54 protein-coding genes and 1 tRNA gene (1 of these 55 only partly in view) are annotated in these 54531 nt (G+C 70.2%); 29 read left to right on the plus strand and 26 right to left on the minus strand.

Going from position 1 to position 54531, the window contains the following annotated elements; translation table 11 throughout:
* Positions 1–500: 500 nt before the first annotated feature.
* Entirely contained in the window at positions 501–2063 is a 1563-nt protein-coding gene (locus HNQ58_RS01335; RefSeq protein ID WP_183946988.1) for an AbgT family transporter, read from the plus strand.
* A 67-nt stretch (positions 2064–2130) separates the two neighbouring features.
* Here HNQ58_RS01335 and HNQ58_RS01340 read toward each other — a convergent pair whose 3' ends face one another.
* The 3 genes from HNQ58_RS01340 to HNQ58_RS01350 all read right to left on the minus strand — a co-directional run bounded on the left by HNQ58_RS01340 (position 2131) and on the right by HNQ58_RS01350 (position 4459).
* On the minus strand, positions 2131–2433 hold the full coding sequence (locus HNQ58_RS01340) for a hypothetical protein (protein WP_183946989.1): 303 nt from the start codon (positions 2431–2433) through the stop codon (positions 2131–2133).
* A gap of 14 nt (positions 2434–2447) precedes the next feature.
* Positions 2448–3800, minus strand: a complete 1353-nt coding sequence (locus HNQ58_RS01345) for an MFS transporter (protein ID WP_183946990.1) — start codon at positions 3798–3800, stop codon at positions 2448–2450.
* 185 nt (positions 3801–3985) lie between these two features.
* A complete protein-coding gene (locus HNQ58_RS01350) occupies positions 3986–4459 on the minus strand; it encodes a MarR family winged helix-turn-helix transcriptional regulator (RefSeq protein WP_183946991.1) in 474 nt (157 codons plus the stop codon).
* A gap of 90 nt (positions 4460–4549) precedes the next feature.
* Here HNQ58_RS01350 and hppD point away from each other — a divergent pair, with 90 nt between their 5' ends.
* From hppD to HNQ58_RS01370, 4 genes are all read left to right on the plus strand, one after another.
* The gene (gene hppD / locus HNQ58_RS01355) at positions 4550–5641 is read left to right on the plus strand and encodes a 4-hydroxyphenylpyruvate dioxygenase (protein WP_183946992.1); all 1092 of its coding nucleotides are present in this window, start codon (positions 4550–4552) and stop codon (positions 5639–5641) included.
* A gap of 116 nt (positions 5642–5757) precedes the next feature.
* A complete protein-coding gene (locus HNQ58_RS01360) occupies positions 5758–6099 on the plus strand; it encodes an endonuclease domain-containing protein (RefSeq protein ID WP_246416801.1) in 342 nt (113 codons plus the stop codon).
* A gap of 16 nt (positions 6100–6115) precedes the next feature.
* On the plus strand, positions 6116–7456 hold the full coding sequence (gene hmgA, locus HNQ58_RS01365; RefSeq protein WP_183946994.1) for a homogentisate 1,2-dioxygenase: 1341 nt from the start codon (positions 6116–6118) through the stop codon (positions 7454–7456).
* A gap of 200 nt (positions 7457–7656) precedes the next feature.
* Positions 7657–8607 (plus strand): calcium/sodium antiporter, encoded by a 951-nt coding sequence (locus HNQ58_RS01370; protein ID WP_183946995.1) that lies wholly within the window; start codon positions 7657–7659, stop codon positions 8605–8607.
* A gap of 135 nt (positions 8608–8742) precedes the next feature.
* On the opposite strand, the gene mnhG is transcribed toward HNQ58_RS01370, so the two are convergent.
* Genes mnhG through HNQ58_RS01435 form a run of 13 tightly spaced genes read right to left on the minus strand, consistent with a single transcriptional unit; the run spans position 8743 to position 19973 of the window.
* Positions 8743–9063: a monovalent cation/H(+) antiporter subunit G gene (gene mnhG, locus HNQ58_RS01375; protein ID WP_183946996.1), complete on the minus strand. Its 321-nt coding sequence runs from the start codon at positions 9061–9063 to the stop codon at positions 8743–8745.
* On the minus strand, positions 9060–9332 hold the full coding sequence (locus HNQ58_RS01380; RefSeq protein WP_183946997.1) for an MrpF/PhaF family protein: 273 nt from the start codon (positions 9330–9332) through the stop codon (positions 9060–9062). The genes mnhG and HNQ58_RS01380 overlap by 4 nt, the downstream gene beginning before the upstream one ends.
* On the minus strand, positions 9329–9667 hold the full coding sequence (locus HNQ58_RS01385) for a Na+/H+ antiporter subunit E (RefSeq protein WP_183946998.1): 339 nt from the start codon (positions 9665–9667) through the stop codon (positions 9329–9331). The genes HNQ58_RS01380 and HNQ58_RS01385 overlap by 4 nt, the downstream gene beginning before the upstream one ends.
* Complete coding sequence (locus HNQ58_RS01390; protein ID WP_183946999.1) at positions 9667–11124, minus strand: proton-conducting transporter transmembrane domain-containing protein; 1458 nt, start codon at positions 11122–11124, stop codon at positions 9667–9669. Before HNQ58_RS01390 ends, HNQ58_RS01385 begins: the two co-directional genes overlap by 1 nt.
* 1 nt (position 11125) lies before the next feature.
* A complete protein-coding gene (locus tag HNQ58_RS01395) occupies positions 11126–11521 on the minus strand; it encodes a sodium:proton antiporter (RefSeq protein ID WP_183947000.1) in 396 nt (131 codons plus the stop codon).
* Complete coding sequence (locus HNQ58_RS01400) at positions 11518–11952, minus strand: MnhB domain-containing protein (RefSeq protein WP_183947001.1); 435 nt, start codon at positions 11950–11952, stop codon at positions 11518–11520. Before HNQ58_RS01400 ends, HNQ58_RS01395 begins: the two co-directional genes overlap by 4 nt.
* On the minus strand, positions 11949–14231 hold the full coding sequence (gene mbhE / locus HNQ58_RS01405) for a hydrogen gas-evolving membrane-bound hydrogenase subunit E (protein ID WP_183947002.1): 2283 nt from the start codon (positions 14229–14231) through the stop codon (positions 11949–11951). The genes HNQ58_RS01400 and mbhE overlap by 4 nt, the downstream gene beginning before the upstream one ends.
* Positions 14153–14554, minus strand: coding sequence for a Na+/H+ antiporter subunit G (locus HNQ58_RS01410; protein WP_183947003.1), 402 nt, complete (start codon positions 14552–14554; stop codon positions 14153–14155). Before HNQ58_RS01410 ends, mbhE begins: the two co-directional genes overlap by 79 nt.
* A complete protein-coding gene (locus HNQ58_RS01415; protein ID WP_183947004.1) occupies positions 14551–14820 on the minus strand; it encodes a K+/H+ antiporter subunit F in 270 nt (89 codons plus the stop codon). Before HNQ58_RS01415 ends, HNQ58_RS01410 begins: the two co-directional genes overlap by 4 nt.
* The gene (locus HNQ58_RS01420) at positions 14817–15302 is read right to left on the minus strand and encodes a Na+/H+ antiporter subunit E (protein WP_183947005.1); all 486 of its coding nucleotides are present in this window, start codon (positions 15300–15302) and stop codon (positions 14817–14819) included. Before HNQ58_RS01420 ends, HNQ58_RS01415 begins: the two co-directional genes overlap by 4 nt.
* On the minus strand, positions 15299–16846 hold the full coding sequence (locus HNQ58_RS01425; RefSeq protein ID WP_183947006.1) for a monovalent cation/H+ antiporter subunit D: 1548 nt from the start codon (positions 16844–16846) through the stop codon (positions 15299–15301). Before HNQ58_RS01425 ends, HNQ58_RS01420 begins: the two co-directional genes overlap by 4 nt.
* Complete coding sequence (locus tag HNQ58_RS01430) at positions 16843–17202, minus strand: Na+/H+ antiporter subunit C (protein ID WP_183947007.1); 360 nt, start codon at positions 17200–17202, stop codon at positions 16843–16845. Before HNQ58_RS01430 ends, HNQ58_RS01425 begins: the two co-directional genes overlap by 4 nt.
* Positions 17202–19973 carry a monovalent cation/H+ antiporter subunit A gene (locus tag HNQ58_RS01435; protein ID WP_183947008.1) on the minus strand — a complete coding sequence of 924 codons (2772 nt, stop codon included), beginning with the start codon at positions 19971–19973 and terminating at the stop codon, positions 17202–17204. Before HNQ58_RS01435 ends, HNQ58_RS01430 begins: the two co-directional genes overlap by 1 nt.
* Before the next feature lie 229 nt (positions 19974–20202).
* Here HNQ58_RS01435 and HNQ58_RS01440 point away from each other — a divergent pair, with 229 nt between their 5' ends.
* The 6 genes from HNQ58_RS01440 (at position 20203) to HNQ58_RS01465 (ending at position 30610) form a co-directional block, all read left to right on the plus strand.
* On the plus strand, positions 20203–21159 hold the full coding sequence (locus HNQ58_RS01440; protein WP_183947009.1) for an NAD-dependent epimerase/dehydratase family protein: 957 nt from the start codon (positions 20203–20205) through the stop codon (positions 21157–21159).
* A 146-nt stretch (positions 21160–21305) separates the two neighbouring features.
* Positions 21306–23525, plus strand: a complete 2220-nt coding sequence (locus HNQ58_RS01445) for an Ig-like domain-containing protein (RefSeq protein WP_183947010.1) — start codon at positions 21306–21308, stop codon at positions 23523–23525.
* A 23-nt stretch (positions 23526–23548) separates the two neighbouring features.
* Positions 23549–25504, plus strand: a complete 1956-nt coding sequence (locus tag HNQ58_RS01450; protein WP_183947011.1) for a DUF1302 domain-containing protein — start codon at positions 23549–23551, stop codon at positions 25502–25504.
* A 24-nt stretch (positions 25505–25528) separates the two neighbouring features.
* Positions 25529–26896 carry a DUF1329 domain-containing protein gene (locus HNQ58_RS01455; RefSeq protein WP_183947012.1) on the plus strand — a complete coding sequence of 456 codons (1368 nt, stop codon included), beginning with the start codon at positions 25529–25531 and terminating at the stop codon, positions 26894–26896.
* A 101-nt stretch (positions 26897–26997) separates the two neighbouring features.
* Complete coding sequence (locus HNQ58_RS01460; protein ID WP_183947013.1) at positions 26998–28116, plus strand: WD40/YVTN/BNR-like repeat-containing protein; 1119 nt, start codon at positions 26998–27000, stop codon at positions 28114–28116.
* A 10-nt stretch (positions 28117–28126) separates the two neighbouring features.
* A complete protein-coding gene (locus tag HNQ58_RS01465) occupies positions 28127–30610 on the plus strand; it encodes an MMPL family transporter (protein WP_221301108.1) in 2484 nt (827 codons plus the stop codon).
* A 105-nt stretch (positions 30611–30715) separates the two neighbouring features.
* Here HNQ58_RS01465 and HNQ58_RS01470 read toward each other — a convergent pair whose 3' ends face one another.
* The 3 genes from HNQ58_RS01470 to HNQ58_RS01480 form a co-directional block, all read right to left on the minus strand.
* Complete coding sequence (locus HNQ58_RS01470) at positions 30716–31603, minus strand: DMT family transporter (RefSeq protein WP_183947014.1); 888 nt, start codon at positions 31601–31603, stop codon at positions 30716–30718.
* 212 nt (positions 31604–31815) lie between these two features.
* Complete coding sequence (locus HNQ58_RS01475) at positions 31816–32280, minus strand: Mpo1 family 2-hydroxy fatty acid dioxygenase (protein ID WP_183947015.1); 465 nt, start codon at positions 32278–32280, stop codon at positions 31816–31818.
* A gap of 148 nt (positions 32281–32428) precedes the next feature.
* Entirely contained in the window at positions 32429–33412 is a 984-nt protein-coding gene (locus tag HNQ58_RS01480) for a phosphoribosylaminoimidazolesuccinocarboxamide synthase (RefSeq protein WP_425504133.1), read from the minus strand.
* Between HNQ58_RS01480 and HNQ58_RS01485 the strand changes: the two genes are divergently transcribed.
* Genes HNQ58_RS01485 through rpe form a run of 3 tightly spaced genes read left to right on the plus strand, consistent with a single transcriptional unit; the run spans position 33411 to position 34779 of the window.
* A complete protein-coding gene (locus HNQ58_RS01485; RefSeq protein ID WP_246416805.1) occupies positions 33411–33764 on the plus strand; it encodes a c-type cytochrome in 354 nt (117 codons plus the stop codon). The genes HNQ58_RS01480 and HNQ58_RS01485 overlap by 2 nt on opposite strands.
* Positions 33761–34093: a J domain-containing protein gene (locus HNQ58_RS01490; RefSeq protein ID WP_183947017.1), complete on the plus strand. Its 333-nt coding sequence runs from the start codon at positions 33761–33763 to the stop codon at positions 34091–34093. The genes HNQ58_RS01485 and HNQ58_RS01490 overlap by 4 nt, the downstream gene beginning before the upstream one ends.
* Positions 34094–34104: 11 nt before the next feature.
* Positions 34105–34779, plus strand: a complete 675-nt coding sequence (gene rpe / locus HNQ58_RS01495) for a ribulose-phosphate 3-epimerase (protein ID WP_183947018.1) — start codon at positions 34105–34107, stop codon at positions 34777–34779.
* A 227-nt stretch (positions 34780–35006) separates the two neighbouring features.
* Here rpe and HNQ58_RS01500 read toward each other — a convergent pair whose 3' ends face one another.
* Genes HNQ58_RS01500 through HNQ58_RS01505 form a run of 3 tightly spaced genes read right to left on the minus strand, consistent with a single transcriptional unit; the run spans position 35007 to position 35514 of the window.
* The gene (locus HNQ58_RS01500; protein ID WP_183947019.1) at positions 35007–35192 is read right to left on the minus strand and encodes a hypothetical protein; all 186 of its coding nucleotides are present in this window, start codon (positions 35190–35192) and stop codon (positions 35007–35009) included.
* 13 nt (positions 35193–35205) lie between these two features.
* A complete protein-coding gene (locus HNQ58_RS13510) occupies positions 35206–35337 on the minus strand; it encodes a hypothetical protein (RefSeq protein WP_281379536.1) in 132 nt (43 codons plus the stop codon).
* Between the two features lie 12 nt (positions 35338–35349).
* A complete protein-coding gene (locus HNQ58_RS01505) occupies positions 35350–35514 on the minus strand; it encodes a hypothetical protein (RefSeq protein WP_183947020.1) in 165 nt (54 codons plus the stop codon).
* Positions 35515–35658: 144 nt separating this feature from the next.
* Here HNQ58_RS01505 and pdsR point away from each other — a divergent pair, with 144 nt between their 5' ends.
* From pdsR to HNQ58_RS01540, 7 genes are all read left to right on the plus strand, one after another.
* Positions 35659–36348 carry a proteobacterial dedicated sortase system response regulator gene (gene pdsR / locus HNQ58_RS01510; RefSeq protein WP_183947021.1) on the plus strand — a complete coding sequence of 230 codons (690 nt, stop codon included), beginning with the start codon at positions 35659–35661 and terminating at the stop codon, positions 36346–36348.
* Between the two features lie 125 nt (positions 36349–36473).
* Positions 36474–38495 carry an ATP-binding protein gene (locus tag HNQ58_RS01515; RefSeq protein WP_183947022.1) on the plus strand — a complete coding sequence of 674 codons (2022 nt, stop codon included), beginning with the start codon at positions 36474–36476 and terminating at the stop codon, positions 38493–38495.
* A gap of 232 nt (positions 38496–38727) precedes the next feature.
* Positions 38728–40200, plus strand: a complete 1473-nt coding sequence (trpE, locus tag HNQ58_RS01520) for an anthranilate synthase component I (protein WP_183947205.1) — start codon at positions 38728–38730, stop codon at positions 40198–40200.
* 4 nt (positions 40201–40204) lie between these two features.
* Positions 40205–40798, plus strand: coding sequence for an anthranilate synthase component II (locus HNQ58_RS01525; RefSeq protein ID WP_183947023.1), 594 nt, complete (start codon positions 40205–40207; stop codon positions 40796–40798).
* A gap of 196 nt (positions 40799–40994) precedes the next feature.
* Entirely contained in the window at positions 40995–42044 is a 1050-nt protein-coding gene (gene trpD, locus HNQ58_RS01530) for an anthranilate phosphoribosyltransferase (protein ID WP_183947024.1), read from the plus strand.
* Positions 42045–42108: 64 nt separating this feature from the next.
* Positions 42109–42897, plus strand: a complete 789-nt coding sequence (trpC, locus tag HNQ58_RS01535) for an indole-3-glycerol phosphate synthase TrpC (RefSeq protein WP_183947025.1) — start codon at positions 42109–42111, stop codon at positions 42895–42897.
* A 111-nt stretch (positions 42898–43008) separates the two neighbouring features.
* Positions 43009–43980, plus strand: a complete 972-nt coding sequence (locus HNQ58_RS01540) for a bifunctional helix-turn-helix transcriptional regulator/GNAT family N-acetyltransferase (RefSeq protein ID WP_343057127.1) — start codon at positions 43009–43011, stop codon at positions 43978–43980.
* A 12-nt stretch (positions 43981–43992) separates the two neighbouring features.
* On the opposite strand, the gene HNQ58_RS01545 is transcribed toward HNQ58_RS01540, so the two are convergent.
* Together HNQ58_RS01545 and crp are read right to left on the minus strand one after the other, a co-directional pair.
* The gene (locus tag HNQ58_RS01545) at positions 43993–44457 is read right to left on the minus strand and encodes a GNAT family N-acetyltransferase (protein ID WP_183947026.1); all 465 of its coding nucleotides are present in this window, start codon (positions 44455–44457) and stop codon (positions 43993–43995) included.
* Positions 44457–45155, minus strand: a complete 699-nt coding sequence (gene crp, locus HNQ58_RS01550; RefSeq protein ID WP_183947027.1) for a cAMP-activated global transcriptional regulator CRP — start codon at positions 45153–45155, stop codon at positions 44457–44459. The genes HNQ58_RS01545 and crp overlap by 1 nt, the downstream gene beginning before the upstream one ends.
* Positions 45156–45307: 152 nt before the next feature.
* Here crp and speD point away from each other — a divergent pair, with 152 nt between their 5' ends.
* The 3 genes from speD to prpF all read left to right on the plus strand — a co-directional run bounded on the left by speD (position 45308) and on the right by prpF (position 50085).
* Positions 45308–46126, plus strand: a complete 819-nt coding sequence (speD, locus tag HNQ58_RS01555) for an adenosylmethionine decarboxylase (protein WP_183947207.1) — start codon at positions 45308–45310, stop codon at positions 46124–46126.
* Positions 46127–46289: 163 nt separating this feature from the next.
* Positions 46290–48902 (plus strand): Fe/S-dependent 2-methylisocitrate dehydratase AcnD, encoded by a 2613-nt coding sequence (gene acnD, locus HNQ58_RS01560; protein ID WP_183947028.1) that lies wholly within the window; start codon positions 46290–46292, stop codon positions 48900–48902.
* Between the two features lie 4 nt (positions 48903–48906).
* The gene (prpF, locus tag HNQ58_RS01565; RefSeq protein ID WP_183947029.1) at positions 48907–50085 is read left to right on the plus strand and encodes a 2-methylaconitate cis-trans isomerase PrpF; all 1179 of its coding nucleotides are present in this window, start codon (positions 48907–48909) and stop codon (positions 50083–50085) included.
* A 43-nt stretch (positions 50086–50128) separates the two neighbouring features.
* Here prpF and coq7 read toward each other — a convergent pair whose 3' ends face one another.
* Together coq7 and HNQ58_RS01575 are read right to left on the minus strand one after the other, a co-directional pair.
* Entirely contained in the window at positions 50129–50773 is a 645-nt protein-coding gene (gene coq7 / locus HNQ58_RS01570; RefSeq protein ID WP_183947030.1) for a 2-polyprenyl-3-methyl-6-methoxy-1,4-benzoquinone monooxygenase, read from the minus strand.
* Positions 50770–51957: a (Fe-S)-binding protein gene (locus HNQ58_RS01575; RefSeq protein ID WP_183947031.1), complete on the minus strand. Its 1188-nt coding sequence runs from the start codon at positions 51955–51957 to the stop codon at positions 50770–50772. Before HNQ58_RS01575 ends, coq7 begins: the two co-directional genes overlap by 4 nt.
* A 41-nt stretch (positions 51958–51998) precedes the next feature.
* On the opposite strand from HNQ58_RS01575, the gene rplM reads away from it, so the two are divergent.
* From rplM to maiA, 5 genes are all read left to right on the plus strand, one after another.
* Positions 51999–52427, plus strand: coding sequence for a 50S ribosomal protein L13 (gene rplM, locus HNQ58_RS01580; protein ID WP_183947032.1), 429 nt, complete (start codon positions 51999–52001; stop codon positions 52425–52427).
* Between the two features lie 11 nt (positions 52428–52438).
* On the plus strand, positions 52439–52831 hold the full coding sequence (gene rpsI, locus HNQ58_RS01585; RefSeq protein WP_183947033.1) for a 30S ribosomal protein S9: 393 nt from the start codon (positions 52439–52441) through the stop codon (positions 52829–52831).
* 18 nt (positions 52832–52849) lie between these two features.
* Positions 52850–52923, plus strand: a tRNA-Gln gene (locus tag HNQ58_RS01590).
* Positions 52924–53076: 153 nt separating this feature from the next.
* Positions 53077–54066 (plus strand): fumarylacetoacetate hydrolase family protein, encoded by a 990-nt coding sequence (locus HNQ58_RS01595; protein WP_183947034.1) that lies wholly within the window; start codon positions 53077–53079, stop codon positions 54064–54066.
* Positions 54067–54206: 140 nt separating this feature from the next.
* Positions 54207–54531, plus strand: the 5' end (the start) of a protein-coding gene (gene maiA / locus HNQ58_RS01600) for a maleylacetoacetate isomerase (protein WP_343057128.1). 341 nt of this gene lie beyond the right edge of the window; the window shows 325 of its 666 coding nt (coding positions 1–325); the start codon lies at positions 54207–54209; its stop codon lies off the right edge, out of view.

Genomic DNA, 54531 nt, shown 5'->3' on the forward strand with positions numbered 1-54531 from the left:
AAGGGTCGCCGGCAGGGAGGCCGGCGACGTTTGCGCCGGCACAGGAGGTGCCGTCGCAAACGCCCGCAGCGCGCACGCGCACCTTTCGGACAGGAAGTCCGAAAGGCGCCGCTCCGGGGGCGAGCCGGATAAGGCGAAGCACAGCTTCGCCCCGGCGAGCGCCAGCACACGGATGTGCTGGCCGGCGGGCGCCACAGGGATGTGTGCTCGCGGGGCACCGTCCGAAGTCGTGTCGGGCAAGCAAAGAAAAGTAACCCGGCCGCCGGCAGGCGGACGGAACCCCCGGCGCGTAGCGCCGGCCAGATCGCGGCAAACCCAGCCCACACATTGCAGGAGCGGCTTCAGCCGTGAGTGGAGAACCCCGCAGGCATCCGGTCGCGACTGAAACCGCTCCTGCAGGGCTGGGTGGGCATGCCCGCCAGCCTTGCCGCGCCGCGGCAACGCCTCAGGCGGCAGCCTGCTAGGATTCGGGCTTTCCGCAGACCCTGGGGGACACCCGCATGTCGCAAGCCAACCCTGCCGCCGAAGCGCCGCGCGGCTGGATCTATCGGGCGCTCGACCTGGTCGAGCGCGTGGGCAACAAGCTGCCCGACCCGGCCATCCTGTTCCTGCTGCTGATGGTGGTCGTGTGGGTAGTGTCCTGGTTGCTGTCGGGCGTGTCCTTCGCCGAGATCGACCCGCGCACCGGCGAGGGCATCCGGGTGCGCAACATGCTCGAAGGGGCGGCGCTCACCGGTTTCATGGCGCAGGTGGTGACCACCTTCGTCAACTTCCCGCCCCTGGGCGTGGTGCTGGTGGCGATGCTGGGCCTGGGCGTGGCCGAGCACACCGGCTTCATCAGCGCCTCGCTGCGCGCGATCCTGGCGGTGACGCCGAAGATGCTGCTGACCCCGGCGCTGATCGCGGTCGGCGTGCTCAGCCATGTGGCGGTGGATGCCGGTTATGTGCTGGTGATCCCGCTCGGCGCGGTGATCTTCTACGCCGCCGGTCGGCACCCGCTGGCCGGCATCGCAGCGGCCTTCGCCGGCGTGTCGGGCGGCTTCTCGGCGACCATGTTCGTGCCGTCCAGCCTCGACCCGCTGCTGGCCGGCCTGACCCAGGCGGCGGCGCGGCTGACCGACGCCGAGATCATCATCAACCCGCTCAACAACTTCTTCTTCACCACCGCCTCCACCTTCCTGGTGGTGCTGGTCGGCTGGTTCCTGACCGACAAGGTGATCGAGCCGCGCCTGCGCGGCACGAAGGTGGACGGCGACGTCTCGCAGATGCCGACCATGGATGCGCTCAAGCCGGCCGAGATCCGGGGCCTGCTGTGGGCCGCCGGTTCGATGGTGCTGACGCTGGTGCTGTTCATCCTCAGCCTGGTTCCGGAGACCTCGCCCTGGCGCTTCGCCGAGACCGGGGAGCTGACCAACGCGCGCGCGCCGGTGATGCAGTCGATCGTGCCGCTGATCTTCGTCTTCTTCGTGATTCCCGGCATCGTCTACGGTTACGTTGCCGGCACCGCCAAGAGTCACCGCGACATCGTCCAGGGCATGAGCCGGGCGATGAGCGGCATGGGCTACTACATCGTCATGGCCTTCTTCTGCGCGCAGTTCATCTACGCCTTCGGCCAGTCCAATCTGGGCGCGCTGCTGGCGATCAAGGGCGCCAACTGGCTGAAGATGATGGGCTTCCCGATGAGCGTGACGCTGATCGGCATCGTGCTGCTGTCGGGCTTCGTCAACCTGATGATCGGCTCGGCCTCGGCCAAGTGGGCACTGATCGGCGCGATCATGGTGCCGATGCTGATGGAGCTGGGCGTCTCGCCCGACCTCACCCAGGCCGCCTACCGCGTCGGCGACTCCAGCACCAACATCATCACCCCGCTGCTGCCGTACTTCCCGCTGATCGTGGTGTTCTGCCAGCGCTACGTGAAAGCCAGCGGCATCGGCACCCTGCTGGCGCTGATGCTGCCGTTCTCGATCGCCCTGCTGGTCACCTGGACGGCGTTCCTGCTCGGCTTCTGGGCGCTGGACATCCCGCTCGGCATCGGCGCCACCTACAGTTACCCGGCCGGCTGAGCGCGGCCTTGCGGCAACGAAAAGGGCGGCCTCGGCCGCCCTTTTCATGGCTGCGGTGTGCAGCCGCTCAGACGCGGAACAGGAACACCGCCAGCAGGGCCAGCAGGATCAGCGGCGGCAGCCAGAGGATCGGGCTTTCGATCAGCCGCATGCGCGGTGCCGGCCGCGCCGGCTCGCGTCGCCGCAGGCGATGCAGCTCCCAGCCGGCGAGGGCGAGGAAGGCCAGCACCGAGACCAGCATGCCGGCCAGCAACGGCCCGCCCTGCCAGCCGCCGTCGCCGCGCTGGCCGAGATAGAGGCTGAAGCTCAGGCCGGTCAGGGTGGGGACCAGGATCACGGGCAGCCAGTGCAGCAGTCGGCGTCCGGGCATCGTGTGCGTCTCCCTCAGCCGGCCGCCGGGTGGCGGATGGTGATGGTGTCCAGCCCGTGCCCGCGGGTGCCGCCTTCGTGGCGCCAGAGCAGGAAGGCGAACAGCAGGCCGAGCCCGCACAGCGCGCTGTAGAACCACATGCCGCCGGCATACCCGGCCGGATTCTCGGGGCCGGCGCCGCCCAGGTCGTTGAGCAGGCCGACGATCGGCGGCACCGCCGCCCAGCCGAGCTGCTGGCAGAAGGTCATCATCGCGTAGGCCGAGCCGAGCCGGCGCTGGTCGACGATGTAGGCCACCGACGGCCACATCACCGCCGGGATCAGCGAGAACACGCCGCCGAGCAGCAGCATCACCACCAGCAGGGTCAGCGGCACCTCGCCGGCGCCGATGTAGGGAATCGCGATGCCGACCGCCGGCCCGGGTGGCAGGTAGGTCACTGCCAGGAACAGCGGCAGCATCACCAGCGCGCCGACCAGCATGAACACCGAGCGGCGGCCGACACGGTCCACCCACAGGCCGAACAGCGGCGTGGCGACGATCGCCGCCATCGGCAGCAGGCTGCTGAGCAGGCCGGCGGCCTCGCGCTGCAGGCCGTGCGCCTGCTGGAAGTAGTCGATGGCGAAGGTGCGGAACGGGAACACCGTGGAGTAGAACACCACGCACAGCGCGACGATGAACCAGAAGCTCTTGCCGAAGGCGAACAGGCGCTTGAAGTCGAGCCGCTCGGCCTCGCCGCCGGGGCCGAGGTCGATGCGGCCCTCGGCGCGGCGCTCCAGCATCCAGTACAGCATCGCCGCCGCCACCGAGATGCCGGCCACGGCGGTGGCCAGCCACAGCGGGTCCTGCCAGTTGGCGTAGAGCGGGCTGGCGAAGCCGGTCGACCAGTCGGCCGAGGCCGAGCCCAGGCGCGAGATCGACAGGTTGATGCCGAAGGCGAAGCTGAGCTCCTTGCCCTTGAACCACTTCGCCAGCACGGTGGTGGCGGCGACGATCAGCGGCTCGGCGCCCAGGCCGAGCACGAAACGGCCGGCCAGGATCACCTCGAAGTGCGGCGTGAGCGCGGTCAGGGCCGCGCCGATCAGGCAGATCACCGCGAATACCGTGATCGCCTTCTTGGTGCCGAAGCGGTCGATGATGACGCCGCCGGCCAGCAGCACCAGCAGCGCCGCCCAGTTGTAGGCCGAGGACAGCAGCCCGATCTGGCGATAACTGAAGCCGAGCTGCTCGCGCATCAGGTCCACCACCGGGCCCAGCGCGTCGTACACGTAGTAGTTGCCGAACATGGCCAGGCTGACGAACAACAGCACCAGCCAGCGCTGGAGGGGCGTGGGACGCGGCAGCGGGGCGCCGGGAAGGGCTTGGCTCATGTCGGCTCGGTCTCGTGGTGGAGGACGCGGGCTGGCACTTTAGCCTGTCGCGGCCTGGCCATGGCAAGCCGGGCGGGGTGGCGGTGGGCGCCGGCGGGCGTTGCGACTTTGCCGGGTCTTCGGGATCGGGGCCCGGGATGACGCTGCTCCGGTCGCTCTTTCCCGATTCCCCGGTTCCCGATTCCTCAGCCCTCGGCCGCCAGCAAGACGCCCTCGGCCTGCGCACCGTTGCCGGCCAGCTTGTCGAGCAGGCGATCGAGCACAGCGCGCTCCTCGGCGTCGAGCGAGGACAGCAGGGCGCGCTCGTAGGCCAGCGCCACCGGCACGATGGCGTCGAAGATCGCGTAGCCGGCCTCGGTCAGTGCCAGCACCGAACGGCGGCGGTCGTCCTCGTGGGTTTCGCGGCGCAGGCGGCCGGCGTCGAGCAGGCGGTTGACCGCGCGGCTCACTGCCACCTTGTCCATCGCGGTACGCTCGGCCACCTCGCTGGCGGACAGCCCGGGGTAGCGGCCAAGCACCGCCAGCACCCGCCACTCGGTGATGCTGAGCTGGAAGCGGCTCTCGTAATTGCGGGCGATGGCCTGGCTCAGGCGGTTCGACAGCACCGACAGCCGGTAGGGCAGAAACCTTTCCAGTTCAAGCACTTGATGGTCCGGCATGGTGCGCTGCGCCTTGCAATTGGTTTCATCTGAAACTATAACGTCGCCACCGTCGGCGCAAGCCGCCATCCGTCATCGCAGGAGAGTCCCATGAGCGCGCAACCGAACCTCGGCATGAAGCCGACCACCTTCGAGAACCCGATGGGCATCGACGGCTTCGAGTTCGTCGAGTTCGCCGCCCCGGCCGGCAGCGTCGACCTGCACGATCTGTTCAAGCGCATGGGCTTCACCGCGGTGCTCAGGCACAAGTCGCGGCCGATCACCGTCTACCGCCAGGGCGGGGTGAACTTCCTGGTCAACGAGGACCCGGACAGCTTCGCCGCCGACTTCGCCGCCAAGCACGGCCCCTGCGCCTGCGGCTTCGCGATCCGTTTCCACAAGCCGGCGCACGAGGTCTACCACGCCGTGACCGAAAACGGCGGCGAGCCCGTCGACCACAAGGCCGACACCCGCGCGGTCAACGCGCCGGTGGTCAAGGGCATCGGCGACTGCATGCTCTATCTGATCGACCGCTTCGGCGAGGCGGGCTCGATCTACGACGCGGATTACGCGCCGATCCCGGGTGCCGAGCAGAACCCGAAGGGGTTCGGCCTGACCTTCATCGACCACCTCACCCACAACCTCTACTTCGGCAACATGCAGAAGTGGAGCGACTACTACGAGCGGCTGTTCAACTTCCGCGAGATCCGCTACTTCGACATCAAGGGCGCCAAGACCGGGCTGGTGTCCAAGGCAATGACCGCGCCGGACGGCGTCGTGCGCATCCCGCTCAACGAATCGAGCGATCCGAAGTCGCAGATCAACGAGTACCTGGACCAGTACAAGGGCGAGGGCATCCAGCACATCGCCTGCTTCACCGACGACATCTACGCCACGGTGGAGGCGATGCGCGCGCAGGGCATCGCCTTCCTCGACACGCCGGACACCTACTACGAGGTGATCGACCAGCGCATCCCCGGGCACGGCGAGGACGTGCCGCGGCTGGCCAGGAACAGGATCCTGATCGACGCCGACCCGGAGACCAAGACCAAGCTGCTGCTGCAGATCTTCACCCAGAACTGCATCGGCCCGATCTTCTTCGAGATCATCCAGCGCAAGGGCAACGAGGGTTTCGGCGAGGGCAACTTCCAGGCCCTGTTCGAGTCGATCGAACGCGACCAGATGCGTCGCGGCGTGCTGTAAGGCTTGCGCTTTCAGCCCCTCTCCCGCCGGGAGAGGGGTTGGGGTGAGGGTGCGGTGAAATGGTAGGCGTTCGAAATCCTCCGCTACCTGCCGGGACTCGTGCTCATGCGCGCCACATGCGCGGCAACGCCACGGATGCCGAGTGCAAGCTGTGGCAACGACTGCGCGCAGGGCAGTTGAATGGTCTGAAATTCCGCCGCCAGCACCCGATCCCGCCGTACATCGTCGATTTTTTCTGCGGGGATGCAGGTTTGGCGATCGAGCTGGATGGTTCGCAGCATGGTGATGAAGCGGATGCCGCGCGGACGCGATTCCTGGAGTCCAAGGGGCTTCGTGTGCTGCGCTTCTGGGACAACGATGTGCTTTTGAATACGGATGCGGTACTCGAGGCGATGCTGAACGCCGTCGGCGACCGTACCCTCACCCCACCCCCTCTCCCGGCGGGAGAGGGGCTCTAGAGCGAGAGCCTTTGCCATGTCAGCGACTCCGAAGAATCTGCCGCAGGCCGGACCCACTCTCCGCGCCACCGGCTACCAGTCCGGCTTCGCCAACGAATTCGCCACCGAGGCGTTGCCCGGCGCGTTGCCGGTCGGACAGAACTCGCCGCAGAAGTGCCCTTACGGCCTGTATGCCGAGCAGATCTCCGGCACCGCCTTCACCGCGCCGCGCCATGCCAACCGCCGCAGCTGGCTGTACCGGATCCGGCCGGCGGCGATGCATGGGTCCTTCGCGCCGCTGCCGCACGCCCGCTTCCACAACGACTTCGGCCACGGGCCGGTGACGCCCGAGCAGCTGCGCTGGAATCCGCTGCCGATCCCGGAGACGCCGACCGACTTTCTCGACGGCCTGTTCACCATGGCCGGCAATGGCGGCCCGGAGGCGCACTCGGGGATCGCCATCCACCTGTACGCGGCCAATCGCGACATGGACGGGCGTTATTTCTACGACGCCGACGGCGAGCTGCTGATCGTGCCGCAGCAGGGGCGGCTGCACATCGCCACCGAGCTGGGCGTGCTGGAGGTCGAGCCGCAGCAGATCGCCGTCATTCCGCGCGGCGTGCGTTTCACGGTCTCGCTGCCGGACGGCGCCGCGCGCGGCTATGTCTGCGAGAACTTCGGCGCGCTGCTCAAGCTGCCGGACCTGGGGCCGATCGGCAGCAACGGCCTGGCCAATCCGCGCGACTTCCAGACCCCGCAGGCGGCCTTCGAGGATCGCGAGGGTGCGTTCACCCTGGTCGCCAAGTTCCAGGGTGCGCTGTGGCAGGCCGACATCGGCCACTCGCCACTGGACGTGGTCGCCTGGCATGGCAACTACGCGCCCTACCGCTATGACTTGCGCCGTTTCAACACCATCGGCTCGATCAGCTACGACCATCCCGATCCGAGCATTTTCCTGGTGCTGCATTCGCCCAGCGACACGCCGGGCACCAGCAACATGGATTTCGTGATCTTCCCGCCGCGCTGGCTGGTGGCGCAGCACACCTTCCGGCCGCCGTGGTTCCACCGCAACGTCGCCAGCGAGTTCATGGGCCTGGTGCACGGCGCCTACGACGCCAAGGCGGAAGGCTTCGTGCCCGGCGGCAGCTCGCTGCACAACTGCATGACCGGCCACGGCCCGGACGCGGCGACGTTCGAAAAAGCCTCCAACGCCGATCTCTCCAGGCCGGACGTGATCACCGACACCATGGCCTTCATGTTCGAGAGCCGTCACGTGATCCGGCCGACCGCGCAGGCGCTGGCCGCACCGCAGCGCCAGCGCGATTACGTGCGGTGCTGGCAGGGGCTGCGCAAGCACTTCGACCCGACCCGCCGCTGAGGCCGCAGACCAAAGTCGCTCGCCGTCAGGAGCGACAGCACGCATGGAGAGACCGGAGAACGGCGGAGAACGCGGAGCTGACCGATGTTTCGCCGCTTCCTCCGCTTCTCTCCGCTCTCTCCGTGCGTGCTTTCCGCTTTTCCGCCCGGCCGCCGCCTTCCGGATAGAATCGGCCGCGGCTTTCCCGTCACGGACCTTGCATGCTGATCGAGATCGGAGTGTTCGCCGGCGGCCTGTTGCTGCTGGTGCTGGGCGCGGACGCCTTCGTGCGCGGTGCCGGCGGCATGGCCTTGCGGTTCGGCATCAGTCCGTTCGTGGTCGGCCTGACCCTGGTCGGCTTCGGCACCTCGGTGCCGGAGATGGCGGTGAACATGACCGCGGTACTGGACGGCCGCACGGATCTTGCCGTCGGCAACATCGTCGGCAGCAATATCGCCAACGTCGGCCTGATCCTCGGCAGCGCCGCGCTGGTGGCGCCGCTGACCGTGCAGATGCGCATGCTGCGGGTGGAGATGCCGCTGCTGCTGCTGTCCTGCGCGCTGCTGTGGCTGCTCGCGCTCAACGGCTGGCTGGGGCGCTTCGACGGTCTGCTGCTGCTGGCCGGCTTCGTGGTGCTGATGGGCCTGATCGCCAGCCAGGCGCGCAGCGAGCCCGAGGCGGTGCAGGAGGAGCTTGGCCACAGCGCCACCGCCCGCGGCGGGGTGGTCATCAACGGCACACGCATCGTGCTCGGTTTCGCCGGGCTGCTCGGCGGCGCGCACCTGATGGTCGACTCGGCGGTGGATCTGGCGCGCCTGTGGGGCATCGGCGAACTGGTGATCGGCCTGACCATCGTCGCCATCGGCACCTCGCTGCCGGAGCTGGCCGCCTCGCTGGTCGCCGCCTGGCGCGGCGACGTCGACATCGCGGTCGGCAACGTGGTCGGCTCCTGCCTGTTCAACCTGCTGCTGATCCTCGGTGCCTCGGCGGCACTGCGGCCGTTGCCGATCGAGTCTTCGATGCTGTGGGTCGAGATTCCGCTGATGACCGCCTTCGCGCTGGCGATCTACCCGCTGGCACGCGGCGACCTCACCCTGGGCCGACGGCAGGGCCTGGTCCTGCTGGCCGCTTTCGCCGCCTTCATGGGCTACGAACTGCAAGGGTTGTACTGAGGCGCGGGGAAGAAGCGACTGCACGCACGGTGATGGCAGAGAAAAGCGGAGGAAACGGAGAAACATCGAGCCTCTCCGCGTCCTCCGCCGTTCTCCATTCTCTCCGTGCGTGCTGTTGCTCTTCGTTGCGTCGCCTTACCGGTCGATCTCGGGGTCGCGCGCTTCGCGCAACTGTTCGCGGGTGTAGGCGTGGCGCGCGGCGGCGCGCGCCAGCAGGTGCGAGGCCACCGGCAGGGTCAGCAGCAGGAAGACCAGGATCAGCGCGACGCGGATCCACCAGCCCGGGTCGCCGGCGACCAGTGCGGCGCCGATCAGCAGCAGGCCGAGCGCCAGCGTGCCGGACTTGGTGGCGGCGTGCTGGCGCGACAGCGCGTCCGGCAGCAGGAACAGGCCGAGCGCGGCGATCACCAGCAGCAGCACGCCGGCACCGGCGAGCACGAAGCCGAGCATGGTCATCGCGGATCCTCCGGCGATTTGTCGATCAGCCGCGCCCAGACGATGGCGGCGACGAAGCCGACCACCGCCAGTCCGACCGCGACATCCAGGAACAGCACCCGGCCGGTCGCCAGCGCGGCGGCGGCGGCCATCGCCACGCTGGCCGAGAACACCACGTCCAGTGCCACCACCCGGTCGGCCTGGCTGGGGCCGCGCAGCAGCCGGGCCATGGCGAGCGCCAGTGCCAGCAGGGTACCGGTGACGACGACAGTGGCGAGTAGTGCGTTCATGCCTGGTCTCCGGCCGGGAACAGCCGCCGCAGCGGCGTTTCGAAGCTGCGCCGCACGTTGGCGACCACGGCGGCCGGGTCGCTGTCGTCGAGCAGATGGATCAGCAGTTCGCGGCGCTGGTTGTCGATGTCGATGACGGTGGTGCCCGGCGTGAGCGTGATCATGCAGCCGAGCAGCGCCACCCCGGTGTCGCTCAGGCCCGCATAGCGCATCCGTACCAGCCCGGGCGTGGGCCGCACGCCGGGGCGCAGGATCAGCCACGCGGTGGCCAGGCCGGATTTCGCCACTTCCAGCAGGAAGCGCAACAGCAGGCTAAACACGGTCAGCAGCTTCATCAGGGCGCTCCCGCCATCATCAGCGCCGCACGTTCGGCGAAGCGGTACAGCGGCTCCGGATACAGGCCGATCGCCAGCGTCAGCGCGGCCAGGCCGAGCGTCGCCGCCCAGGCCGGGCCGAGCCGGGTGCCCGTCGGCGGCGTCCACGCCGCCTGTGGGTGCTTCTTCCAGAACGCCTCGAACCAGATCTTCATCATCGAATACAGGGTGAGGAAGCCGACCAGCAGGGCCGCCGCCGCCCACCAGGCCTGGCCCTGCGCCAGCGCCTCGCGCACGACGATGAACTTGGCCCAGAAGCCCGACAGCGGCGGGATGCCGACTAGCGACAGCGCCGGGATCAGGAACAGCACGCCCAGCCAGGGTCTGGTCTTCCACAGCCCGCCGATATGGCGCAGGTCGTAACTGCCGGTGAGCCGCCACACCATCGCCGCGATCAGGAACAGGTTCGCCTTCACGATGATGTGGTGGAGGATGTAGAACACCGTGCCCACGGTGGCTACCGGCGAATGCAGGGCGATGCCGAGCAGCATGTAGCCGATCTGGCTGACGATGTGGAAGGCGAGGATGCGGCGGATGTCCCAGTGGAACGCCGCGCCGAGCACGCCGGCCACCATCGTCGCCACTGCGATCCAGCCCAGCAGGGCGTAGGCGACGGCGTCCAGATCGAACACGTCGCCGACCAGCCGCAGCACCGCGTAGACGCCGACCTTGGTGAGCAGACCGGCGAACAGCGCCAGCACCGGCGCCGGCAGGGTGTGGTAGCTGGCCGGCAGCCAGGCGAACAGCGGAAAGCCGCCGGCCTTGACCAGGAAGGCCAGTGCCACCAGCGCCGCCGCCGGCAGCAGCCGCGCCGGTTCGACGCCGGCGCCGGCGATTTCCAGCGCGGCGAAGTTCAGATGCCCGGTCAGGCCGTAGAGGCCGGCGATGCCGGCCAGGAACAGCAGCGTGCCGAGCGCGTTGAGCACGAAGTATTTGAGGGTGGCGTCGAGGTGACGGCGGCCCAGGCCCAGTGCCAGCAGGCCCAGCGAGGCCAGCAGCATCACCTCGAACCACACGTACAGGTTGAAGATGTCGGCGGTGGCGAAGGCGCCGCCGACGCCGGCCAGCAGGGCATGGATCAGCGGGTGCAGGGTCGGGCGCTCCGGCGCCGGATCGGCGTCGGAGCGCTGGAACAGCAGGCAGGCCACGCCCATCAGTGCGGTGATCAGCACCATGCTGGCGCCGAGCGGATCGGCGGCGAACTCGATGCCGAACGGCGCGTCCCAGCCACCGAAGCTGCCGCGCAGCGTGCCGTCCCGGATCACCCGCACCGTCAGCGCCAGCGCGCAGCCGAGCAGCGCAATCGCGCCGAGCAGGCTCAGCGCCTGCGCGGCGCGCGGGCGTGCGGCGAGCAGGGCGGTCAGGAGGGCGGTGCCCAGCGGCACGATCACCGGGGCGATCAGCAGGAAGGCGTCCATGTCAGTCCTCCCGGTCGTTCAGCGGCGTCGGCTTGCCGTCGGCGCCTTCCGGCGGTTCGGCGTGGCGGAGGGTGTCGGTGTCGGCGCTGCCGGTGCGTTGCTTGATCGCCAGCGCCAGCACCAGCGAGAAGCAGGTCAGGGCGAAGCCGATCACGATGGCGGTCAGCACCAGCGCCTGCGGCAGCGGGTTGGCGGCGCCTTCCAGCAGCCGTTCCGTTCCGGCCGGCACCAGCGGCGGCGCGGTGGCGCCGAGGCGGCCGGCGGCGAACAGGTACAGGTTGATCGCCGAGCCGACGATCGACACCCCGATCACGCAGCGCAGCAGGTTGCGCGAGAGCGCCAGGAACACCCCGGCGGCGATGGCCGCGAACAGCGCGAGTGCGAACACCCAGCTCATGCGCCGGCCTCCTCGTCCAAGCCGATGGCCTCGGCGCAGAGGCCGCCGAGCGCGCCCCAGACCGCGAAGAACACCCCGATGTCGAACAGCAGCACGGTGGAAACGGCGAACTCGGTGAAGCCCAGCGGCAGTGTGGCCCACAGGTGGGTCATGTAGCCGTGGCCGAGCAGCAGTGCCGGCACGCCGCTGAGCAGGCCGAGCAGCACGCCGCCGGCGGCCAGCGGCAACGGCGGCAGTGGCAGTGCACGCAGCGCGCCGTCGGTGCCGCGCGCGACGGCGAGCAGCGCGGTGGCGCTGACCGCCACCATGCCGCCGATGAAGCCGCCGCCGGGCTCGTTGTGGCCGCGCAGCAGGATCACCACCGCGGCCAGCAGCATCATCGGGTAGAGCAGCCGCGCGAGCGTGTCCAGGATCAGCGAACGCGGGCTCATGCGGCTTTCTCCTTACGCCGGCGCAGCAGGGCGAACAGCGGCAGCGTGCCGGCGAAGGCCAGCGCGACCACGGCGATCTCGCCCAGCGTGTCGACGGCGCGGAAATCGACCAGGATCACGTTGACCACGTTGCGCCCGTGTGCTTCGGGTACGCTCAGCGCGGCGAGCGTGTCGGGCACGGTGCTGTCGAGCGGCCCGGCGGTGGCGGCCAACAGCAACGCCGTGAGCACGCCGGCGGTGGCGAAGGCGACCACCGCGCGCGGCAGCGCCGGTGAGTCGTCGTGCGCGCTCAGGCCGAGGTGGCGCAGGCGCAGGAGGATCGAGGCGATCACCACCACGAAGGCGACCTCGACCGCGAACTGGGTGAAGGCCAGGTCCGGCGCCTGCAGGAACAGGAAGGCCAGCGCCGAGCCGAGGCCGACGAAGCCGCTGACCAGCAGCATCACGAAGGCGTCGCGCACCAGGCAGGCGGCGATCGAGGCGACGATCAGCAACGCGCTGGCCCCCACCAGCGCCAGACTCGGTGCCTGCATCGCCGGCAGGGCGAAGGCGCCCGGCAGCGCCAGCGCGAGCGCGACCGGCGCGATCACGAAGCCCAGACACAGCAGCGTGTAGCGACTCAGGCGGCCGCTCTGCAAGGCGCGGGTGAGGATGCCGGCGAGGGCCGGGATCGCCAGCAGCAGGCGGCCGTACCAGGCCTGCGCACCGAGCCGGTCGAGCGGCTGCATCAGGCGCTCGAGCAGGTGGTGGATGCGGTCCCACAGCACGAATACGACGATGCCGAGCAGCACCGCCAGCGCGATCGCCTGCAACGCCTCGGTGTCCTCCAGGCCGAGCGAGGCGGGCATCGTCGTCAGCGCCGGGTGGATCGCCTGCGCGGCGGCGCCGAGCAGCGGATCGAGCAGGCCGGTCCACAGGCCGAACACCAGGCCCAGCGCGGCGATCAGCACCGGCGGCAGGCGCATCGCCCAGCCGGCCTCGCGGATTTCCTCCGGCACCGGCGCGCCGCCGCGGTGCCAGAACACCCGGATCGCCGCCACCGAGGCCACCGCCACCGCGATCACGTTGACGAACACGCCCGAGTAGCTGACCCAGGCGAACACGCCGGCCTCGCTCTTGGAGATCTTGATCAGCTCCTTGGCGACGAAGCCGAGCGAGAACGGCATGCCGGCCATCGAGACTGCCGCCAGTGCGGCGGCGGCGGCGGTCCACGGCATCGCCCGCGCCAGGCCGGCGAGGTGGTCGATGTTGCGGGTGCCGGTGCAGTGGTCGATGTTGCCGGCGACGAAGAACAGTGGCGCCTTGTACAGCGCGTGGGTGAGCAGGAAGGCGGCCACCGCGGCGGCGGCATCGCCGTCGGGCAGGCCGATCAGCATCACCAGCGTGCCCAGCGCCGACACCGTCGACCAGGCCAGGATGCGCTTGAGATCGCGCTCGCGCAGGGTCAGCAGCATCGACCAGGCGGCGGTGATCGCGCCAATGGTCACCAGCACGTCATGCCACATCGCCACGCCGTCGAAGGCCGGGTCCAGCCGCGCCAGCAGGTAGACGCCGAGCTTCACCATCGTCGCCGAGTGCAGGTAGGCGCTGACCGGCGTCGGCGCCGCCATCGCGTTCGGCAGCCAGAAGTGGAACGGCAGCTGCGCCGACTTGGTGAAGGCGCCGACGAAGAGGCAGATCAGCGCCGGCTTGACCAGCGGGTCGTCGCGCCAGGCCTCGGCGTTCGTCACCAGTTCGGAGATCGTGTAGGTGCCGGCCGCCTGGCCGAGCAGGATGAAGCCGGCCAGCAGCACCAGCCCGCCGCCGGCGGTGACCATCAGCGCCTGCTGCGCGGACTTGCGCGCGCTCTCGTACTCGTGCTTGAAGCCGACCAGCAGGAAGGAGGTCAGGCTGGTCAGCTCCCAGAATCCGAACAGCAACAGCAGGTTGTCGCTGGTCGTGCAGCCGAGCATCGCCACCATGAACAGCAGCAGCAGCGCGAACAGCCGCTCGCGTTGCGCCATGCCGGCCATGTAGCCGCCGGCGTAGATCAGCACCATCGTGCCGATGCCGCTGATCAGCAGCACGAACAGCAGCGACAGGCCGTCGAGGCGGAAGGCGAGATCGATCCCCAGCGAGGGGATCCAGGGGACGACGAACGCCAGCGCGTCGGCCTCCCGCCCGAGCTGGCCGAGGGCCAGCGCGAACACGGACAGTGGGATCAGCGCGAGCCAGCCGAGTCGGGAGGCGGCGCCTGCGTGGTGGTGGTCGGCGTGGAGCTTGTTCGGGTCGGGGGGCATGGCGGAATGGGGGCGGGCCGTCGGGTGGGGGCCGCCTGCGCCATCGCCGCCTTCGCCAGCATGTGCGCGCTGACCGGCGCAGTCAGGAAAAGGAACAGCGTGATGAGCAGTTCGCGGAAGCCCCAGCTTCCCTCGATCAGACCATGGTACAACATCGCGGCGATCAGGATCCCGCCGACCCCCAGCGTGGTGGCCTTGGTCGGGCCGTGCAGGCGGCGCAGGAAGTCGGACAGCCGGGCCAGCCCGATCGAGCCGACCAGCGAGAAGAAGCCGCCGATCAGCAGCATCGCGGAAATCAGCAGTTCGGTCGCGGTGGCGTTCATTCGATGATGTCCCGGCGCAGCATGTACTTGGCCAGCGCCAGGGTGCCGACGAAGCCGAGCAGGGCGATGATCGCCTCGGCCTCGAAGTAGATCGGCGACTCCAGGCGCATGCCGAACAGGAACAGCAGCGCGATGGTGTTGATGTAGAGGGTGTCGAGCGCGAGCACGCGGTCGGCGGTGTCCGGCCCGCGCAGCAGGCGCCACAGATTGAGCGCCATCGCCAGCCCGACCATGCCCATGACGATGCCGATGGTGGTGTGGATCATCGGAAGATCTCCCGCAGCGGCGCTTCGTAGCGTTGCTTGATCTGGTCGATCTGCGCCTGTGGGTCGTCGAGGTTGAGGAAGTGCACCAGCAGGTGGCTGCGGTCCGGTGACAGGTCGGCCGACACCGTGCCCGGCGTCATGGTGATGATTCCGGCCAGGGTGGCGATGCCGTGCGGGTTGCGGATGTCGAGCGGGATCCAGACGAAGCCGGGGCGGATCGCCGACTCCGGGCCGAGGATGACGCGGGCGACCTGGATGTTCGACACCACGATGTCCCACAGCACCACGCCCGCCAGCTTGAGCATGGTCAGCGGCGAGCGCATGCGCGCGCGGGTCTGGCGCAGGCGCTGGGCGACCCACGGCAGCACGATGGCGACCAGTGCGCCGAGCAGCAGCTGTCCGGCGGACAGCTCGCCGACCAGCAGCAGCCAGACCGCGAGCACGGTCAGGCTCAGGAAGGGCGAGGGCAGGATGCGGCTCATGGGCTCACCTCCGGGGCGGCATGCGCGGACGGTCGCGGCGTCGCGCCGCGCAGCGCGTCGATGTAGCCGCGCGGCGCGGCCAACTGGCCGGCGGCGGCGGCGGTGTAGCGCAGCGCCGGCGCGGCGAATGCGCTGAGCGCGACCGCCAGCGCCAGCAGCAGCATCGCCGGCAGCAGGCGCGTGGCGCCGAGCGCCACGGGCGGCGTGACGGCAGGGGCGACGACCTTGGCCTGGTGCCAGAACAGCCGGCTGCCGGCGCGCGCGAGGGCGACGATGGTCAGCAGGCCGCAGATCAGGATCAGCGGCCACAGCCAGGCTGCCTGCGCGGCGGGAATCGCGGCGAGCAGGCTGAACTTGGCGACGAAGCCGGACAGCGGCGGCAGGCCGGCCAGCGATACCGCGGCGACCAGGTACAGGCCGCCGAGCAGCCCGCGGGGCCCGATCCGGCCGATCCGGCGCAGGCTGTCGCCGCCCGGGCGGCGCTGGCCGCGGATCAGGTCGGCGAGCAGGAACAGCGCGGCCGTCGCCAGCGTGCTGTGCACCAGGTAGTACAGGCCGGCGGCGGTCGTCTCCGGCGTCGCCAGCCCGATCGCGACGAACAGCGTGCCGGCCGAGGCGACGACCAGGTTGGCGCTCAGCAGGCGCAGGTTGGGCGCCGCCAGCGCGCCCAGCGTGCCCAGCGCCAGCGTGAGCGCGCCGGCCGGCAGCAGCCACGGCCAGGCCAGCCCGGCGAGTTCGCCGGCCTCGCCGCCGAACATCGCGGTGTACACGCGCAATGCCGAGTAGATGCCGACCTTGGTCAGGATCGCGAACAGCGCCGCCACCGCGCCGGGCGCCCGCGAGTAGGTCTGCGGCAGCCAGAAGTACAGCGGCAGCAATGCCGCCTTGGCGCAGAACACCACCAGCAGGATGCCGCCGGCGGCACGCAGCAGCGGCGCCTGCGCCGGCTCGGCCAGGGCGATGCGCTGCGCCAGCGCGCCGATGTTGAGCGTGCCGAGCTGGCCGTAGATCAGGCCGAGCGCGACCAGGAACAGCAGCGAGGCGGTGATGTTGAAGGCCAGGTAATGGAAGCCGGCGCGCATGCGCGGCCCGCGGCCGCCGCTGAGCAGCAGGCCGTAGGAAGCGATCAGCAGCACCTCGAAGAACACGAACAGGTTGAACAGGTCGGCGGTGAGGAAGGCGCCGCACAGGCCGGCGAGCTGGAACTGGAACAGGGCGTGGAAGTGGGGTGCGCGCCGGTCCCAGCCCGACGCCGCATGCACCAGCGCGATCAGGCCGAGCACGGCGGTGAGCAGCACCATCAGCGCCGCGGTGCGGTCGGCCAGCAGCGCGATGCCCAGATGCGCCGGCCAGTTGCCGGCCAGGTACACCTGCATGACGCCGCCGTCCGCCTGCATCGCCAGGGTGGCCGCGACGACGACCAGCACCAGCGTGCCGGCCAGGCCGAGCGCGCGCTGCACGCGCAGGCCGAGGCGTTCCAGCGTCAGCAGCAGCGCGCCCAGCGCCAGCGGCAACGCCACCGGCAGGATCGGCAGATGGCTCATGCCTTGTCCTCCGGCTCGCGCGCGTCGACATGGTCGCTGCGGTTGTCGGCGCGGTTGCGGATCGCCACCACCAGCAGCACCGCGGTGGTGGCGAAGCCGATCACGATGGCGGTCAGCACCAGCGCCTGTGGCAGCGGATCGACGTGGTTGGCGAGCGTGTGGCCGGCGGCACCGGCGCCGGCATCGAGCACCGGCGGCTTGCCGATCGCCAGCCGGCCCATCGAGAAGATCAGCAGGTTGACCGCGTAGGAGAGCAGGGTCAGTCCGAGCACGACCTCGAAGGTGCGCGCGCGCAGCAGCAGCCACACGCCGGCGGCGACCAGCAGGCCGATGGCGGAAGCGACGGCGAGTTCCATCAGCGGTTCTCCGGGGAATGGTCGCTCGGACGCTGCAGGCGGCCGAGCATCGAAAGCATCAGCATGGTCGCGCCGAACACGACCAGGTACACGCCGGTGTCGAAGGCCATCGCGCTGGCCAGCGGCACCTCGCCGACCACTGGCAGGGTCGGGTGGGCGTGGGTGCTGGTCAGGAACGGATAGCCCAGCACCCAGCTCGCCGCGCCGGTGGCCAGTGCGACCAGCAAACCGATGCCGATCCAGCGCGGGTAGTCGAAGCCGAGCCGGCGCTCGACGTAGTCGCTGCCGGAAAGCACGTACTGCAACAGCAGCGGCACTGCCAGCACCAGGCCGGCGATGAAGCCGCCGCCGGGCTGGTTGTGGCCGCGCAGGAACAGGTACAGCGACACCGCCAGCGCGATCGGGAACACGATCTGCGCCACCAGGATCGGGATCAGCGGCCGCTCCGGCTCGCCCGGCACCAGCGCGGTCGGTGCGATCCTGGCCCGCCGCAGCAGCGCACAGACGATCAGGCCGGCGATGCCGAACACGGTGATCTCGCCCATCGTGTCCAGGCCGCGGAAGTCGACCAGGATCACGTTGACCACGTTGCTGCCGCCGCCCTCGGGCAGCGAGCGCTGCAGCATCTCGCCGGCCACGGTGTCATAGGGACGGGTGATGATCGCGTAGACCAGCGCGGCGACGCCGCCGCCGGCCACCAGCGCGATCGCTGCATCGCGCCAGCGGCGCAGCCGGCCGGGCTCGGGTGCCGGCTGCTCGGGCAGGTAGTTCAGCGCCAGCAGCAGCAACGCCAGGCTGGCCATCTCGACCAGCAGCTGGGTCAGCGCCAGGTCCGGTGCCGACAGGAAGACGAACGCCAGGCTGACCAGCAGGCCGACCGCGCCGAGCACGATCACCGCGATCAGCCGCTGCCGGTGCAGCGCCAGCACGCCGGCGGTGGACGCCAGCAACAGCGCCCACAGCAGCCAGCCCAGCCAGGGCAGCGGCTGCCCGGGGCCGAATGGGAGCCCGCCGCCGGCGAGGAACGGCGCCGCGCCCAGCAGCAGCGCCGCCAGCACCACCAGCAGCAGGTAGCGTTGCAGGCTGCCGTTCTCCAGCCGTGGCACCAGCGCGCCGGCGAGCTCGAACAGGCGTTCGATCTTCCAGCGGAACACGGCGCGACCGAGCGAGGCGCGCACGTTGCCGTACAGGTCGGTGAGCTGGCGCAGGCCGAAGTACAGCGCGATGCCGCCGGCCAGGCTGACCAGGCTCATCAGCAGCGGCAGGTTGAAGCCGTGCCAGATCTTGAGCGTGAACTCCGGCGCCGCCGCGCCGAGCGTGCCGGCGACGGCGGTTTTCAGCACGCCGGAGATGGTCAGCGCCGGCAGCATGCCCACCGCCAGGCACAGCAGCACCAGCGCCTCGACCGGCACGCGCATGAAGCGCGGCGGCTCGTGCGGCGTGGTGTCCAGGCCGCGCGGGCCGATGCCGAAGAAGCTGTCGTGCACGAAGCGCAGGCTGTAGGCCACGCTGCAGATGCCGGCCAGCACCGCCACGCCGGCGATCAGCATCCGCCAGCCGGCGTCACCCTCGATCAGCAGCGCCTGTTCGAAGAACATCTCCTTGGACAGGAAGCCGTTGAGCAGCGGCACGCCGGCCATCGACAGCGCGGCGATGATCGCCAGCGTGCTGGTCAGCGGCATGAGTTTGAGCAGGCCGCCCAGACGGCGCATGTCGCGGCTGTGGCACTCGTGGTCGATGATGCCGGCGGCCATGAACAGCGAGGCCTTGAAGGTGGCGTGGTTGAGGATGTGGAACAGCCCGGCCACCACCGCCATCTCCGAGGACAGGCCGAACAGCAGCGTGATCAGGCCCAGGTGCGAGATGGTCGAATAGGCCAGCAGGCCCTTGAGGTCGTGCTGGAAGATCGCGAACCAGGCGCCGACCAGCAGCGTCGCCGCGCCGACGCCGCTGACGGTGTAGAAGAACAGGTCGCTGCCGGCCAGCGCCGGGTGCAGCCGCGCCAACAGGAACACGCCGGCCTTCACCATCGTCGCCGAGTGCAGGTAGGCCGACACCGGCGTCGGCGCCGCCATCGCGTGCGGCAGCCAGAAGTGGAACGGGAACTGCGCCGACTTGGTGAAGATGCCGAGCAGGATCAGCCCCAGCGCCCACGGGTACAGCGCATGGGCGCGGATCTGTTCGCCGGCGGCCAGCACCACGTCGAGCTCGTAGCTGCCGACGATGCGGCCGATCAGCAGCACGCCGGCCAGCATCGCCAGGCCGCCGCCGCCGGTCAGCGTGAGCGCCATGCGCGCGCCCTCGCGGGCGTCGCCGCGGTGGTGCCAGAAGCCGATCAGCAGGAACGAGCTGATCGAGGTCAGCTCCCAGAACACCACCAGCAACAGCAGGTTGCCGGCGGTGACGACGCCGAGCATCGCGCCCATGAACAGCATCAGCAGCGCGAAGAAGCGCGAGGCGCTGTCCTGCTCGCTCAGGTAGTAGCGGGCATAGAGCACGATCAGCGCGCCGATCGCCAGCACCAGCCCGGCGAACATCCAGGCCAGGCCGTCCAGCCGCAGCGTGAAGGCGAGGCCGACCTGCGGAATCCAGTCGATGCTGGCATGCGGGATCACACCGGCCAGCACCTCGGGGGTGAGCGTCGCCAGCAGGACCAGGCCGGCCAGTGGCGCCAGCCCGGCCAACCAGGCGATGACGCGGCGCGGGGCGCCGCGCGAGACCGCGATCAGCAGCGCGGCGAGGAAGGGCAGGGCGAGCAGGGCGTGGAGCATCGCTCTCTTCTTTGGTTCGTGCGTGGCCGACGGAGCGCGCTCCGGCGACGGAACAGGCGGGGGAAGCGGGACCGGGACGGCCGGCCGTGGCGCGGGAGTTTAACCCCGGCGGACGGCCTCCGGGATCGGCGCATCATCGCGCAGACCCGGAATCCGGCCGGCGTGCCGCCGGGCGCACGAGGGGTGGCGCCACCTTTCCGGTCCGCGATCCCCGGTCCCGGATCGCGTCATGCATCGCGTTATCCTCGCCGCGCATGTCCACGATGCGCATGGCGGAATGACGCAGAGCGATTGGCTGGTATTCGGTGCGAGTGGCGCCGTCGGCCGCTTTCTCCTGGGGCGCCTGGCGGCCCGCGGCGAGACGGTGCTTGCCGTCAGCCGGCGCGGGCGGCCGGCCTGGAGCGCGGCGCTGACGCAGGTGCGCTGGACCCGGCTCGACCTGTTCGGCGAACGGCTCGAGCGCGGGCTGTGTGCAGCGCGCGTGCTCAGCGCCGGCCCGCTCGACGGTTTCGTCGACGCCTGTCTGCAGGCCGACTGGCCGGCCGGCACCCGCGTGGTCGCGCTGTCCTCGATGAGCGCCGTCACCAAGCAGGACTCGCCCGATCCCGCCGAGCGCGCACTGGCCCGGCGGCTGGTGCACGCCGAGGAGGCGCTGGTCGATGCCGCCGCGGCGCGTGGCTGGCGAGTGACCCTGCTGCGGCCGACCCTGATCTGGGGCGCCGGCATGGACCGCAGCCTGACCGCACTGGTCGAGCTCGGACGGCAGTGGGGCATGTTGCCTCTGCCGCGCAGCGCGCGCGGCCTGCGCCAGCCCGTGCATGCCGACGATCTGGCGCAGGCGATGATCGCCGCCGCCGGACACCCGGACCTCGATCGCGCCGTGCTGCCGCTGCCGGGCGGCGAGGCCCTGCCGTTTCGCGACATGCTCGCGCGCAGTCTCGCCGTCGCCGCGCCGCAGGTGCGGCTGGTGCAGGTGCCCGACCTGCTGGCGTGGCCGGCGATCTGGCTGCTCGGCCGGCTACCCGGACGCGCGGCCACGCTCTCCGCGCAGCTCGGTCGCACGCGCGAAGACCTGCAGGTGCGCGACGCCTCCGGCTGGGAGCGGCTCGGCATCGTGCCGCGCGCGTTCGCGCCCAGCGCGAACGCCTTCGAGCCGCCGGACGACAGTCCGTTCGAGTTTTCCTGAGCGATGCGCGCCCGGGTGCGGTGATGTGTTGCGGCGCAACATGAAGCAGTGCGCGTAACCGTACGCCACAGCATTGCCAACGCGCGAAACCGGCACGTAGGATACCGAGGCATTTCGCGCTCCGATTTCCCTGGGGGGGAACCATAATGAAGGCCCGACTCACTCTGGCCGTCGCGCTGTCCGCCGTGCTGCTCGTCGCCTGCGGCGGCTCCAGCAACAGCGACCGCGCCAAGCCCACTGCACCTTCGACCAATCCCGGCGGCACGCCGGTCACCGGCGTGCTCACCGCGCGCTTCGATCCGTCTGCCGGTGTGCTGCCCTCGGCGACCAACCTCGCCTTCCAGGGGACCACCGACCTCACCCTCAACCCGCCGGTCGCCGATCCGAACAACTTCGGCGATCCGACCGTCGCGGTCAGCGCGCTCGACGGCTGGAGCACGGTGACCCCGGTCACCACCACTTTCAACGCCGCGCCGGCGACCAACACCCTGGTGCCCGGTCAGACCGTCCGGATGTTCGAGGTGACGCTGACCGGTCCGGCCGGCGCGGTCACCGGCATCACCCGCGAGCTCGCGGGCGGCACCGAGTTCGTGGTGGCGCCGACCGCCAGCGACGCCAGCGGCCGCACCATCGCCATCGTGCCGACGCGACCGCTCAAGCAGATGACCACCTACCTGGCGGTGCTGACCGACGGCATCGCCGACAGCCGCGGCAATGCGGCCACCCCGGACCAGGTCTACTTCTTCACCAAGAGCACCACGGCCCTGTGCGTCAATGGCCAGAGCACCGTGCCGACGCTGACCAACGCCCAGGCCTGCGCGCTGGAGCCGCTGCGCCAGCTCACCAACGCCCAGGAGGCGGTGCTGGCCACCGCGGCCGGCATCCCGCGCGAACGCGTGGTGCTGAGTTGGACCTTCACCACCCAGAGCATCACTCCGGTGCTGCAGACCGTGCGCGCTGCCGTGCAGCCGGCCCCGGTGACCTTGGCGCCGTCCGGGCTGACCATCGCCGCCGCCGGGCTGCCGCCGATCGCCGACATCGTGGTCGGCACCATCGACCTGCCGTACTACCTGCGCACCGATCAGCAGACCGGCTACTTCGGCAACCTGCCCGGTCCGCTGGCCGGGTTCTGGCGCGCGCCGGCCTGCGGCACGGTGCCTTCCTGCGCCGCGGTGCTCGGCCCGAACAACCCGTCGACCAACCTGACCTTCCTCAACCGCATGCCGGTGCAGCAGGCCACCGTCAAGGTGCCGTTGCTGATGACCGTGCCCAATGCCGCCTCCGGCCGCGTCAAGCCGCCGTCGGGCTGGCCGCTGGTGATCTTCCAGCACGGCATCACCCGCAACCGCAGCGATGCGCTGGCGATCTCGGCGACCTTCGCCCAGCTCGGCTTCGCGGTGGTGGCGATCGACCAGCCGCTGCATGGCATCACGCCGGCCGACACCGCGCTGGCGCCGTTCCGGGTCAACAACACGCCGTTCTTCGCGCTCGGCGCCCGCGAGCGCACCTTCGACGTCGACTACGTCAACAACACGACCGGCGCCGCCGGCCCCGACGGCCAGGTCGATCCGTCCGGCACCCACTTCATCAACCTGTCCTCGCTGCTGACCTCGCGCGACAACCTGCGCCAGGCCATCGCCGACCTGTTCGTGGTCAAGGCCAGCGTGCCGAACATGACCATCCCGGCGCTCGGGCTCGATTTCGACCCGAACCGGGTGATGTTCGTCGGCCAGTCGCTCGGCGCCATGGCCGGTACCAGCTTCCTGTCGATCGAGCCGACCGTGGGCGTCGGCGTGCTGAGCGTCCCCGGCGGCGGCATCGCCCAGCTGCTCAACGGCTCGGCCAGCTTCGGTCCGCGCATCCGCGCCGGTCTGGCGGCCTCGGGCGTGCAGGCCGGCACCCCGGACTTCGACCGCTTCATGGGCGCCGCCCAGATGGTGGTGGACTCGGGCGACCCGCTGAACCTCGCCGTCAACTCACCGATCATCGCGGCCAAGGCGCTGCTGCTGCACGAGGTGGTCGGCGGTGCCAGCCTTTCGGGCGGCATCACCAACCTGCCCGACCAGGTCGTGCCCAATACGGTGCCGGGCGCGCCGCTGTCCGGCACCGAGCCGCTGATCCGTGCGCTCGGCCTGTCCACGGTGGTCGGCAGCACCGGCGGCAATCCGCTGCGCGGTGCGGTGCGCTTCGTCAAGGGCGAGCACGGCTCGCTGCTCAGTCCGGCCCGTAGCGCGATCCATCCGCCGGCCGACCCGGTCGGCTTCCTGGATGTGACCACCGAGATGCAGGGGCAGATGGCCAGCTTCATTTTCAGCAACGGCACGGCGGTGCAGGTTGGCAACACCGCCATCATCCGGACCCAGTGAGCCCCGACCCGAGGACACCCGACATGACCAAGCCCATGCACACCGTCCGCGGCCGCGTGGTCCGCACTCCGCTCGCGGCCGCCGTGGCCGTCGCCCTGCTGGCGGCGGCGCCGGCCTCCGCCTTCGAGTTCAGCCGCGGCGAGCTCAGCGGCAGCTTCGACACCACCATTTCCTACGGCGCCTCCTGGCGCATGCAGGACCGCGACGACAACCTGCTCGCCAAGTCGCACTTCGACCCGACCCTGGCCGCGCAGATCGCGGCCCTGCAGGCGCAGGGCCGCTATCTCGACGCCCAGGCGCTGCAGCTCGCCGCCCGTGGCCGCTTCTCGGCCAACCGCGACGACGGCAACCTCAAGTACGACAAGCACGACCTGATCTCCAACGCGATCAAGATCACGCCCGAGCTCAAGCTGACCTGGCGCGATTGGGGCCTGTTCACCCGCGCCACCTACTTCTACGACTTCGAGAACGCCGACCGCCGCGACCTCACCCGTGAGGCGCGCGACCGCATCGGCGAGCGCTTCCGCCTGCTCGACGCCTTCGCCTGGCGCGACTTCACCTTCGGCGAGGAGGGCACGGGCACGATCCGCGTCGGCAACCAGGTGATCAGCTGGGGCGAGAGCACCTTCATCACCAACGGCATCAACGTCATCAACGCCGTCGACCTGTCGGCGCTGCGGGTGGCCGGCGCCGAACTGAAGGAGGCCTTCCTGCCGGTCAACTCGGTCTGGGCCTCGTTCAACCTCAACCAGAACCTCTCCTTCGAGCTGACCTATCTGCTCGAATGGGAGGAGATCGAGATCGATGCCTCGGGCACCTACTTCAGCGCCAACGACTTCGCCTCCCCGGGCGGCAGCTACGTGATGCTCGGCTTCGGCACCGTCCCGCAGCCGGTGAACAATCCCGAGCTGTTCTGGCAGACCTGCTTCGCCGGCCCGGCCGGCTTCGCCAATTCCGACCGGCTCGGCGAGCTCAGCGCCCGCTACGGCCAGGCCACCGCCCTGCAGCTGATCGGCGCCGGTTGCAGCGGCGCCTTCCCGCGTGCGCCCAACCGTCATGCCAAGGACAGCGGCCAGTACGGCGCGGCGATGCGCTACTTCGCCTCGGCGCTGAACGAGACCGAGTTCGGCCTGTACTATCTGCGCTACCACAGCCGCCTGCCGTTGATCTCGGGCATCGCCGTGACCGGCGCCGCGCCGAACACCGGCCGCTACTTCCTGGAGTACCCGGAAGGCATCCACCTGTTCGGCCTGAGCTGGAACACCATGCTGCCCTGGGGCGTGGCGATGCAGGGCGAACTCAGCTACCGCCCGAACATGCCGTTGCAGATCGACGACGTCGAACTGCTGTTTGCCGGCCTGACCCCGCTCAACATCGCCATCCCGCAGCCGGGCCTGCGCTTCCGCAGCCAGCTCGGCAGCTACGGCTTCGGCCAGGAGATCCGCGGCTGGGAGGAGCACAAGGTCAGCCAGGTGCAGTCGACCTTCACCAAGGTCTTCGGCCCGGGCAACTGGCTCGGCGCGCAGCAGATCGCCACCGTGCTGGAAGTCGGCGCGACCAAGGTCTGGGACCTGCCCGACCCGGGCGTGCTGCGCTACGAGGGCGAGGGCACCGACACCGGCGGCGGCCCCGACATCTCCACCGGCGACCTGCGCAATCCGTTCACCCAGCGCGGCGGCTTCCCGACGTCGTTCAGCTGGGGCTACCGCCTCGCCATGCGCGCCGACTACAACAACGTCTTCGGCACCGCCTTCAACCTGTCGCCGCGGCTGGCCTTCAACCACGACGTCAACGGCATCACCCCAGGTCCGGGCGGCAACTTCCTGGAAGGGCGCAAGTCCTACACTCTGGGCGTCGAGGCGCTGTACCTGAACAAGCTGGCTTTCGATCTCAGCTACACCGTGTTCAGCGGCGGCAAGCCGTTCAACCAGATCCATGACCGCGACTTCGCGTCGTTCTCGGTCCGGTATTCGTTCTAAGCAGGCTGACTGGAGGGCTCTGCGATGAAGGATTTCAGGAAAAACGCGCTGGCGGCCTTCGTCGGCGCGCTCGCACTCGGCGTCGGCCTCGATGCGGCGGCGGCGGTCGGCGCCGACCAGGCCAACCGGCTCGGCAACGACCTGACCCCGGTCGGCGCCGAGAAGGCCGGCAATGCCGACGGCACCATCCCGGCCTGGACCGGCGGCATCACCCAGCCGCCGGCGGGGTTCCGGATCGGCGAGTTCCACATCGATCCGTACGCCGACGACAAGGTGAAGTTCTCGATCACCCCGCAGAACTGGCGGCAGTACGCCGACAAGCTCGGCGAGGGCCAGAAGGCCATGTTCGAGCGCTACGGCACCTTCCGCATGGACGTGTACCCGACCCGCCGCTCGGCCTCGTTCCCGCAGCGCACCTACGAGTACACCAAGCGCAACGCCACCCAGTGCCGGCTGGTCGCCGACGGCGAGGGCATCGAGAACTGCGCCGAGGGCTTCCCGTTCCCGATCCCGCAGAACGCCCATGAGGTGATCTGGAACCACAAGCTCAAGTACAAGGGCCTGTCGGTGCTGAGCTACTCCAACCAGGCCGCGCCCACCCCGAGTGGCGCCTACACCCTGGTGCGGCTGCGCGAGGAGGCGCTGGGCCTGTACTACAAGCCGGGCAACACGTCGGAGAACATCAACAACATCCTGCTGTACTTCAAGCAGGAGGTGCTCGGTCCGGCGCGCCTCGCCGGCCAGGTGCTGCTGGTGCACGAGACCCTCAACGCCGCCGCCGCGCCGCGCCAGGCCTGGATCTACAACCCCGGCCAGCGCCGCGTGCGCCGCGCCCCGAACGTCGCCTACGACAACCCCGGCACCGCCTCCGACGGCCTGCGCACCAACGACATGACCGACATGTTCAACGGCGCCATGGACCGCTTCGACTGGAAGCTGGTCGGCAAGCAGGAGATGTACGTGCCGTACAACTCCTACAAGGCGACCGGCCGCTACGCCAAGGTCGCCGATCTGGTGAAGCCCAACCACCTCAATCCCGACCACATGCGCTACGAACTGCACCGCGTGTGGGTGGTCGAGGCCACGCTGAAGCCGGGTGCGCGCCACATCAACAGCCGCCGCACCTTCTACATCGACGAGGACAGCTGGCAGATCTTGATGCTCGACCACTACGACGGCCAGGGCCAGATCTGGCGCTACTCTGAGGCGGCGGCGATCAACTACTACGAGGTGCCGACCTTCTGGACCACCAAGGAGACGCATCACGACCTCAAGTCGGGCCGCTACATCACCGGCCTGCTCGACAACGAGGACCAGCCGCGCGACTTCGGCTACCAGAGCACGCCGGCGAACTACTCGCCGCAGAACCTGCGCGCCAGCGGCGTCCGCTGAGCCAGGTCCATCGGGGCCGGTCGCGCCGGATGGCGCGGCCGGTCCGGCCACACGACGGCACGCCCGGCCGGGTCGGCGCGTGCCGCGCCCGGAGAGCATCGATGCCCAAGCCCGCCATGCGGCCCCTCCCGGTCGCCGCGTTCCTGCTGATCCTCGCCTGTCCGCTTGCAGCGCAGTCGCCGGATGGCGCCGACGAGATACCGGCCGACGATCCGGCCGTGCTCGCCGCCGAGCCCATGCCGCGCGCCGTGCACAGCCTGCTGCTCGACGTGGTGGCGAACGGCACGGGGCTGGCCGTGGTGGGCGAGCGGGGGCATGTGCTGCTCTCCAGCGACGGGAACCGCTGGGTCCAGGCCGAGCATGTGCCGACGCGGGCCACCCTCACCGCGATCGCCGAGGCCGGCGGCCGCTACTGGGCGGCCGGACACGATGGCGTGATCCTGCACTCGCGCGACGACGGCCGCAGCTGGGAGCGCCAGCGCGTCTCGCCCTGGCGGCCGGGCGGCGCCGATCCCGAAGCCGGCGTGCCCTTGCTCGACATCCTCTTTCTCGACGAGAGCCACGGCTTCGCCATCGGCGCCTACAGCCTGTTGCTGGAGACGCGCGACGGTGGTGCCAGCTGGCAGGCGCGCTTCCTGGCCGACGAAACCGTGATTCCCGATGAGGCCGGACCCGTTGCGGCGCCGGACGGCGAGCCGAGCGACTGGACCTTCAGCGAGGATGAGCTGCAGCTGGAGGCCGAGGCCGATCCGCACCTGAACGCCATCGCCCGCACCGGCTCCGGCGCATTGCTGATCGCCGGCGAGCGCGGCACCGTGTTCCGCTCGCGCGACCAGGGCGACACCTGGGAGCGGCTGAGCCTGCCCTACGAGGGTTCGATGTTCGGCGTGCTGGCCTGGCAAGGCGACCACGTGCTGGTGTTCGGTCTGCGCGGCAACGTGTTCGAGAGCATGGACCTCGGCGACAGCTGGATCGAGATCGACACCGGCACCACGTCCAGCCTGATGGGCGGCCATGCGCTGCCCGACGGCGGTGCGCTGATCGTCGGCGCCGAGGGCGTGGTCCTGCATCGCCCGCGTGCCGGCGCGCCGTTCCGCGTCCGCACCTTCACCAACCAGGCCGGCGAGACGCCGGTGCTGTCCGGCGTGCTGCCGGCCGCCGACGGCGGTCTGGTCGTCATCGGCGACCGCGGCGTCGACCGCTACCGCATCCAAGACTGACGGGGGAGCCGTGAACCAGTCCATGCACGCCAACCCCAGTCTGTTCCGGCGCCTCGCCGAGGGCCTGGTCTTCGGCAGCCGCCCGCTGGTGCTGCTGGTTTTCGCGGTGCTGACCGTGGCGATGCTGTACTTCGCCAGCCAGCTTCGCGTGGACGCGGGATTCAAGAAGCAGATCCCGCTGCAGCACGAATACATGCAGACCTTCCTGGACTACGAGCGCGAATTCGGTGGCGCCAACCGCGTGCTGGTCGCGCTGATGGCCCGCGAAGGCAGCATCGACAGCCAGGCGTTCTACACCAAGCTCTACCACGTCACCCAGGCGGTGATGGCGATCGACGAGGTCGACGACGCCCGTGTGCGCTCGCTGTTCACGCCCAACGTGCGCTTCGTCGAGGTGGTGGAGGACGGCTTCGCCGGCGGCAACGTCATCCCCGACACCTTCACGCCCTATGTCGACGGTTTCGTGGCGAGCGAGGAAGACTTCGCCACCATCCGCGCCAACATCGTCAAGGCCAACATCCTCGGCCGGCTGGTCGCCAAGGACTGGACCGGCGCCATGGTCTGGGCCGAACTGGTGCCCGAGGACGCGGTCGAGAAGCTCGATTACCAGAAAGTCGCCGCCCAGCTCGAAGCGATCCGCCAGCAGTACGAAGACGAGCACCACAGCGTCCACATCATCGGCTTCGCCAAGGTGGTCGGCGACATCGCCGACGGCGCGCGTTCGGTGGTGGCTTTCTTCGGCGTCACCGTGGCGATCACCTTCCTGCTGCTGATGGCCTACACCCGCTCGGCGCGCCATGCCGCGCTAGGCATCGTGGCGGCGCTGACCGCGGTGATCTGGACGCTGGGCAGCCTGCGTCTGCTCGGTTTCGGCATCGACCCGATGAACATCCTCACGCCGTTCCTGATCTTCGCGATCGGCGTATCCCACGGCGTGCAGATGATCAACGCCTGGATCAGCGAACGCCTGTTCGGCAGCGAGATCATCGATGCCAGTCAGGCCGGCACCGGCCTGGATGCCTATGCGGCGGCGCGCGCCGCCTTCGCCAAGCTGCTGCTGCCCGGGTCGGTGGCGCTGGCCTCGGACGTGGTCGGCTTTCTCACCATCCTGCTGATCCCGATCCAGATCATCCGCGAACTGGCGATCACCGCCTCGGTCGGCGTGGCGCTGATCATCCTGACCAACCTGATCCTGCTGCCGATCCTGCTGTCGTACATCGACTTCGCCAAGCCGGCGCTGGCGCGCGAGAAGGCCTTGAAGCGGATCGGCAGGCGCGACCATTACTGGCGCCTGCTGACCCGTCTGTCCGAGCCGGGGCCGGCGCTGGCGACCATCGTCGTCGCCGTGTCGCTGGGCGTGTTCGGCTTCGTCCACGGACAGAAGATGCAGGTCGGCGATTCCGAGGCCGGCGTGCCCGAATTGCGTCCGGAAGCGCGCTTCAACCAGGACGCGGCCAAGATCGCCGACCACTTCGCGCTCGGCATCGACTCCATCACCGTCATCGCCGAGGCACGTCCCGACGCCTGCACGCTGAGCTACCCGGCGATGGAGCTGATCGACCGCTTCGCCTGGCACCTGTACAACGTCGAGGGCGTGCAGCAGGTGATCTCGCTGCCGCAGGCGGCCAAGATCGTCAACGCCGGCTGGAACGACGGCTCGATCCGCTGGCGCGTGCTGCCGCGCGATCCCGACACCCTGCGCGTCGCCACCCAGGGCTTCGAGACCGACTCGGGCCTGCTCAACGCCGACTGCTCGGCGATTCCGGTCACCGCCTTCCTCACCGATCACAAGGCCGAGACCATCACCCGCGTGGTGCGCGCCGTGAAGGAATTCCGCGAGGCCAACCAGGCGTGGTATCCCGGCACCAACCTGCGCGTCGAGCTGGCCGAGCGGGCACTGGAAGAGGGTGACGCCTTCGAGTCCCACCAGGTCAACTTGCGCCTGGCCACCGGCAACGCCGGCGTGATGGCAGCCACCAACGAGCGCGTCAGCGCGGCGCAGTACCCGATGATGGGCCTGGTGTATCTGGCGGTGATCGTGCTGTGCCTGCTGGCCTACCGCTCGCCGAAGGCGACCCTGGCGATCGTGCTGCCGCTGGTGATCGTCTCGCTGCTGGCCAACGCCCTGATGGCGTCGATGAACATCGGCCTCAAGGTCAACACCCTGCCGGTGGCCGCGCTCGGCGTCGGCATCGGCGTGGACTACGCGATCTACATCTACAGCCGCATGAAGGAATTCCTCGACCAGGGCCTGGGCCTGAGCGAGGCCTATTTCCGCGCGCTCAAGCTCACCGGCACCGCGGTGCTGTTCACCGGCCTCACCCTGGCCGCCGGCGTCGGCACCTGGATCTTCTCCGAGCTCAAGTTCCAGGCCGACATGGGCGTGCTGCTGAGCTTCTTCTTCCTGATGAACATGATCGGCGCGATCGTGCTGCTGCCGGCGCTGTTGCGGTGGTTGCTCAGGGGGCAGGAAGCGGTGGCCGGTAACCGGTAACCGGAAATCGGTTGCCGGAAACCGGAGAGCCGTGCGCCTGCGCGCACGGGTAGCCGGGTGGGAAAGCGGCAGTGAGCGAGGTGCTGCTTTTCCGGTTGCCGGCCGCTAGGCATCCGACGCCGGCGGCGCCGGCCGGTGCCGGGTCTTGGCGCGCAGCGCGATGACCAGCACGCCGCCGAGCACCATCGCGCCGCCGACGAACAGTCGCGGCCCGGGGCGGTCGCCCCAGAACAGCATGCCCAAGATCACCGCGCCCACCGGCGCCAGCAGCAGCCAGGGCGTCACCACCGCCACCGGATGGCGCTGGATCAGCGTGTAGTACAGGCCGTGGCCGAGCAGCGAGGAGACCAGCGCCGAGTAGGCCACGCCGCCCCAGCCGATCCAGCTCGCCCCGGCGAACGCCGCCGCCGCGTCCGGCTCGAACGCGAAGCTGATCGCGAACAGCGGGCCGACGCCGAGCACCGCCGTCCAGCCCTGCGCGCTGAACAGGCTCTGCCCGACCAGTCCGCGCATCAGCACCGTCCCCAGGGCGAGGAAGGCGGCCGAGATCAGCATCACCACCACCGACTCCGGGCGCTGCAGTACCAGCGGATCGAAGCCCAGCACCAGCACGCCGGCGAAGCTGACCGCGATGCCGGCACCGGTGCGCCAGCCGAAGCGCTCGCCGAGCGCGAACCAGGCCAGCAGCGCCGCCATCGGCACGTAGCTCTGCATCACGATCGCCGGCGAGGCCAGGTTGCCGGCCGCCTTCAGCGCCCAGAAGCTCAGGCCGAAATGCAGCACGCCGTTGCACAGCGCCACCGTCACCAGCCGCGGCCATTGCCCCGGCGCCGGCCGCTGCAGGAATGGAATCAGCAGCACCGACAGCAGCGCCAGGCGCAGGCCGGTGAACAGGAACGGCGGGATCTCCCGCAGCGCGAACGCCGAGGTGAGGAAGTTGCCCGCCCAGGCGGCGCAAATCAGCAGCAGGATGGCGATGTCGCGGGCGGGCATGGGATTGCTCTGGCGGGCCGGCGGCGCCCACCGAAGCGGACGTCAGCCAGCGTGCAAGGTCCGCGGGGAGGCCTTGCGCATCCGCGGCTTCTGCCGCGGCCGGCTGCCTCGTATACCCGCGCGTCGTGGCCGAGGGCGCTGCAACGCAGCGCCTGTGCGGCCCGGCTGCCTGTTCGGCGCCGGTGGTGTCTTCGTGCCCGGCAGGGCGTTGCTCAGTACGACCAGCCGAGCTTGCGGTAGAGCTTGCTCAGCGTCCATGCCGGCCCGATCAGCAGATAGACCAGGTCGGTGAAGAAGCTCGGACGCTTGCCCTCGATCCTGTGACCGATGAACTGGCCGATCCAGGCCGCGACGAACACCACGATGGCGGTGTACAGCAGTGCCTGCATGCCGAACGCGGCGGCGAACAGATGGCAGCCGTAGAGCATCAGCGCAAAAGCGACGAAGAGGCCGGCGCCCAGCGCGCGCGAGCGTGGCCAGTAGAACAGCAGCGCGAAGAAGCAGGCCACGCCGGCCCAGGCGCCGGGGCGGGCGAAGGCGGTCGGCACCGGGATCGTCCACAGCAGGGCGATCACCGACCACACGATCAGCGGCACGCAGACCAGATGGATGGCCTGGTTGGTCGGGTGCTGGTGGTCCTCGCCGTATTTTTCCAGCCAGGGGTGGATCGAGCGCATGGTGTGTGCTCCGTCGGTGGTGGTTCGGTGGATGCAAACCGGTGATCGGATCGGAACAAGCGGCTCGGCATCCTTGCGCAGGCCTTGCTCCTGCGCTTCCGATCGAGCGCGCCGCGCGCGACCCAGTTCCGATTCCCGATTTCCGGCTTTACGCCAGCGCGATGCCCGCCAGCCGCTTCAACGCCTCGGCGTACTTCGCGCGGGTGCCTTCGATGACCTCGGGCGGGAGTTTCGGACCCGGCGCGGTCTTGTTCCAGTCCAGCGTCTCCAGGTAGTCGCGCACGAACTGCTTGTCGTAACTCGGCGGGCTGATGCCGACCCGGTACTGGTCGGCCGGCCAGAAACGCGAGGAATCCGGCGTGAGCATCTCATCCATCACCCGCAGTGTGCCGTCCTCGTCGAGGCCGAACTCCAGCTTGGTGTCGGCGATGATGATCCCGCGCTGCGCAGCGTAGTCGGCGGCGAAGCGGTAGATCGCCAGCGTCGCCTCGCGCACGCGCTCGGCCAGCTCGCCGCCGATCCGCGCGACGATGGCATCGAAGCTGACGTTCTGGTCGTGGTCGCCGACGGCGGCCTTGGTCGAGGGCGTGAAGATCGGCTCGGGCAGCTTCTCGGCCTGGCGCAGCCCGGCCGGCAGCCGGATGCCGCAGACCGCGCCGGTCGCCTGGTAGTCCTTCCAGCCCGAGCCGATCAGGTAGCCGCGCACGATGGCCTCCACCGGCAGCGGCCTGAGCCGTCGCGTCACCACCGCGCGCTTTTCGTACAGCGCCGCGTCCACGCCGGCCGGCAGCACCGCCGCCACCGATTCGTGGGTGAGGTGGTTGGGGACGATGTGCGCGGTCTTGTCGAACCAGAAATTGGAGATCTGGCAGAGCATCTCGCCCTTGCCCGGGATCGGATCGGGCAGCACCACATCGAAGGCCGAGAGGCGGTCGGTGGCGATCATCAGCAGGCGCTGGCCGGGCAAGGCGTAGACATCGCGGACCTTGCCGCGATGGAGCAGCTCCAGGCCGGGCAGGTCGGCGGTGTGCAGGACGGTGGACAAGGCGGGCACTCCGGCAAAGCGCCAATTGTAGCGGCGGGCGTGCCCGCTGCAGGAGCGGCGGACGATCCCGGCTAGAATGGGCGCCATGACACGTCACGCCCTGGCCGCCCTGACGGCCCTCGCGCTTTCCGCCTGTTCCACCGAACCCCCGCCGAATGCCGCCGTCGGCATGGCCGCGGACGTGGCGCGCCCGGCCAAACTCGGCCTGTGCGTGGCCTGCCACGGCGATACCGGCATCAGCCGCATCCCCGGCACGCCGCACATCGCCGGCCAGGACGAGATCTACCTGCGCAAGGCGCTGACCGAGTACCGCGACGGCCGCCGCCACGGCGGGCCGATGAATGCCGCCGCCGGCGGCCTGTCCGCTGCCGACATCGATGCACTGGCGGCCTGGTACGCCGCGCAGCGCTGGCCGGCCGCGGCGGAGGGCACGCCATGAGGTGGTACGGCAAACTGCTCGGCTTCATCGCCGGCTGGCTGCTGCTGCGCCACCCGGCCGGGGGGCTGATCGGCCTGCTGATCGGCCACGCCTTCGACGCCGACTGGTTCGGCCTGCGCAAGCCCAGCCCGTACCGCGAGCTGGGCCTGACCGAGGACGCCTCCGATGCCGAGGTCGAGCGCGCCTACCGCCGCCTGATCGCCCAGTACCACCCGGACAAGCTGGTCGGCATCGCCGACGACCTGCGCCAGCAGGCCGAGGACAAGGCGCGCCGCATCAACGCCGCCTACGAGGCGATCCAGAAACAGCGCCGCAAGCGCCACTCCTGACGAGCCACGCCATGTCCGACTGCATCATCGCCCCGTCCATCCTCTCCGCGAACTTCGCCAAGCTGGGCGAGGACGTCGATGCCGTGCTCGCCGCCGGTGCCGACTGGGTGCATTTCGACGTGATGGACAACCATTACGTGCCCAACCTCACCATCGGCCCGATGGTCTGCGAGGCGCTGCGCAGGCACGGCGTCACCGCGCCGATCGACGTGCATCTGATGGTCAAGCCGGTGGACCGCATCGTGCCGGATTTCGCCAAGGCCGGCGCCACGCTGATCAGCTTCCATCCCGAGGCCAGCGAGCATGTCCACCGCACCGTCCAGCTGATCAAGTCGCATGGCTGCCGAGCCGGCCTGGTGCTCAACCCGGCCACGCCGGTCGAGGTGCTGGAGTGGGTGCTGGAGGAACTCGACCTGGTGCTGCTGATGTCGGTGAACCCGGGCTTCGGCGGCCAGGCCTTCATCCCCTCGGCGCTCGACAAGCTGCGCCGCGTGCGCGGGATGATCGACCGTAGCGGCAAGGCCATCCGGCTGCAGATCGACGGCGGCGTGAAGGTTGACAACATCGGCGAGATCGCCGCCGCCGGCGCCGACACCTTCGTCGCCGGCTCGGCGATCTTCAACGCGCCCGATTACGCCGACGTGATCGCCCGCATGCGCGCGGCGGTGGCCGCGGCGCGCGGCTGAGGGAAGGTCTGAACAAGTGTCCATCCTGGACTTGCCAGCCCACGCCGCGTCCGGCGCATGTCCGGACGCGGCTTCGACGAATCAAGCACTTGCGTGCTTGATTCGCGAGCCGGCCATGCATGGCCGGCGGAACCTCTGAATTGATCAGAGGTTCCTGAGCGCGGACAGGGTCGGGGCCTCCCTGCCCCGTGGCATCGTCCCTGCCGATGACATGGCGGCCAGTGCGCTCACAGCGGGCGCCACTCGGGCGCGGTCTCGTCGCGCCGCCGCGACGGGCGCGGCAGCGGCGGGCCGGGCCAGGGCGGGGCGGCCGATTCGCCGTAGCGCAGGCGCACTTTGCCGGGCAGCTCGTGCGGCTCGGCGATGTCCGGACGGGCGTCGGGCGCAAGCGGCCGGTCGGGGCTCAGGATCATGGCGGCGCTCCTCTCAATCGCGGGGGATGACCAGCGCCAGCAGCACGATGACCAGCGCGACCAGCAGACGCAGCGGCAGGTCACGCGCCGTGTGCGCGGCAGCGACGGGGCGGAATCCGGGCCCGGTGCGGGCGATGGATGGCATGGTCGCGCCCCGTCAGCTTCGGGGGGGTGGGACTTCGTGCGCGCCGGCGCGCGCCGCCAGCGCCGCGCGCAGCGCGCGCTGCATCAGCGCCACGCCGATGGCGCGGCGGTGGCGGGCGCTGGCGCTGTCCAGACAGCGCGGCTTGCGGGTTTCGCGGGGTGTGGCGCGGTCGCTCATGGCCGGCTCCGGTCGAGGGTGCGGCGCCATTGCAACGCCGCCATCGGGCGTGGCCGGGCCGCTTCGGGCCGGCTGGCCGACGAGTTGTGGCAATTCGCGGGCGGCGCGTTGTCGCGCGGCGGGGCGCCGCCTATCCTCGCAGCCATGAGCCGGACCGTCGCCATCGTCGAAGACGAACCCGCCATCCGTGACAACTACGCCGAGGCACTGCGCCGCTACGGCTTCGAGGTGCACGGCTTCGGCAGCCGGCCGGAGGCGAAGCTGGCCTTCTCGCTCCGGCTGCCCGATCTGGTGATCATCGACATCGGCCTGGGCGACGAGCCCGAGGGCGGTTTCGAGCTGTGTCGCGAGCTGCGCGCGCGTTCGTCGACGCTGCCGATCCTGTTCTTGACCGCGCGCGATTCCGACCTGGACGTGATCTCCGGCCTGCGGCTGGGCGCCGACGACTACCTCAGCAAGGACATCAGCCTGCCGCAGCTCACCGCGCGCGTGCAGGCGCTGTTCCGCCGGATGGAGGCGCTGCGCGCGCCGGCCGCGCGCGAGCAGGTGTTCGCGTTGCGCGGCTTGCGGCTGGAGGTGGAGCGCATGCGGGTGGTCTGGAACGGCAGCGACGTGCCGCTGACCGTCACCGAGTTCTGGATGGTGCATGCGCTGGTGCGCCACCCCGGCCATGTGCGCAGCCGCGAACAGCTCATGCGCGAGGCGCAGGTGGTGGTGGACGATGCCACCATCACCTCGCACATCAAGCGCATCCGGCGCAAATTCCAGGCCATCGACCCCACCTTCGACGAGATCGACACCGTGCACGGGGCGGGTTACCGGTGGCGGCCGTGATGAACGCGCCGGACACGGGGCACCGGGCATCGGCTGCGTGCTGCGTGCGTCCGTTCGTCATGCGGGCGGCCGGCTTGGCTTTTCCGATTCCCCATTTCCGGTTCCCGACTTCCGAAAGCTGACCCTTGCGCCTCCGCTCCCAACTCCTGCTGGTCGCGCTGTCGGTGCTGGTCCTGCCCTGGGCCGGCTGGCAGTTCATCCGGCAGATGGAGACGCTGCTGCGGCAGGGCCAGGCGCAGGCGCTGCTGGCTTCGGCCGAGGCGCTGGCGCGCGGCCTGGCGTTGCAGCCGGAGACGTTGCCGGCGGCCGGTCCGGCTCTGTTCGTGCAGGAGCTGGCCGCGCCGCCGCGGCTGGATGGCCGTGCCGACGACTGGCCAGGCGCGGTGCTGCCGACGCGCCGCTTCGGCCATGCCGGCCGCGCCGATGCGGTCGAGCTCACGCTCGGTCGCGCACAGGACAGCCTGTACCTGCTCATCCGCGTGCGTGACGACACCCCGCTGCGCGCCGACGCGCACTGGCCGATCGCGGCGCGGCGCGATCACCTGCGGCTGGGCCTGGACGGGCCGCACGGCCGTGCCGAGTTCCGCCTCGCCAATGCCGCTTCCGGGGCCCTGATCGCCACCGATGCGGACGGCGGCCCGGCCTCGCTGCGGCCGGTCGGCGCGTGGCGCGAAGTGGAGGACGGCTACGAGGTCGAGCTGGCGCTGCCGCAGGGCTACCGCGTCGATTCGCTCGGCCTGCTCGTGCACGACGCGGACGAAGCCGGCGCCGTGCGGCTCGCCGGCACCGAGGTCGAAACACCTGGCCGGCTGTGGCCGCTGCTGGTGCGCAGCGAAGCGCAGGCGCGCGCGCTGCAGTCGCTGGCGCCGCCGCAGATGCGTGCGCGCCTGCTCGATGGCGAGGGCTGGATCCTGGCCGAGGCCGGCGCGCTGATCTCGCCGCTGCCGCGTGGCGAGCTGCCGATCTGGCGACGCTGGATCTACCGCTGGCTGCTGATGGCGCAGGACGAGCCGTTGCGCGCGGACGATGCCGGTGCGATCCGCAGCGATGCCGGCGAAGTCCGGCAGGCGCTGTCGGGCAAGCCCGGCGCGGCCTGGCGGCGCGATCCCGACGGCCAGCGGCAGCTGCTGTCGGCGGCGGTGCCGCTGCGTGTCGATGGCGATGTGCGCGGCGCGGTGCTGCTCGAACGCGAGAACGACGCCGCCCTGCTGCTGGCCGACCGTGCCGTGGCCGGCCTGCTCGGCTCCACGCTGCTCGCCCTGCTCGGCGCCGGTGGCGTGGTGTTCTGGTTCGCCTCGCGGCTGAGCGGGCGCATCCGCCGCCTGCGCGACGCTGCCGAGAACGCCTTCGATCCGGAAGGCCGGCTGCGGCCGTTCCCGAAGATGCGCAGCCGCGACGAGATCGGCGACCTCGGCCGCAGCTTCGGCCGCCTGCTCGGCGAAGTGGCCGCTTACACCGACTACCTGCGCACGCTCGCCGGCAAGCTCTCGCATGAGCTGAACACGCCGCTGGCCATCGTCCGCACCTCGCTGGAAAACCTCGACCCGGGCCAGATGCCGGCGCAGGCCTTGCCGTATCTGGAGCGCGCGCGCGGCGGCATCGACCGCCTCGGCACGCTGGTGCGCGCGATGAGCGAGGCCAGCCGCATCGAGCACGCCATCGCCGCCGCCGAGGGCGAGGATTTCGACCTGCGCGCGCTGGTGGCCGACTGCGCCGAAAGCTACCGCGCCCTGCTGGCGCCGCGCCGGCTCGAGGTGTCGCTGCCGGCGCGGCCAGTGCCGCTGCACGGCGCGCCCGAGCTGATCGCGCAGGCGCTGGACAAGCTGATCGACAACGCCCGCGGCTTCACGCCCGAGGACGGCTGGGTGCGCATCGCGCTCGACGACGTGCCCGACGGGCCGGTGCTGCGCGTCGCCAACCTCGGTCCGCCGCTGCCGGCGTCGATGCGCGGCAAGCTGTTCGACTCGCTGGTGTCGGTGCGCGAACCCGCGCGCGGCGATGGCGGCGTGCACCTCGGCCTGGGCCTGTACATCGTCCGGGTGATCGTCGACCTGCACCGCGGCCGTGCCGAGGCCAGCGACCTGCCCGGGGGCGGTGGCGTCGAGTTCGCTTTGCGCCTGGCCGGCATGCCGCGCCGACGCAGCTGAGGCCGCAGGGTGACCGGGCGCGGCGCGGGTGGTTGGAGCCCTCCCTGGCTCCAGGTTTTCGTCCTTGCCGATGACCGCTGCGAACGCCGCGCATTCTGGTCGTTGCATGTGACAGTTCATGCGGCGTGCCGCCCTCCTGCGGGCATCGTCGTGGCCGTGACCTTGCCTGCACCCGCGCGGCTGGCATACTCGCTTCCCCCTCCCATGCGCCGCACGCAGGCCCCACGTGCAGATCGACGCCGCCACCTTCCGGCAACTGGCCGCCGCCGGGCACACCCGCATCCCGGTGGTGCGCGAAGTGCTGTCCGATCTCGACACCCCGCTGTCGGTGTATCTCAAGTTCGCCGACGCGCCGAACAGTTACCTGTTCGAGTCGGTGGAGGGCGGCGAGACCTGGGGCCGGCACTCGATCATCGGCCTGCCGGCGCGACGTACCTATGCCTTCCGTGGCCACACGCTGGAGGTGCGCGAGTACGGCGAACTGGTCGAGACGCGCGAGGTCGCCGACCCGCTCGGCGAGGTCGAGCGCCTGCGCGCCGCCCATTCGGTGCCGAAGCTCGACGGCCTGCCGGCCTTCACCGGCGGGCTGGTCGGCTGGTTCGGCTTCGAGTGCATCGGCTACATCGAGCCGCGCCTGGCCGGTGGCGACACGCCTGACCAGCTCGGCACGCCGGACATCTTCCTGATGCTGTCGGAAGAGGTCGCCGTCTTCGACAACCTCAAGGGCCGCCTGTACCTCGTCGTCCACGCCGATCCGGCCGAGCCGCAGGCCTATGCGAAAGCGCAGCGCCGGCTCGACGCACTGACGCACCGCCTGCGCCACGCCGGCGCCAGCTACCCCGACGTGCTCGACCCGGCCGCGCTCGACGAGGGCGACTTCGTTTCCGGCTTCACCCGCGAGGGCTTCATCGCCGCGGTCGGGAAGTGCCAGGACTACATCCGCGCCGGGGATGTCTTCCAGGTGGTGCTGAGCCAGCGCCTGAGCGTGCCGTTCCGCGCCCGCCCGGTGGACGTCTACCGGGCGCTGCGGGCGATGAACCCCTCGCCGTACATGTACTTCATCGACACCGGCGCCACCCAGGTGGTGGGCAGCTCGCCGGAGATCCTGGTCCGCCTGCAGGGCGACACCCTCACCGTGCGCCCCATCGCCGGCACCCGCCCGCGTGGCCGCACGCCGGAAGAAGACAGCGCGCTCGAAGCCGATCTGCTGGCCGACCCCAAGGAGCGCGCCGAGCACCTGATGCTGATCGACCTCGGCCGCAACGACGTCGGCCGCGTCGCCGCCGCCGGCAGCGTGCAGGTGGGCGAGCGGTTCGTCATCGAGCGCTACAGCCACGTCATGCACATCGTCAGCGAGGTCACCGGCCGGTTGCGGCCGGGCCTGAGCTACGCCGACGTGCTCAAGGCCACCTTCCCGGCCGGCACCGTCAGCGGCGCGCCCAAGATCCGCGCGCTGGAGATCATCCGCGCGCTGGAACCGGTCAAGCGCAACATCTACTCCGGCGCGGTCGGCTACATCGGCTGGCACGGCGATGCCGACACCGCCATCGCCATCCGCACCGCCGTCATCCAGGACGGCCGCCTGCACGTGCAGGCCGGCGCCGGCATCGTCCACGACTCCGACCCGGTCAAGGAGTGGGAAGAAACCATGAACAAGGGCCGCGCCCTGTTCCGCGCGGTGGCGCAGGCGGCGGGGGGGTTGTGACGCCATGCTCCTGATGATCGACAACTACGACAGCTTCACCTTCAACCTCGTGCAGTACCTGCAGGAGCTGGGCGAGGAGGTGAAGGTGGTGCGCAACGACGAGCTTACGGTCGATGCGATCGCGCGGCTGGCGCCGGAGCGCATCGTGATCTCGCCGGGGCCGTGCACGCCGAACGAGGCGGGGGTGTCGCTGGCGGTGTTCGAGCAACTGGCCGGGCGGATTCCGGTGTTCGGCGTGTGCCTGGGCCACCAGAGCCTGGGGCAGGCCTTCGGCGGGCGGGTGGTGCGGGCCAGGCGGATCATGCACGGCAAGACCTCGCTGATCCATCACACCGGGCAGGGCGTGTTCGCCGGCCTGCCGAACCCGTTCGAGGCGACGCGCTACCATTCGCTGGTGGTCGAGCGCGAGTCGCTGCCGGACTGTCTGGAAATCACCGCCTGGACGCAGAACGACGACGGCTCGATGGAGGAGATCATGGGCCTGCGCCACCGCACGCTGCCGGCAGAGGGCGTGCAGTTCCACCCGGAGTCGATCCTCACACAACACGGCCACGCGCTGCTGCGGAATTTCCTGCAGGCGTCGCGGCGGGCGGCGTGAAAGTCCCTCTCCCCGTGGCAGAGGGATTCAGGGTGAGGGTTCGGCGGAGCGATGTTGTGGAACGGCGGTTGGAAATGATCGGCTGGCGGGGCGGTTGCCTCGGGCGGCACGCGGATCGATCGCCCTTGCGGTTTCACCGTACCCTCACCCCACCCCCTCTCCCGTCGGGAGAGGAGCTTTGAAAGCGAGAACGACCATGCCCATCACGCCCCAGGAAGCACTCCAGCGCACCATCGAGCACCGCGAGATCTTCCACGACGAGATGGTCGATCTGATGCGGCAGATCATGCGCGGCGAGGTGTCGCCGGTGATGACGGCGGCCATCCTCACCGGCCTGCGCGTGAAGAAGGAGACCATCGGCGAGATCGCCGGCGCGGCGCAGGTGATGCGCGAGTTCGCGGCCAAGGTGGCGGTGCCCGACAGCGCGCATTTCGTCGATATCGTCGGCACCGGCGGCGACGGCGCGCATACCTTCAACATCTCCACCGCGGCGATGTTCGTGGTCGCCGCGGCGGGCGCCAGGGTGGCCAAGCACGGCAACCGCGGCGTGTCGTCGAAGTCGGGCAGCGCCGACGTGCTGGAGGCGCTGGGCGCGGCCATCGAGCTGCAACCGGCGCAGGTGGCCGAGTGCATCGCCGAAACCGGCCTCGGCTTCATGTTCGCGCCGATCCATCACCCGGCGATGAGGCACGTGGCGCCGGTGCGGCGCGAGATGGGCGTGCGCACGATCTTCAACATCCTCGGGCCGCTGACCAACCCGGCCGGGGCGCCGAACATCCTGATGGGCGTGTTCCACCCCGACCTGGTCGGCATCCAGGTGCGCGTGCTGCAGCGGCTGGGCGCGCAACGCGCGCTGGTGGTGTGGGGCCGCGACGGCATGGACGAGATCTCGCTCGGCGCCGGCACGCTGGTGGGCGAGCTGCGCGACGGGCAGGTGCGCGAGTACGAGATCCATCCCGAGGACTTCGGCATCGCCATGGCCGCCAGCCGCAACCTGCGGGTGGCCGATGCCGACCAGTCCAAGGCCATGCTGCTCGAAGCGCTGGGCAACGCCGACGGGCTGCCGCGCGAGATCGTGGCGCTCAACGCCGGCGCGGCGCTGTACGTGGCCGGCGTGGCGGCGTCCATCGGCGAGGGCATCGCCAGAGCGCGCGAAGCGATCGCCTCCGGCGCGGCGCTGGCGAAGATGGAGGAATTCGTCGGCATGACCCGGCAACTGGCCGGGCAGCCGGTGGGCGGTGGCTGAGCACGGCATGGCCTCCGGCCGTGCGTGGGGCGAGCGACGAGTGACGGGCGACGAGAGCGGGTTCATGAGCGACATCCTCCAGACCATCCTGCGCCGCAAGGCCGAGGAAGTGCGCGAGCGCGCGGCGCGCGTGAGCCTGCGCGAGCTGTCCGCGCGCATCGACGACGCGCCGCCGGTGCGCGGTTTCGCCGCCGCGCTGGCGGCGAAGATCGCCGCCGGCCTGCCGGCGGTGATCGCCGAGGTGAAGAAGGCCAGCCCGAGCAAGGGCGTGATCCGCGCCGACTTCCACCCGGCCGAGATCGCCCGCAGCTATGAGCGCGGCGGCGCGGCCTGCCTGTCGGTGCTGACCGACGCGGATTTCTTCCAGGGCGCCGATGCCTACCTGCAGGAAGCCCGCGCGGCCTGCGCGCTGCCGGTGCTGCGCAAGGATTTCGTCGTCGACGCCTACCAGGTGTACGAGGCGCGCGCGCTCGGCGCCGACTGCATCCTGCTGATCGTCGCCGCGCTCGGCGACGCGGCGCTGGCCGAGCTGTCGCACCTGGCGATGGAGCTGGGCATGGACGTGCTGGTGGAAGTGCACGACCTCGACGAGCTCGAACGCGCCCTGCAGATCGCCGTGCCGCTGGTCGGCATCAACAACCGCGACCTGCGCACGTTCGAGGTGTCGCTCGACACCACCCTGAAGATGAAGGACGCCGTGCCGCCCGACCGCCTGCTGGTCACCGAGAGCGGCATCCTCACCCCGGCCGACGTGCGACGGATGCGCGAGCACGGCGTGCACGCCTTTCTGGTCGGCGAAGCCTTCATGCGCGCCGACGATCCAGGCGAGGCGCTGGCGCGGCTGTTCGCCTGACCGGCGCCGGGGCGGGCGGTGGGACACGGTTCGTCGCCGCGACGGCTTGCAGGCCGGGCCGGTCCGGGATAAATACGTAAGTAATTACGCAATTGCTTACTGGAGTGTTCCGTGGACTTCCTCTCCGCCCAAGGCGCGCTGGCGCTGGGCAGCCGCTTGAAGGCGCTGAGCGAACGCCTGTACGACGCCGCCGATGCGGTCTACCGGGCGCAGGGTTCGGCCATGCAGGCGCGCTGGCTGCCGGTGCTCAAGCTGCTGCTCGAGCGCGGGCCGATGCCGGTGGGCGACATCGCCCGCGAGATCGGCCAGAGCCATTCGGCGGTGAGTCAGCTGGCGACCCGGCTGGCGCGCGAGGGCTGGCTGAGCGCGCGCGGCGACCGCAAGGACCGTCGGCGCCGGGTGCTGGCGCTGACGCCGAAGGCCGAGGCCGAGCTCAAGGCGCTGCGCCCGCTCTGGCGCGCGGTGCGCGAGACGGTGGACGAGACGATCGCGGCGACCGGCCACGACCTGCTGGCCGCGCTGGCGGCCTTCGAGCAGCGGCTGGACGCGGTGCCGCTCCACGAGGCCGTCGTCGCCCGCCACCGCGAAAGTGCGCAGCGCGCATTGCGGGTGGTGCCGTTCGACCCGGCACTGCGCGAGCACTTCTACCGGCTCAATGCCGAGTGGTTGCAGAAGTACTTCTACCTGGAGCAGGTCGATCACGAGGTGCTGTCGAACCCGGAGGAGAGGATCCTCGCCCCCGGCGGCGAGATCCTGTTCGCCCTGCTCGGCGAGGAAGTGGTCGGCACCTGCGCGCTGCTGCAGGAATCGCCGGGCGTGTTCGAGCTGACCAAGATGGCGGTGACCGAGCGCCATCAGGGCCTGGGTATCGGCCGCAAGCTGCTGGCCGCGGCGATCGAGGCCTTCCGCCGCCGCGGCGGGCGCGAGCTGTTCCTGGAGTCCAACAGCCGGCTGCAGCCGGCGCTGCGGCTGTACGCCAGCATGGGCTTCGAGATGCAGCCCGGCACGCGGCCGGGCTCGCACTACCAGCGCGCCGACGTCTACATGATCTGGCGCGATCCCGAAGCCCCCTGCGCGGTGTGACGGCGGCTGCGGTCAGGCCTCGCCCAGACGCTTGACCAGCCGCACCGAGCCGCCGCCGTAGCCGCAGGCGCGGTAGAAGGCGTGGGCGCGGGTGCGGTGATCGGCGCTGGTGACCTCGATGCGCGCGGCGCCGGCGGCGCGGGCGCGGCTTTCCGCCTCGCGCAGCAGGGCGTGGCCGATGCCACGGTCGCGGTGGCTCTCGGCGACCACCAGCGCGGTGATGCGGCAGGTGCGCCGGCCCAGCGGCAGGTAGTACATGAAGTCCAGCGCCACCAGCCCGCAGAGATCGCCGTGGTGGTCGGCGACGATCAGCGCCTGGGTCGGATCGTCCTCGACGACGGCGATGCGCTCGGCCGCATCCTCGCGGCTGCAGGGGTAGCCGAGCGCGTCGAGCAGGGCGGCCACCGCCGCCGCATCCGCCTGCGTGACCGGCCGGAGCAGGGGGCGCAGCCGGTCGGGCGTGGCGGAATCGGACATCAGCGGGTGCCGTAGACCACGACGGTCTTGCCGCGCGCGTGCAGCATGCCCTGCTCCTGTAGCTGCTTGAGCACGCGGCCGGCCATCTCGCGCGAGCAGCCGACGATGCGCGCCAGCTCCTGGCGCGACACCTTGATCTGGGTGCCCTGCGGGTGGCTCATGGCATCCGGCTCCTGGCATAGGTCGAGCAGGGTGCGGACGATGCGGCCGGTGACGTCGAGGAAGGCCAGACGGCTGGCCTTGCGGCTGGTGTCGAGCAGGCGCTTGGAGATCTGCGCGCCGATGGCGTATAGGATGCGCGGGCACTCGGCCGCCAGGCTGGTGGCGAACAGCTGGTGCAGGCGCTCGTAGCTGATCTCGGCCAGCTCGCAGGGGGTGCGGGTGCGCAGCAGCACCTCGCGCTGCTCGGCGTAGACGAACAGGCCCATCTCGCCGATGAACTCGCCGGCGTTGATGTAACCCAGCACCAGCTCGCGGCCGTCGGGCTCCTCGCTGATGATGCTCAGCGAGCCGCTCATCACGTAGTACAGCGTGCCGGCCGGATCGCCGGGACGGAACACGTCCGAACGGCTGGGGTAGCGGCGGCGGTGGCAATGGGCCAGGAACCGGTCCAGGGTAGTCTGGTCCGGCGACAGCGGGCTGAGCGGCGCGGGGCGCCGCAGGCCGGGAACGGGTGTCAGGTAGGCAGGATGTGCCATCGGTGTGTGACCGGCGTCTCGTTCCGTCCAGCTTAGGCCGGTCGGCGCCCGGCTTCAACGCCGCCTTGACGCGGAGGTAGCCCCCGGGGGAGCTTTGGCCGATAATTCACCACTTGTCTCCCCAGCACCGCGCCAGACGAGGGCGCCGTACCGTGGTCAAGCCGATTCCCCGCCTGAAGCTGCAGGGCTTCAACAACCTCACCAAGGCCCTGAGCTTCAACATCTATGACGTCTGCTACGCGGTCAGCGAGGAGCAGCGCCAGCGCTACATCGAGTACATCGACGAGGCGTACAACGCCGACCGCCTGACGCAGATCCTGACCGACGTGGCCGAGATCATCGGTGCCAACATTCTCAACGTGGCCCGCCAGGATTACGACCCCCAGGGTGCCTCGGTGACGATCCTGATCTCCGAGGAGCCGGTGATCGACAAGCGGGCGGCGGGCAAGGAGGTGCTGGCCGGGGCCGTGCGCGAGCACCACGAGGCCAGCGTGGTGGCGCACATGGACAAGAGCCACATCACGGTGCACACCTACCCGGAGACGCACCCGCACAACGGCATCGCGACCTTCCGCGCCGACATCGACGTGGCGACCTGCGGCGTGATCTCGCCGCTGAAGGCCCTGAACTACCTGATCGAGAGCTTCGAGTCCGACATCGTCATCATGGACTACCGCGTGCGCGGCTTCACCCGCGACGTGAAGGGCAAGAAGCACTACATCGACCACAAGATCAATTCGATCCAGGACTACCTGTCCAAGTCGATCAAGAGTCGCTACGAAATGCTCGACGTGAACGTGTACCAGGAGAACATGTTCCACACCAAGATGCATGTGAAGGACTTCGACCTGGACACCTACCTGTTCGAGGAGAAGGCCAAGAATCTCGGCTTCAAGGACCGTCTGCGCATCGAGGCGCAGCTCAGGCGCGAGATCGAGGAGCTGTTCCACGGCCGCAACCTGGTCGACTGATCGCCCGCGCCATGCGCCTCCCGCGAAGGGCCGGCTCTGCCGGCCCTTCGCTTTTGCGGGTCCCGCCGGATGCGCCGCCACGGTCCTTGGCCGATAATGAACGGCTCCCTCGCCGTGCGCTTGCCGCGATCGCGCGGCGGCCTCATCACAGGATCCGATGCCGATGAATACCGCCTACCGCAAGCCCCTGCCCGGTACCTCGCTGGACTGGTTCGACGCCCGCGAGGCGGTGGAGGCGATCCGCCCGGGCGCCTGGGCCGGGCTGCCGTACACCTCGCGCGTGCTGGCCGAGAACCTGGTGCGGCGCTGCGATCCGGCGATCCTGGAGGACTCGCTGCGGCAGCTGGTCGAGCGCCGCCGCGATCGCGACTTCCCGTGGTATCCGGCACGGGTGGTCTGCCATGACATCCTCGGCCAGACCGCGCTGGTCGATCTGGCCGGCCTGCGCGACGCCATCGCCGCGCAGGGCGGCGATCCGGCCCAGGTCAATCCGGTCGTTCCCGTCCAGTTGATCGTCGACCACTCGCTGGCAGTGGAGTGCGGCGGTCACGACCCGGACGCCTTCCGCAAGAATCGCGAGATCGAGGACCGCCGCAACGAGGACCGCTTCCACTTCATCGACTGGACCCGGCGCGCGTTCCGCAACGTCGACGTGATCCCGCCGGGCAACGGGATCATGCACCAGATCAATCTGGAGAAGATGAGCCCGGTGGTGTGCGTGCAGGACGGTGTGGCCTTCCCCGATACCTGCGTCGGCACCGACAGCCACACGCCGCACGTCGATGCGCTGGGCGTGATCGCCATCGGCGTCGGCGGCCTGGAAGCCGAGAACGTGATGCTCGGCCGCGCCTCGTGGATGCGCCTGCCGGAGATCGTCGGCGTCGAGCTGACCGGCAGGCCGCGGCCCGGCATCACCGCCACCGACATCGTGCTGTCGCTGACCGAGTTCCTGCGCAAGCAGAAGGTGGTCGGCGCCTATCTGGAGTTCCATGGCGAAGGCGCCGCCGCGCTGGGCGTGGGCGACCGTGCGACGATCTCCAACATGGCGCCCGAGTACGGCGCCACCGCGGCGATGTTCTTCATCGACGACAACACGCTCGACTACCTGCGCCTGACCGGCCGCAGCGACGGGCAGGTCAGCCTGGTCGAGACCTACGCGAAAACCGCCGGCCTGTGGGCCGGCGACCTCGAGCATGCGCAGTACGAGCGCTGCCTGCAGTTCGACCTGTCCAGCGTCGAGCGCACGATGGCCGGCCCGTCCAACCCGCATGCCAAGCTGCCGGTGGCCGAGCTGTCGGCGCGCGGCATCGCCGGCAACCTCGCCGCCGTGCGCGCGCAGGAGGCACAGGGCCTGCTGCCCGACGGCGCGGTGATCATCGCCGCCATCACCAGCTGCACCAACACCTCCAACCCGCGCAACGTGATCGCCGCCGGCCTGCTGGCGCGCAACGCCAACCGCGCCGGGCTGACCCGCAAGCCGTGGGTGAAGACTTCGCTGGCGCCCGGCTCGCGCGCCGTGGCGCTGTACCTGGAGGAAGCCGGGCTGAAGCCGGAGCTGGAGCGGCTCGGCTTCGGCATCGTCGGCTTCGCCTGCACCACCTGCAACGGCATGAGCGGCGCGCTCGACCCGAGGATCCAGCAGGAGATCATCGATCGCGACCTGTATGCGGTCGCCGTGCTCTCCGGCAACCGCAACTTCGACGGCCGCATCCATCCCTACGCCAGGCAGGCCTTCCTGGCCTCGCCTCCGCTGGTGGTGGCCTACGCCATCGCCGGCACCATCCGCTTCGACATCGAGAAGGACGCGCTGGGCCACGACCCGGACGGCAAGCCGATCACCCTGAAGGACCTGTGGCCCTCGGATGAGGAGATCGATGCGCTGGTGAAGTCCGCGGTCAAGCCCGAGCACTTCCGCCAGGTCTACGAGCCGATGTTCCGCATCGCCGTGGACAGCGGCCCGCAGGTCAGCCCGCTGTACGACTGGCGCCCGCGCAGCACCTACATCCGCCGCCCGCCCTACTGGGAAGGCGCGCTGGCCGGCGAGCGCACGCTGCGCGGCATGCGTCCGCTGGCGATCCTCGGCGACAACATCACCACCGACCACATCTCGCCGTCGAACGCGATCCTGCCCGACAGCGCCGCCGGCGAGTACCTGGCCAGCATGGGCCTGCCGGAGGAGGACTTCAATTCCTACGCGACGCATCGCGGCGACCACCTCACCGCGCAGCGCGCCACCTTCGCCAACCCCAAGCTGTTCAACGAGATGGTGCGCAACCCCGACGGCAGCGTGCGGCAGGGCTCGCTGGCCCGGGTCGAGCCGGAGGGCGAGGTGATGCGCATGTGGGAGGCGATCGAGACCTACATGCAGCGCCGCCAGCCGCTGATCATCATCGCCGGCAAGGACTACGGACAGGGCAGCTCGCGCGACTGGGCCGCCAAGGGCGTGCGGCTGGCCGGTGTGGAGGCCATCGTCGCGGAAGGCTTCGAGCGCATCCACCGCACCAACCTGATCGGCATGGGCGTGCTGCCGCTGGAGTTCAAGCCCGGCACCGACCGCCACACGCTCGCCCTCGACGGCACCGAAACCTACGACGTGGTCGGCGAGCGCACCCCGGGCGCCGAGCTCACCCTGGTCGTGCACCGCCGCAGCGGCGAGACCGTCGAGGTGCCCGTCACCTGCCGCCTCGACTCCGACGAGGAAGTCTCCATCTACGAAGCCGGCGGCGTACTGCAGCGCTTCGCGCAGGATTTCCTCGAAGCCAACCGGGCCAGCTGACGCCATGAGCCACAAGCCGCAACTGCGCATCCCCGCCATGTACATGCGCGGCGGCACCTCCAAGGGGGTGTTCTTCCGCCTCGACGATCTCCCACCGGCAGCGCAGGTGCCGGGGCCAGCACGCGATGCGCTGCTGATGCGGGTGATCGGCTCGCCCGACCCCTACGGCAAGCACACCGACGGCATGGGCGGGGCCACCAGCAGCACCAGCAAGTGCGTGATCATCAGCCAGAGCACGCAACCCGGCCACGACGTCGACTACCTCTACGGCCAGGTGGCGATCGACACCGCCTTCGTGGACTGGAGCGGCAACTGCGGCAACTTGAGCACCGCCGTCGGCCCGTTCGCGATCGCCAACGGCTTCATCGACAGGGCGCGGCTGCCGGAGAACGGCGTGTGCACGGTGAAGGTGTGGCAGGCCAACATCGGCAAGACCATCCTCTGCCATGTGCCGATCGCGAACGGGCAGGTGCAGGAGACCGGCGACTTCGAACTCGACGGCGTCGCCTTCCCGGCGGCCGAGATCGTGCTCGAGTTCATCGACCCGGCCGACGAGGGCGAAGGCAGCGGGGCGATGTTCCCCACCGGCCATCTGGTCGACACGCTGGACGTGCCTGGCGTCGGCACGCTCGAGGCCACGCTGATCAACGCCGGCATTCCGACCGTGTTCGTCAACGCGGCCGACATCGGCTATACCGGCACCGAGCTGCAGGAGGCGATCAACGGCGACGCCAAGGCGCTGGCGATGTTCGAGGCCATCCGCGCCCACGGCGCGGTGCGCATGGGGCTGATCAGGGATGTCTCGGAAGCGCCCAAGCGCCAGCACACCCCCAAGATCGCCTTCGTCGCGCCGGCGCAGGACTACGTCGCCAGCAGCGGCAGGCGCATCGCCGCCGGCGACATCGACCTCAACGTGCGCGCCCTGAGCATGGGCAAGCTGCACCACGCGATGATGGGCACCTGCGCGGTGGCCATCGCGACCGCCGCCGCCATTCCCGGCACGCTGGTCAACCGCGCCGCCGGCGGTGGCGAGCGCGAGACGGTGCGCTTCGGCCACCCCAGCGGCACGCTGCGCGTCGGCGCGCAGGCCGAACGGGTGGATGGTCAGTGGGTCGTGCGCAAGGCGATCATGTCGCGCTCGGCGCGGGTGCTGATGGAAGGCTGGGTGCGGGTGCCGGCGTGAGGGGCCGGGGCTCGGGGCCGGGGCTTGGGAAAGCGCGGCGGATTCAGACCCGGTAGGCCACCAGTTTCATCACTTTCGATGCCAGCGCCATCGCCTGCGGAATCGGCGCCGGCAGCGGGCGCGCACCGGCGGCCAGCGCGTTGTCGGCGTGGCGGATCTCGTCGTCCTTCATCTGCCGCAGGATCGCGCGGCTGCGCTCGTCGTCGGCCGGCAATGATTCCAGATGCTCATCGAGGTGGGCCTCGACCTGGCGCTCGGTCTCGACCACGAAGCCCAGGTTCCAGCCATCGCCGCGCAGCCCGGCCAGCACGCCGATGGCGTAGGCACCGGCGTACCACAGCGGGTTGAGCAGGCTGGGGCGGTCGTGCAGCTCGCGCAGGCGGTCGGCGCACCAGGCCAGGTGATCGGTCTCTTCCTGCGCCGCGACCAGCAGGTGCTCGCGGGTGCGCTCGTCGCGCGCCACCGCGGCCTGGCCGAAGTACAGCGCCTGCGCGCAGACCTCGCCGACGTGGTTGATCCGCATCAGGCCGGCGGCGTGACGGCGCTCGTCCTCGTCGAGGAAAGCGTCGGGCAGCAGGCCGGCCGGATTGGGGCGCTCGGCCGGCGGATTGCCGAGGGTGGTGGCGAGGGCGTGCTCGGCCTCGATCAGCAGGCGGTCGATCAGCGAATAGTGACGGGTCGCGCTCATGGCAGGGCGTCGGCGAGCAGTTCGAGCGGATGGATCGTGCGGATGCCGGCGGCGTCGGCCAGGTGCAGCCGACAGCCGATGTTCGCGCTCACCAGTGTAGCCGCCCCGCTGGCGGCGAGCGCGTCGAGCAGCGGCTGGCGCAGCCGCGCGGCGCGCATGGGTTCGTCGAACATGTGTATCCCGGCGGCGCCGCAGCAGCCGGTGTCGGGCAGTTCGACCACCTCCAGCGCCGGGATGCGCGCCAGCAGCGCGCGCAGGGCGCGGTCACTGCCCACCACGCTGCGCTGGGTACAGGGCAGGTGCAGGGCGATGCGCAGCGGCAGCGGCCGCAAATGCAGGCGATCGACCTGCGCTTGCAGGAAGTCCAGCGCATCGAGCGCTCGTGTACCCTCGGGCAGGCTCGCGGCGACGGCGGCGTGGCAGCCGCTGGCGCAGGTCAGCACAGCCTGTGCGCCGGCGAACGCGGCGCGGTTGGTCGCGGCCAGCCGCTGTGCAGTGTCCGTGTCGCCGGCGTGGGCGTGCAGGGCGCCGCAGCAGGTCTGCCCCTCCGGCCAGGCGATGGCGGTGTCCAGGGCCGCGCACAGGCGAGCCAGTGCGGCCTGTACCGGGGCTTCGTAGCGGCGCGCCACGCAGCCGGTGAACACGGCCACGCGGGCCGGGCCGGCGGGGCGCGGCCTCGTCGCCGGCGGGCGCGGCAGCGGCCGCAGTCGCGCCGGCAGCAGCGGTGCGAGGATGCGATAGAATCCCAGCCCGCGGTCGAGCAGGGCCGGCCTTGCCGTCAGCCACTCGGCCAGGCGCCGACGCAGGCCGGGCCGGCGGCGCAGCCGTTGCCGGCGGCGGGTTTCGACCAGCAGCTCGCCGTAACGCACCCCGGCCGGGCAGACCGCCTCGCAGCGGCGGCAGCCCAGGCAATGGTCGAGGTGGGCGTCGCCGGCCGGGGAGGGGGGCAGCCACCCGGTCGCCAGGCCGCGCGCCAGTGCGATCCGCCCACGCGGGGACTCGGCCTCGCAGCGGTCGAGCCGGTAGGTCGGGCAATGCGGCAGGCACAGACCACACTGCACGCAGCGGTCCGCCAGCGCCGTCAGCGGGTCGGGAGCGTCGGACGGGGCGGGTGTCGGGGCCATCCAGCCGATGCTAGCACGCCGCCCGGCGGGCTTGCGGCGCTTGCGGGAGCGGGTTATCATTCCGCTCCTTTCGTTTTCGCTTTCTCCGTTTCGGAGCTGTCATGAAGACTTTCAGCGCCAAGCCGGAAACCGTGCAGCGCGACTGGTACGTGGTGGATGCGACCGGCAAGACGCTCGGCCGCCTCTGCTCGGAACTCGCGCGCCGTCTCCGCGGCAAGCACAAGCCGGTGTTCACCCCGCACGTCGACACGGGCGACTACATCGTGGTCGTCAATGCCGAGAAGATCGCCGTCACCGGCAACAAGCTCCAGGACAAGAAGTACCACCGCTTCACCGGCTACGTCGGCAACCTGAAGACCGAGACCCTGGGCCAGATGCTCGACAAGCACCCCGAGCGCGCCATCGAGATCGGCGTCAAGGGCATGCTGCCGAAGAACCCGCTCGGCCGCGCGATGTTCAGGAAGCTCAAGGTCTACGCCGGCCCGAACCACCCGCACACCGCCCAGCAGCCGCAGGCGCTGGACATCTAACGGATCCGACCATGGCACTGCAGCAGTACTACGGCACCGGCCGCCGCAAGTCCTCGACCGCCCGCGTGTTCCTGCGCCCGGGCAAGGGCAGCATCACCGTCAACGACCGCTCGCTGGACGAGTTCTTCGGCCGTGAGACCGCGCGCATGATCGTGCGCCAGCCGCTCGAACTGACCCGGCTGGCCGAGAAGTTCGACGTCAAGGTCACCGTCGAGGGCGGCGGCAGCACCGGCCAGGCCGGCGCCATCCGCCTGGGCCTGGCCCGCGCCCTGGTCGAGTACGACGAGAACCTCAAGCCCGAGCTGCGCAAGGCGGGTTACATGACCCGCGATGCCCGCGAGGTCGAGCGCAAGAAGGTCGGTCTGCACAAGGCCCGCCGCGCCACCCAGTTCTCCAAGCGCTGATCCGGGCGCTCCCGGTTTAGGGGGATCGTCTAACGGTAGGACAGCGGACTCTGACTCCGTCAATCTAGGTTCGAATCCTAGTCCCCCTGCCACATCGAGGCCCCGCGTTTGCGGGGCCTTTTTGTTTGGCCGCGACTGGCCATCAGGCAGGCATGCGCCCGCCTGGCCGGACAAGGTATCGGTTACACTTGAAACCTTTCGCAGCCGGCGCATCCATTCGCGCCAACGGAACTGGGCACGCACACATGAAACTGGGCTCTCTCAAGGAAGGCGGTCGCGACGGCACGCTGGTCGTCGTCAGCCGCGATCTGTCCAAGGCGGTCAAGGCCACCGGCATCGCCGACACGCTGCAGCGCGCGCTGGAAGACTGGCAAAACCTCGCGCCGCGTCTGAACGCGCTGTATGAGAGCCTCGATGCCGGCACGGCCGCCGGCGCCTTCGCGCTGGATGTGGCCCAGCTCGCCGCGCCGCTGCCGCGGGCCTACGAATTCGTCGACGGCTCGGCCTACCTGCCGCATGTGGAGCGGGTGCGCCGCGCGCGCGGCGCCGAGGTGCCCGAGTCGTTCTACACCGATCCGCTGATGTACCAGGCGACCAGTGCCGGCTTCTACGGCCCGCGCGATCCGGTGCTGGTGGCGGACGAGGCCTACGGCATCGACCTGGAGGCCGAGATCGTGGTGGTGACCGACGACGTGCCGATGGCGGTGACGCCGGAACAGGCCGCCGCACACATTCAGCTGATCGGGCTGGTCAACGACGTCTCCCTGCGCAACCTGATCCCGGCCGAGCTGGCCAAGGGCTTCGGTTTTTTGCAGTCCAAGCCGCGCTCGGCGCTGAGCCCGGTGTTCGTCACGCCGGACGAGCTGGGCGAGGCCTGGCGGGGCAACAAGGTGCACCTGCCGCTGGTGACCCACATCAATGGCGAGTGGTTCGGCGCACCGGAGGCCGGCGTCGACATGCAGTTCGACTTCGCGCAGCTGGTCGCCCATGCGGCCAAGACCCGCCCGCTGTCGGCCGGCACCCTCGTCGGCTCGGGTACCGTCGCCAACCAGGACACGTCGCTGGGCGCGTCCTGCTTCGCCGAAAAGCGCACGGTCGAAACGCTCGAGCACGGCAAGCCGCTCACCCCGTTCATGAAGTTCGGCGACACGGTGCGCATCGAGATGTTCGACCGCGAGGGCCGCAGCATCTTCGGCGCGATCGAGCAGACGATCGCGCGTTACGAGCCGCGCTGATCCCGCGGCGGCAGGCCGGCCGTCGGCAGAATCGGCGCGCTGGCTTCCTTTCGCGGTGCCCGCGCGCTAGCCTCGTCGCGGGGGATGGCGGGATGCGGCGAGGCCGCGTCTTCGATGGCAACCGCAGGGGACCGAGGAACGTGAACGAGGCGTTGCGGCTGTACGGCTACTGGCGATCCAGTGCCGCCTATCGGGTCAGGATTGCGCTCAACCTCAAGGGGTTGACCTACGAGTCGGTGCCGGTGCATCTGCTGCGCGACGGCGGCGAGCAGCACAGCGACGGTTACCGTCAGCTCAATCCGCAGGAGCTGGTGCCGGTGCTGCTCCACGGCAGCCGCGTGCTGCGGCAGTCGCTGGCGATCATCGAGTATCTGGACGAGACCTGGCCCGATCCGCCGCTGCTGCCGGCCACCGCGCGCGACCGCGCGCGCGTGCGCGGCATCGCCCAGCTGATCGCCTGCGACA

Source organism: Rehaibacterium terrae (assembly GCF_014202935.1).
Taxonomy (GTDB): Bacteria; Pseudomonadota; Gammaproteobacteria; order Xanthomonadales; family Xanthomonadaceae; genus Rehaibacterium; species Rehaibacterium terrae.

What these genes read in the sequence shown, in the direction of transcription:
- HNQ58_RS01360 (WP_246416801.1), top strand. Translation starts at nt 5,758, where the DNA reads ATGCGCGGCAACGCCACGGATGCCGAGTGCAAGCTGTGGCAACGACTG.
- rpe (WP_183947018.1), top strand. Translation starts at nt 34,105, where the DNA reads ATGTCCGACTGCATCATCGCCCCGTCCATCCTCTCCGCGAACTTCGCC.
- HNQ58_RS01340 (WP_183946989.1), bottom strand. Translation starts at nt 2,433, where the DNA reads ATGCCCGGACGCCGACTGCTGCACTGGCTGCCCGTGATCCTGGTCCCC.
- HNQ58_RS01435 (WP_183947008.1), bottom strand. Translation starts at nt 19,973, where the DNA reads ATGCTCCACGCCCTGCTCGCCCTGCCCTTCCTCGCCGCGCTGCTGATC.
- mbhE (WP_183947002.1), bottom strand. Translation starts at nt 14,231, where the DNA reads ATGCCCCCCGACCCGAACAAGCTCCACGCCGACCACCACCACGCAGGC.
- HNQ58_RS01410 (WP_183947003.1), bottom strand. Translation starts at nt 14,554, where the DNA reads ATGAACGCCACCGCGACCGAACTGCTGATTTCCGCGATGCTGCTGATC.
- mnhG (WP_183946996.1), bottom strand. Translation starts at nt 9,063, where the DNA reads ATGACCATGCTCGGCTTCGTGCTCGCCGGTGCCGGCGTGCTGCTGCTG.
- HNQ58_RS01420 (WP_183947005.1), bottom strand. Translation starts at nt 15,302, where the DNA reads ATGAGCCGCATCCTGCCCTCGCCCTTCCTGAGCCTGACCGTGCTCGCG.
- HNQ58_RS01350 (WP_183946991.1), bottom strand. Translation starts at nt 4,459, where the DNA reads ATGCCGGACCATCAAGTGCTTGAACTGGAAAGGTTTCTGCCCTACCGG.
- HNQ58_RS01505 (WP_183947020.1), bottom strand. Translation starts at nt 35,514, where the DNA reads ATGAGCGACCGCGCCACACCCCGCGAAACCCGCAAGCCGCGCTGTCTG.
- HNQ58_RS01490 (WP_183947017.1), top strand. Translation starts at nt 33,761, where the DNA reads ATGAGGTGGTACGGCAAACTGCTCGGCTTCATCGCCGGCTGGCTGCTG.
- HNQ58_RS01415 (WP_183947004.1), bottom strand. Translation starts at nt 14,820, where the DNA reads ATGATCCACACCACCATCGGCATCGTCATGGGCATGGTCGGGCTGGCG.
- HNQ58_RS13510 (WP_281379536.1), bottom strand. Translation starts at nt 35,337, where the DNA reads ATGCCATCCATCGCCCGCACCGGGCCCGGATTCCGCCCCGTCGCTGCC.
- prpF (WP_183947029.1), top strand. Translation starts at nt 48,907, where the DNA reads ATGAGCCACAAGCCGCAACTGCGCATCCCCGCCATGTACATGCGCGGC.
- HNQ58_RS01395 (WP_183947000.1), bottom strand. Translation starts at nt 11,521, where the DNA reads ATGAGCTGGGTGTTCGCACTCGCGCTGTTCGCGGCCATCGCCGCCGGG.
- HNQ58_RS01595 (WP_183947034.1), top strand. Translation starts at nt 53,077, where the DNA reads ATGAAACTGGGCTCTCTCAAGGAAGGCGGTCGCGACGGCACGCTGGTC.
- HNQ58_RS01485 (WP_246416805.1), top strand. Translation starts at nt 33,411, where the DNA reads ATGACACGTCACGCCCTGGCCGCCCTGACGGCCCTCGCGCTTTCCGCC.
- hmgA (WP_183946994.1), top strand. Translation starts at nt 6,116, where the DNA reads ATGTCAGCGACTCCGAAGAATCTGCCGCAGGCCGGACCCACTCTCCGC.
- rplM (WP_183947032.1), top strand. Translation starts at nt 51,999, where the DNA reads ATGAAGACTTTCAGCGCCAAGCCGGAAACCGTGCAGCGCGACTGGTAC.
- HNQ58_RS01380 (WP_183946997.1), bottom strand. Translation starts at nt 9,332, where the DNA reads ATGAACGCACTACTCGCCACTGTCGTCGTCACCGGTACCCTGCTGGCA.
- coq7 (WP_183947030.1), bottom strand. Translation starts at nt 50,773, where the DNA reads ATGAGCGCGACCCGTCACTATTCGCTGATCGACCGCCTGCTGATCGAG.
- HNQ58_RS01445 (WP_183947010.1), top strand. Translation starts at nt 21,306, where the DNA reads ATGAAGGCCCGACTCACTCTGGCCGTCGCGCTGTCCGCCGTGCTGCTC.
- HNQ58_RS01390 (WP_183946999.1), bottom strand. Translation starts at nt 11,124, where the DNA reads ATGGACGCCTTCCTGCTGATCGCCCCGGTGATCGTGCCGCTGGGCACC.
- HNQ58_RS01425 (WP_183947006.1), bottom strand. Translation starts at nt 16,846, where the DNA reads ATGAGCCATCTGCCGATCCTGCCGGTGGCGTTGCCGCTGGCGCTGGGC.
- HNQ58_RS01525 (WP_183947023.1), top strand. Translation starts at nt 40,205, where the DNA reads ATGCTCCTGATGATCGACAACTACGACAGCTTCACCTTCAACCTCGTG.
- HNQ58_RS01345 (WP_183946990.1), bottom strand. Translation starts at nt 3,800, where the DNA reads ATGAGCCAAGCCCTTCCCGGCGCCCCGCTGCCGCGTCCCACGCCCCTC.
- HNQ58_RS01430 (WP_183947007.1), bottom strand. Translation starts at nt 17,202, where the DNA reads ATGGAACTCGCCGTCGCTTCCGCCATCGGCCTGCTGGTCGCCGCCGGC.
- trpD (WP_183947024.1), top strand. Translation starts at nt 40,995, where the DNA reads ATGCCCATCACGCCCCAGGAAGCACTCCAGCGCACCATCGAGCACCGC.
- crp (WP_183947027.1), bottom strand. Translation starts at nt 45,155, where the DNA reads ATGGCACATCCTGCCTACCTGACACCCGTTCCCGGCCTGCGGCGCCCC.
- HNQ58_RS01440 (WP_183947009.1), top strand. Translation starts at nt 20,203, where the DNA reads ATGCATCGCGTTATCCTCGCCGCGCATGTCCACGATGCGCATGGCGGA.
- rpsI (WP_183947033.1), top strand. Translation starts at nt 52,439, where the DNA reads ATGGCACTGCAGCAGTACTACGGCACCGGCCGCCGCAAGTCCTCGACC.
- HNQ58_RS01500 (WP_183947019.1), bottom strand. Translation starts at nt 35,192, where the DNA reads ATGATCCTGAGCCCCGACCGGCCGCTTGCGCCCGACGCCCGTCCGGAC.
- HNQ58_RS01575 (WP_183947031.1), bottom strand. Translation starts at nt 51,957, where the DNA reads ATGATAACCCGCTCCCGCAAGCGCCGCAAGCCCGCCGGGCGGCGTGCT.
- HNQ58_RS01460 (WP_183947013.1), top strand. Translation starts at nt 26,998, where the DNA reads ATGCCCAAGCCCGCCATGCGGCCCCTCCCGGTCGCCGCGTTCCTGCTG.
- HNQ58_RS01480 (WP_425504133.1), bottom strand. Translation starts at nt 33,412, where the DNA reads ATGGCGCCCATTCTAGCCGGGATCGTCCGCCGCTCCTGCAGCGGGCAC.
- HNQ58_RS01370 (WP_183946995.1), top strand. Translation starts at nt 7,657, where the DNA reads ATGCTGATCGAGATCGGAGTGTTCGCCGGCGGCCTGTTGCTGCTGGTG.
- HNQ58_RS01470 (WP_183947014.1), bottom strand. Translation starts at nt 31,603, where the DNA reads ATGCCCGCCCGCGACATCGCCATCCTGCTGCTGATTTGCGCCGCCTGG.
- hppD (WP_183946992.1), top strand. Translation starts at nt 4,550, where the DNA reads ATGAGCGCGCAACCGAACCTCGGCATGAAGCCGACCACCTTCGAGAAC.
- HNQ58_RS01335 (WP_183946988.1), top strand. Translation starts at nt 501, where the DNA reads ATGTCGCAAGCCAACCCTGCCGCCGAAGCGCCGCGCGGCTGGATCTAT.
- HNQ58_RS01450 (WP_183947011.1), top strand. Translation starts at nt 23,549, where the DNA reads ATGACCAAGCCCATGCACACCGTCCGCGGCCGCGTGGTCCGCACTCCG.
- HNQ58_RS01475 (WP_183947015.1), bottom strand. Translation starts at nt 32,280, where the DNA reads ATGCGCTCGATCCACCCCTGGCTGGAAAAATACGGCGAGGACCACCAG.
- acnD (WP_183947028.1), top strand. Translation starts at nt 46,290, where the DNA reads ATGAATACCGCCTACCGCAAGCCCCTGCCCGGTACCTCGCTGGACTGG.
- HNQ58_RS01455 (WP_183947012.1), top strand. Translation starts at nt 25,529, where the DNA reads ATGAAGGATTTCAGGAAAAACGCGCTGGCGGCCTTCGTCGGCGCGCTC.
- HNQ58_RS01545 (WP_183947026.1), bottom strand. Translation starts at nt 44,457, where the DNA reads ATGTCCGATTCCGCCACGCCCGACCGGCTGCGCCCCCTGCTCCGGCCG.
- HNQ58_RS01385 (WP_183946998.1), bottom strand. Translation starts at nt 9,667, where the DNA reads ATGAAGCTGCTGACCGTGTTTAGCCTGCTGTTGCGCTTCCTGCTGGAA.
- pdsR (WP_183947021.1), top strand. Translation starts at nt 35,659, where the DNA reads ATGAGCCGGACCGTCGCCATCGTCGAAGACGAACCCGCCATCCGTGAC.
- HNQ58_RS01400 (WP_183947001.1), bottom strand. Translation starts at nt 11,952, where the DNA reads ATGAGCCCGCGTTCGCTGATCCTGGACACGCTCGCGCGGCTGCTCTAC.
- trpC (WP_183947025.1), top strand. Translation starts at nt 42,109, where the DNA reads ATGAGCGACATCCTCCAGACCATCCTGCGCCGCAAGGCCGAGGAAGTG.